This is a genomic window from Pseudomonas sp. GL_135, assembly GCF_057834665.1.
This window is the reverse complement of sequence record NZ_CM174408.1, coordinates 3,795,269-3,840,000: the sequence shown is the minus strand read 5'-3', so window position 1 is coordinate 3,840,000 and position 44,732 is coordinate 3,795,269. Positions and strand designations below refer to the sequence as shown.

The window sequence follows — 44,732 nt, the reverse complement described above, 5'->3', positions numbered from 1 at the left end:
AGATGTAACGGGGCTCAAACCATGCACCGAAGCTACGGGTATCACGCAAGTGATGCGGTAGAGGAGCGTTCTGTAAGCCTGTGAAGGTGAGTTGAGAAGCTTGCTGGAGGTATCAGAAGTGCGAATGCTGACATGAGTAACGACAATGGGTGTGAAAAACACCCACGCCGAAAGACCAAGGTTTCCTGCGCAACGTTAATCGACGCAGGGTTAGTCGGTCCCTAAGGCGAGGCTGAAAAGCGTAGTCGATGGAAAACAGGTTAATATTCCTGTACTTCTGGTTATTGCGATGGAGGGACGGAGAAGGCTAGGCCAGCCTGGCGTTGGTTGTCCAGGTTTAAGGTGGTAGGCTGAAATCTTAGGTAAATCCGGGGTTTCAAGGCCGAGAGCTGATGACGAGTGTTCTTTAGAACACGAAGTGGTTGATGCCATGCTTCCAAGAAAAGCTTCTAAGCTTCAGGTAACCAGGAACCGTACCCCAAACCGACACAGGTGGTTGGGTAGAGAATACCAAGGCGCTTGAGAGAACTCGGGTGAAGGAACTAGGCAAAATGGCACCGTAACTTCGGGAGAAGGTGCGCCGGTGAGGGTGAAGGACTTGCTCCGTAAGCTCATGCCGGTCGAAGATACCAGGCCGCTGCGACTGTTTATTAAAAACACAGCACTCTGCAAACACGAAAGTGGACGTATAGGGTGTGACGCCTGCCCGGTGCCGGAAGGTTAATTGATGGGGTTAGCTAACGCGAAGCTCTTGATCGAAGCCCCGGTAAACGGCGGCCGTAACTATAACGGTCCTAAGGTAGCGAAATTCCTTGTCGGGTAAGTTCCGACCTGCACGAATGGCGTAACGATGGCGGCGCTGTCTCCACCCGAGACTCAGTGAAATTGAAATCGCTGTGAAGATGCAGTGTATCCGCGGCTAGACGGAAAGACCCCGTGAACCTTTACTATAGCTTTGCACTGGACTTTGAATTTGCTTGTGTAGGATAGGTGGGAGGCTTTGAAGCGTGGACGCCAGTCTGCGTGGAGCCAACCTTGAAATACCACCCTGGCAACTTTGAGGTTCTAACTCAGGTCCGTTATCCGGATCGAGGACAGTGTATGGTGGGTAGTTTGACTGGGGCGGTCTCCTCCTAAAGAGTAACGGAGGAGTACGAAGGTGCGCTCAGACCGGTCGGAAATCGGTCGTAGAGTATAAAGGCAAAAGCGCGCTTGACTGCGAGACAGACACGTCGAGCAGGTACGAAAGTAGGTCTTAGTGATCCGGTGGTTCTGTATGGAAGGGCCATCGCTCAACGGATAAAAGGTACTCCGGGGATAACAGGCTGATACCGCCCAAGAGTTCATATCGACGGCGGTGTTTGGCACCTCGATGTCGGCTCATCACATCCTGGGGCTGAAGCCGGTCCCAAGGGTATGGCTGTTCGCCATTTAAAGTGGTACGCGAGCTGGGTTTAGAACGTCGTGAGACAGTTCGGTCCCTATCTGCCGTGGACGTTTGAGATTTGAGAGGGGCTGCTCCTAGTACGAGAGGACCGGAGTGGACGAACCTCTGGTGTTCCGGTTGTCACGCCAGTGGCATTGCCGGGTAGCTATGTTCGGAAAAGATAACCGCTGAAAGCATCTAAGCGGGAAACTTGCCTCAAGATGAGATCTCACTGGAACCTTGAGTTCCCTGAAGGGCCGTCGAAGACTACGACGTTGATAGGTTGGGTGTGTAAGCGCTGTGAGGCGTTGAGCTAACCAATACTAATTGCCCGTGAGGCTTGACCATATAACACCCAAGCAATCTGCAGAAAGACAGCAGATTGCGGTGTGTGAAGACGCATGAAGACGAAAGTTTGCGAACACACAAGCTGTACCTTGATCACATACCGATTTGCTGAAGCGTTCGAGAGGACGAGTCAGTACCCGAATTTCTTGACGACCATAGAGCGTTGGAACCACCTGATCCCATCCCGAACTCAGCAGTGAAACGATGCATCGCCGATGGTAGTGTGGGGTTTCCCCATGTGAGAGTAGGTCATCGTCAAGATTAAATTCCGAAACCCCATTTGCGAAAGCAGATGGGGTTTTGTTTTTGCAGCGCGAAAAAGCTGCTAAATCAAGGTCAAAAAAAACGTAAGCGTCCGGCGATCTCGCCTCGACAGTCGAGGAGCGCCGCATGCTGAGGCATGTGAGTGCTCCAAAGCACGGTTGCGCTCAGGCGTAGTTGCGCCTCATTTCCGCCCATTCTATCAATGCCTGTATTGAGGGCCCGAGTGCGTGGCCGATATCCGTGAGCCGGTACTCCACTTTAGGAGGCACCTGCGGGTACACCGTCCGCAACACGATGCCGTCCCTTTCTAGCTGCTTGAGCTGTTGAATCAGCATCTTCTGATTGATCCCTTCGATTAGCTTCTCTATATCCGAGAACCGAAGTGCCCCCTTCGCCGCGAAAAGCTGGCACAGGATGATGATCTTCCACTTCCCCTCCAACACGCGAAGCGTCTCGGTAGTTGCCTCAGCCCAATTCCGGCGATTTTGTGGATCACTGCAATTCCAGTCTCGTTCCATTTCTTTCTCAACGGTGGGTTACCCACCTTTTGGTAGGTACTTACCATTATTACATCAGCGCTCTAGAATCGGTTCAAGACACACGATTATGAGGCTTAGGGTATGAAAATTGGCATCATTGGGACTGGTAACATCGGCGCCACCATCGCTCGTAAGCTTAAAGCTGCTGGTCATGATATCCACGTCGCGAATTCGAAAGGCATCAACGGAGTGCGCGCATTTGCCGAAGAGATAGGCGCCGAACCTGTTGATGTTAGGGGCGCGGTCGACGGGGTCGATCTGGTCGTACTGTCCATACCGCTACCTGCTTTGAGTGCCCTTCCTTCTGATCTGTTCAGCTCCGTACCTGACAGCGTCCCTGTGGTGGACACCAGCAATTACTACCCTGGGTTGCGTGACCCCCGCATTGCAGAACTTGATGACGGAATGACTGAAAGCGTCTGGGTTTCCAAACAGATTGGACGGCCTGTGATCAAGGGCTTCAACAACGTGCTGGCTTATACATTGGCAGAGCTAGGCCTTCCGAAGGGTAGCCCAGGACGCTTGGCAGCAGCTGTGGCAGGTGACGATCCCAAAGCGAAAGAAACAGTAATGTCTCTGGTGAGTGAAGCTGGCTTCGACCCGGTCGATGGAGGTTCACTTGAGGAGTCCTGGAGGCAACAACCATCCACACCAAGCTACTGCTGCGACTATGACGCGGCGACTATGCAGAAAGCGCTTTTGATGGCTGTTAAAGGGCAGGCAGCAGCGAAGCGAGATGAGTTGCCCAAGCACTTTGCAAAGCTCGGGGCCAACGCCAGTCATGGCGAGGTTGTAGCCATGAACCGCTCGTTCAACCCTCTGGATTGATGCTTTCGGGCAACAAGAGCGATCTCAGACAATACGGGGCCTCCTTGAATGAATATGAGTCCAGTTATGAGGCAAAAGTAGATCGATCTCGTTCGCCTGGTGCGTTGGTAGGCGAGTGAGTACGTCCTTCAGGTAGGCATACGGATCATGTCCGTTGAGCCGCGCCGACTGGATCAAACTCATGATCGCCGCCGCACGTTTACCGCTGCGTAACGAGCCAGCGAACAGCCAGTTTGAGCGCCCAAGAGCCCACGGCCGGATTTGATTCTCGCACCAGTTATTATCGATGGGCACAGCACCGTCATCGAGATAGCGCGTCAGCGCTATCCAGCGTTTGAGGCTGTAATCCAACGCTTTCGCGATGGACGATCCCTCAGGCACAAGCTGTCTTTGGGCGATCATCCAGTTATGAAGTGCGTCGATGATCGGCGCTGCTTTTTCCTGCCGTATTCGCTGCCGATCACCCGGCTCCAGCTCTCGGACTTCTCGTTCAACTTCGTACAAGGCCGCGATATAGTGCAGCGCTTTTTCGGCGACCTGGCTCTTGTTGGTCGCGTGCAAGTCGAAGAACTTCCGGCGGGCATGGGCCATGCAGCCGATCTCCGTAACGCCCAGTTCAAAGCCTGCCTTGTAGCCGGCAAAGTCATCGCAGACCAGCTTGCCGTTCCAACGACCCAGGAAGGCTCGGGCATGTTCGCCAGCGCGGCTTGGGCTGAAGTCGTAAACGACCGCCGCCAGGTCGGAGAACTGACTGGTGGCATAGGCCCAGACGTAAGCACGATGAGTTTTCTTCGCACCAGGCGTCAGCATTTGTACCGGCGTCTCGTCGGCATGGACGACGCCGTGCGTCAGCACGGCTTCGCGCAGCGCATCGACTAGCGGCTGGAGTTGCACGCCGCAGTTGCCTACCCATTGCGCCAAGGTCGAACGGGCGATAGGCAATCCGGCGCGGCCGAAGATTTTCTCTTGGCGATACAGCGGCAGATGATCGGCGAACTTGGCCACCATGACGTGGGCGAGCAGGCTCACGGTCGGGATACCCTTGTCGATGACGTGCGCCGGTACAGGCGCCTGGATTAGCGTTTCGCACTGCTCGCAGGCCCATTTCCCACGGATATGACGCTCGACGGTGAACACGCCGGGCGTGTAGTCGAGTTTTTCACTGGCATCTTCGCCGATGCGCTTGAGAGCACAGCCGCACTGGCAATGGCTGTTGTCCGGTTCGTGATGGATCAGCGTGCGAGGAAATTGCGGCGGCAGCGCTGCGCGCTTAGGTTGCTGGCGCATTTTGGCTTCGACTGGTGTCGGTTGCAGCGCCTCAAGCTCGGCTTCGATAGCGGCAATATCAGTATTGATCAAGTCATAGAGCAAGCTGGCCTGATCTGGACTTAGTTGCTCGCTGCGTTTGGCAAACTTGAAGCGCTTGAGCAGCGCGATCTCGTGGGCCAGCTTCTCGTTGACCGACTTGTGATGGGTGATTTGCTTGTGCATTGTCTCGACGCGCTGGATCAACTGCGCCGCCAGGGCACGCAGTTGTTCAGGGTTTAATTGATCGAGATTTGGATGCAAAGTCATGCCGCCGATTTTGCCAGAGAGGGCTGGTGGCGACGATAGACTGATGGGCCAATTGCGCTGGCAAGCGCGCCATGGCAGACAAGTTAGAGCACCGTGATGGCTCCTCCGGAACCGACGCGTTGCCAAGGTAAGCCGAGCACCAAGGCTTGAAGTTGCTCTGCATCCAACTCGACTTCAGAGCCGTGCCGCACGCCCGGCCAAAAGAAACGTCCTTGATTCAAACGCCGGGCGGCAAGCCAAATCCCCACTCCGTCATGCACCAGCACTTTCATGCGATTGGCACGACGGTTGGCAAACAGATAAGCACTGTGCGGCTTCGCCGCACCGAACACCGCCACAACCCGCGCCAGCGCAGTTTCAGTGCCGGCGCGCATGTCCATGGGCTCGGTGGCGAGCCAGATGGAGTCGATGCGGATCATCGCAGCAGGTCTCGCAGGAAAGCAGAACACGCCGCTGCATTTTCTGCCGGCCAACTCACCACGACTACACCTTTTGGATGCGGCACTTCGATTCGGATCGTGGCAAGAAGGGCCTGATGCATCGGCACCGGCGGCGAAGTATTGACCGGGATGAAGGCAGTTTGCAGTGCCAGGTTTTTCTGCGCATGCACCCGAATCCATTTATGGACGAGGTTTGCATTGAGGTTGTGGGTCAAGGCGACATTGGCAATTGAAGTGTCAGATTGGGCGCACTCAGCAATGACCTGGGCCTTGAAGGACTCTGAATAGGAACGGCGTTCTTGTGGCATGGGCGTCCGCTTAAAAAGGCTAAAAATGGTGTCCACTTAAATTTAGGTGGACACCATCGCCTCAAGCGACGGTGTTAGGAAGGTGTGTTGCCCGGACGGTTACAAAAAAACCACCCGATAGGGTGGTCTTTCTTTTGCCAGCACTGATCAGTCACCGCGATACACGCACCCGCTGGTGCATGTCTCGTGAATCCGTAGAGCGGACAGTTCTGGCAGCAGTGGTTTCAATTCTTTCCAGATCCACTTTACCAACACTTCACTGGTCGGGTTTTCCAGGCCGGGAATGTCGTTGAGGTAGTTGTGGTCCAGGCGCTCATACAGAGGCTTGAAGATGGTTTTGATCTCAGAGAAATCGCGAATCCATCCGGTATGGGGATCGGGTTCGCCCTGTAGGTAGATCGCTATACGAAAGGAGTGACCGTGCAGACGTCCGCACTTGTGCCCATCGGGCACGTGAGGGAGCCGATGGGCGGACTCGAACGTAAACTCTTTAAAAATTTCCACGGTGATATAAGCCTTGAGAAGTGGCGATCGCCAGCGCGATAAATGCAAGCGGCGAGTTTATCAGTAATGGTTTAGCGAGCGACAGGCAGACCTGGCGGCGTGGTTAAACCAGAGGCTCCAGTCGCTGGGCGAGACGACCCGTGTCCACGAGCTCCAAGAACTCATCCCCCAGCCGCTGACTGCTCTCCATTGCAGCACGCCAGTACCGTTGCCGGTCCGCATCCCTGCCTACGAACCGTTTAAAGTCGCTCCGATCAGGCAGCTTGCCGTAGGGCAGCGTAGCCAGGTACTCCTTGGAGGGCGAGAGCAGCACGACGTCTTGAAGCCGAGTCTGATCGCCTCTGCGCCAGGGGAGTGTCTTGTCAAACCAGCCAGGAATGATTTTGTCGGTGAAGTGCGGATACAGCACGATGTCGCTTCCGCTGTATGGAAGATCCAAGTGGTAGTCAAGCAGACCGCCATCCCGGAACATTCCTGCGCCGATACCGGGTATCTCTGCAACGCCCTCCATCACCATGGGAATTGAGCCTGACGCCAGCAATGCCTGGCGCAGGTTCAATGTGTCCAGTGGCAAGCAATGAGACGGAAAGTCAGTCATTGGCAGAAGGGGAGGGACGAGGCGTGGGTCGTGCATGACCAGCCGCTCGAAATGCCGTGACAGGCGCGCGCGCCCGATCAGGTTGTCAGCGATGACGGTCCCCAGTCCCAGACTCAACCCTGCGCGATGATCCCGGGCAAGCAAGCCCCGGCTTTTGACGATCATTACGTTGAGACGGTAATGGGGATTCGCCAGGACGTGTGCGTCATCCGCCTGCAGAAGCGCATCGAGCATCGTCACACAGCTGCGGGAGACCTGCGCCATCGTTACGCCTTTGGCGAAGCTCTGCTCGTTGTACAAACGCCCAAGTCGCTGAAGACCTGCAACGGGGTCCGGCAGGCATGCGCTTGCAAAGCGCCACGAACCGATGGAAGCGCCAATCAATGATCGCTTCCGTTGAGCTCGGGGGAGCCATTCGCCAAACAGCGCCAGATCCAGGCCCTGAATGCCCAGTGCTTTCGGGCCTCCCGCCGCGCCAGGGATAATGCCAACGTCAATCGGCGACAGGCCTTGCTCCCTGATCCGCGTCATCGCGCGCCTGCCGGCCTTGATAGTCAATGAAGGGTGTTTGATGTGAATGTTGCTCATGGCCCCTCCGGGGTCGGACTGGGGCGAATAATACCGTGGATCCCGCTTTCATCGACTGACGGTTGATAGGGTAGTGGCACGTAGCCAGATAAATTCAGCTTCAATTAAGTTCGCGCGTTTATGGTGGGCTCCGTAACCAACCAGAACCCAACGGAGATTCACCATGAAAATTCTGACTGCCTTCATCGCTGCCACCGCATTCACTTTCACAGCAGGTTACGTCCAGGCTCGAGACCTTGGTCCTGACGAGGCGCTGAAACTGCGGGATGCAGGTACTATTCAATCCTTTGAAAAGCTCAACGCCGTTGCGTTGGCCAAGCACCCGAAATCCACTATCACGGACACCGAGCTGGAACAGGAATATGGCAAGTACGTTTACCAGATCGAACTGCGAGATGCTCAAGGTGTGGAGTGGGACGTTGAAGTCGATGCCGTCAGCGGCCAGATACTTAAAGACCACCAGGACGCCTGATGATCGCCAGTAAGCGTCCCGCCAAGCGTTTCGTTTACTGTCTGGTGGCCGCCTGTGCGGTCGCCCCAAGCGTCGCGTGCCTGGCTCGGGACCTGAATCAGGACGAGGTGCTTGAGCTGCGCAGGAGAGGTGTGATTCTGCCGCTTGAGCAGTTCATCGATCAGGCACTGGGACGTTACCCCGGCTCCAAGCTGCTTGAAGCCGAACTTGAAGAAAAGCACGGCGCGTTGGTGTACGAGATCGAGCTTCTCACCGCCGATCATGTCGTGCGCGAACTCAAATTTGATGCCGGTGACAGCCGCCTGTTGCAAGACAAGGAAGACGATTGATGCGTTTGTTATTGGTTGAGGACCACGTTCCCTTGGCGGACGAGCTCATCAGTACACTGGGCCGTCAGGGTTACGCAATCGACTGGCTGACCGACGGCCGCGACGCTATTCATCAAGGCGCCACAGAGCCTTACGACCTGATCGTGCTTGACCTCGGCCTGCCAGGCGTTCCTGGGCTTGAGGTGCTGCAGAAGTGGCGCGCGGGCGGGCTGTCCACCCCCGTACTTATCCTGACGGCGCGGGCCTCCTGGGCCGAACGTATCGAAGGTCTCAAGGCCGGCGCCGACGATTATCTGACCAAACCCTTTCACCCCGAAGAACTGCAGCTGCGCATACAGGCGCTGCTTCGCCGTGTCCGAGGTCTGGCCAATCAGCCCAAGCTCGAATCCGCTGGCCTGCACCTGGACGAAGGGCGCCAGTGCGTCAGTCGCGGGGAGGAGGAAGTCCAGCTCACTGCTGCAGAGTTTCGCCTGCTGCGTTATTTCATGCTGCATCCCGGCCAGATTCTCTCCAAAAGTCATCTGGCCGAGCATCTTTATGATGGGGAGAACGAGCGGGACTCAAACGTGATCGAGGTCCACGTCAATCATTTGCGCCGCAAGCTGGGTCGGGCCGTGGTCGAGACGCGGCGCGGGCAAGGCTATCGTTTTGCCGGGACGGGCGAGTGAGGTCGATACAGCGACGCTTGAGTCTGGGCCTGATCAGCGTGCTGCTGGTTGTTGGACTGGTCCTGGCGCAGATCAGCCTGTGGCTCTTCGAAGTTGGCTTGCAGCGTTACCTGGAATCAGGCCTGCGCAATGAGAGCGAGCTGCTGCTAGTGGCCTTGGTGCGCGGCCCCGACGGCCTGCAGCTCGATGAGCATCGGCTGTCGCCGGGCTATCAGCGACCCTATTCCGGCCACTATTTTCGAATTGATGTTGACCACGGTCATTGGCGCTCGCGCTCGTTGTGGGATCTGGAGTTGCCGCATCCCGGGCAGCCCGGCTTGCATGCCGACCTTGCCCTGGAAAAGACCGATCAATCGCTGTTGCTGCTGCACACCGATTACCGCAAGTTCGGACAGACCGTCTCTATCACCGTCGCTCAGGACTACACCCCGGTGCGGGACAGTTTCGCACTGGTCCAGCGCATCGGTCTCGGGCTGGGGCTGATGGCCCTGGTTTTGATTCTTGTGTTGCAGCGCGTCACCGTTCGCCGCGCCTTGCGCCCGCTGGAAAGGGCCAGAGAACAGATTTTCCAGCTGCAGCAAGGGCAGCGCTCGCAACTTGATGAGCGAGTGCCAGTGGAGCTTGAGCCGCTGGTTGCGCAGATCAATCATCTGCTGGCCCATACCGAGGACAGTCTCAAACGATCGCGCAACGCCCTTGGCAATCTAGGCCACGCGCTGAAGACGCCGCTGGCCGTGCTGATGAGCCTGGCCGAAGGCGACAGGCTGGCGGGCCACCCGCACGTGCGCGACACCTTGCGCGATCAGCTGCAGCACATTCAGCAGCGTCTTGAGCGTGAGCTCAATCGAGCGCGCTTGTCAGGCGATGCCTTGCCAGGCGCACGGTTTGATTGTGCTGCGGAGATCCCCGGGCTGTTCTCCACATTGCGGATGATTCATGGCGAGCATCTGGAACTGAGCAGTGAGATCGCTGCGGATCTGTTTCTGCCGTGGGACCGTGAAGACATCCTTGAGTTGTTGGGCAACGTCATGGACAACGCCTGCAAGTGGGCCGACAGCGAGATCAGGCTGACCATCGCCAAAGGCGCTGATGGCTACTGCCTGCTGATCGACGACGATGGCCCGGGTATCCCTCTTCAGCATCGCGATGAAGTCATCGGCCGTGGCAATCGTCTGGACGAGCAAGTGACCGGCCACGGTCTGGGACTCGGCATCGTCAAGGACATCGTCGAGGCGTGGGGCGGGCGCATTCAGTTGCTGGACAGCCCCTTGGGTGGGCTGCAAGTGCGTATCGATCTGCCCGAGCGACTCAGCCCGCAACTGCCGGGGGCCGAAAGCGTTCGTCAACCGTCGTGACCTCAACTTTTTGTGCGCCGGGCCGTTAACCGTTAAGGAACCCCAACGACTCAACGCAAAAAAACAAAGGGTCATGACTTCTATGCGGCTAAATCTTAAAGCCAAAGTACTTTCGCTCGCCGTGCTCCCCGTGTTGGTGTTCGCACTGATCATCAGCGCCAGCACCGTCATCATGCTGCGGGAGCAGGGCAAGCGCGAAGTCGAGGAAACCCGCCAGCACCTGCTCGCGGAGGCCAAAGCCACGTTGCAGAGTTATGTGGCTGTTGCGCTGGGCACCATCAAACCGCTGTATGACGCCTCGGCTCCGGGTGACATGGAAGCCCGCGCGCAAGTCATCAAGATGCTCTCCCAAGTCAACTACGCCAAGGACGGGTACTTCTTCGGCTACGACTCGCAGGCGGTGCGGTTGTTCAAGGGCAATAGCCCCGACGGCATCGGCAAGAGCTTCAAGGACGCTCGCGATCCAAAAGGCGTTTTCGTTAATGCCGGCTTGGTTGACGTGGCGAAAGCAGGTACCCATTACCTGGAATATTCCTCTGCGCTGCCCGGGTCGAGCGAACTGGTGCCGAAACTGGGCTACACCGAGTATCTGCCGAAATGGGACATGGCCTTTGGGTCGTCGATCAACCTGGATAACATCGATGCCAAAGTCGCAGAGCTGCAGAAGAATGTGTCCGAGCGCCGGCAGAATATGCTCGTCAGCATCATTGGCATCACGCTGCTGGTATTGGTGATTATCGCAGCGGTGGGTTTCTGGATCGCGGGCGGTATTCTGCGGCCGCTGCGCCTGATGAAAGCCAATCTCGATGATATCGCCGCCGGAGAGGGTGATCTGACCCAGCGCCTGGCGGTGACCTCCCAAGACGAACTTGGCGAACTGGCCGGGTCGTTTAATCGCTTTGTCGACAAGATTCACGGCCTGGTCCGGCAGATCGCCGAGATGACCGCGCAGCTGACTGGCCTGGTGGGCGAGGTGACCGATCAGGCGCAGCGCTCCGAGCAGGCAATGGAGCGTCAGCGCCATGAAACCGACCAGGTCGCCACGGCGATCAATCAGATGTCGGCTGCGGCCCAGGAAGTCGCGAAGAGCGCGCAGGGCGCCTCTGTCGCGGCGCAGCAAACCGATGCTGAAGGTCAGGCGGCCAAGCGAGTGGTCGACGGCAGCATCCAGCAGATTCACGCGCTGGTGAACGACATCCGCGACAGCGGTACTTCTCTGGATAGCCTGCAGAATGACGTGTCGTCCATCGTCGGCGTGCTCGGTGTGATCCGCTCCATCGCCGATCAAACCAACCTGCTGGCACTCAACGCCGCCATCGAAGCCGCGCGTGCCGGGGAAGCGGGCCGCGGGTTCGCGGTGGTGGCCGACGAAGTGCGTGCGCTGGCCAGCCGCACGCAGCAAAGCACTCAGGAAATCCAGGGCATGATCGACCGCTTGCAGCAAGGCACCCAAGGCGCGGTGCAGGCGATGCGGCGCTCAAGCGAGGCGGGCGATGGGACGTCCGCGCGGGCTAATGAGGCCGGGGCATCACTGGACACAATCGGTCAGCTGATCGGCACGATCAACGCCATGAACGCGCAGATTGCCAGCGCCGCAGAAGAGCAGACGGCCGTGGCGGAAGAGATCAATCGCAGCGTTCACCAGATCGCGGTGGCGGTCGAAAGCGTGGCCGATGAAACCCGCCACAGCGCCTCCACGTCGCGCAATCTCACGGAGCTGAATCAGCGTCTTGGCCAGTTGGTCCGGCAGTTCAGAATCTAGGCCGGGGTGGCGGGCCAGGCTCGGGGCCCGCTGCCCGCACTTCCTCCATTGACCTTGCGCTTCAGGCGCGGCACTCCTGCGGCGATTGGCGGACTAAGCATCAGACCGTGTGTTTGGCGCGGTGTAATGACATGGAAGGAACATGAACGAAACCGCGCTACAAAGTAAAACCCTGTTGCTGTTATTGGTATTGGTGACCATCGCGTTCATCTGGATCCTGCTGCCGTTCTACGGCGCGGTGTTCTGGGCGGTGATCCTCGGCATCATCTTTGCGCCGCTGCAACGCCGCCTTCTGGCCCGCTTCAACTGGCAGCGCAACCTGACGTCCTTGTGCACGCTGACGATCTGTCTGGTCATCGCGATCCTGCCGGTGATCGTCATCGCGGCGCTGATGGTTCAGGAGGGGGCGACGCTTTACAAGAATGTGGAAAGTGGTCAGCTCGACATCGCCAAATACCTGGCTGAATTCAAAGTCCTGTTGCCACCTTACGTGCAGCATTGGCTTGATCGCCTGGGCATGGGGGACTTCAACGGCCTGCGCGACAAAATCGCCAAAAGCGCGATGCAAGGCAGCAACTACCTGGCCACACAGGCGTTCAGCTTTGGGCAGGGCACGTTCGATTTCGTTGTCAGCTTTTTCATCATGCTGTACTTGCTGTTCTTTTTTCTGCGTGATGGCCAGGAGCTGACACGCAAGATCCGCATCGCGATTCCGCTGGCCGAGCCGCAGAAGCGCCGCTTGCAGTTGAAGTTCACCCGTGTCGTGCGCGCGACGGTGAAGGGCAACATTGTGGTAGCGGTGACTCAAGGCGCGCTGGGCGGGTTTATTTTCTGGGCGCTGGATATCCCGAGCGCTTTGCTGTGGGCAGTGATGATGGCGTTTCTGTCGTTGCTGCCGGCGGTGGGGGCGGGCATTGTCTGGGCGCCGGTGGCGCTGTATTTCCTGCTCAGCGGGATGATCTGGCAGGGCGTGGTGTTGGGGCTGTTTGGGATATTCGTGATCGGGCTGGTGGATAATGTGTTGCGTCCGATCCTGGTGGGCAAGGACACGCGGATGCCCGATTACCTTATTCTGATTTCGACGTTGGGCGGGATGGCGGTATTCGGGTTGAACGGGTTTGTGATCGGGCCGATGGTAGCGGCGCTGTTTATGTCGACGTGGGCGTTGTTTACCGGCGACAAGAAAACCGTTCGATTGCCGGGCTAGCGCGTGTTCCTAAGATCAAGAGCGTCTGCCTAAGGGCAGACATTTCGCCTTCGGCGAGTTACTTGGAAAAGCACCCCAAGTAACCAAGGGTGCTTGCTCCTGGTTTGGCCCTTCCTTCGTCAGGGTTCCTTCACTCCGGTCTCGCTCCGTGCGCCCGTTGCCATCCGCCATCCATGGCGGGGGGCAGCTCTCGCCGCATCCATGCGGCTCGGCCCACGGAGCGAGACCTACGTTCAGCCTGCACCCAAGTCGCGATTGGCGGTGTTTGAGCCTTTTGCGTGTGAAGATCAGGAGCACATCTAAAGCAGATCAAGGGCTTCCCGGCTAAAGCCAGTCCTACAGGTATTCGCGCACGGTCAGTAGGACCGGCTTTAGCCGGGAAGCTGTTGATCTTGATCTTCATACACAGCCAGTCCAGACGACACCCATCGCGACTTGGGTACAGGCTGAACGCAGGTTTTGCGCAGTGTGCCGAGCCGCATGGATGCGGCGAGAGCGCCGTCAGGACATGGATGTCCGTTCGGCGCGGGCACACGGAGCAAGACCGGAGTGAGGGTATTCCGACGAAGGAGGAACCAAACCGAGAGCAGGCACCCTTGGTTACTTGGGGTGCTTTTCCAGTAACTCGCCGAAGGCGAAATGTCTGCCGTTAGGCAGATGCTCTTGATCCTGAAGTGTGCCGAAGTACTAAATCAAAACCATAAAAAAACCCTGCTCGAAGGCAGGGTTTTTTGTGCATCACTCAATCATCACAAACCCGCATGGCCCACCAGGGTCAGCAGCGGTTGCGGGTAAACGCCCAGGAAGAACGCCAACAGCGTAATCCCCAACAGCATCACACCACCTGCACGCTGCGCCCAGTTGAACGGGGCGTCGTGGCGCTGGATCTTCGAGTCCTGCAGATACAGCGTCACCATCACCCGCAGGTAATAGAAAACGCCGATGGCGCTGCCCACGACCAGCGAACCGGTCAGCCACCACAGGTGCGCTTCAACGCCAGTTGCGATGATGTAGAACTTGCCGATGAAGCCCGTGGTCAGCGGGATGCCAGCCAGCGACAGCATCATCACCGTCAGCACCGCCGTCAGGTACGGACGACGCCAGAACAGGCCGCGGTATTCGAACATCGCGTCGGCATCGCGGCCGCTGTACGGCGACGACATCAACGTGACCACGCCGAACGCGCCCAGGCTGGTCAGCACGTAGGTGACCAGGTAAACGTTGATCGCCTCGACCGCCATGCCCTTGCTCGCCACCATCGCGATCATCAGGTAACCGAAGTGCGCGATGGACGAATAACCCAGCAGACGCTTGAGGTTGTTCTGGGTCAGGGCCAGCAGGTTACCGACCAGGATCGACGCCACGGCGATGACCGACATCACGTCCGTCAGCACGCCACTGGTGGCCGCCGGGGAGATCTGGAACAGGCGGACCAGCACGCCGAACACCGCGACCTTGCTGGCCGTGGCGAGGAACGCCGCTACCGGGGCAGGGGCGCCTTCGTACACGTCCGGTGTCCACAAGTGGAAAGGCACCAGCGACAGCTTGAAGCCCAGACCCACCAGCATCATGCCCAGACCCAGGCTGGCGATCGGGCTTGGCATGCCGGTGGCGGCGATGGCCTTGCCGATCTCGCTGAAACCCAGGCTGCCGGATTCGGCATACAGCAGCGCCATACCGAACAACAGGAACGCCGAGCCAGCCGCCGACAGCACCATGTACTTGATGCCGCCTTCCAGCGAACGCTTGTTGAAGAAGGCGTAAGCCACCAGACCGTAGACCGGCACCGACAGCAGTTCCAGACCGATGAACAGGCTCGCCAGGTGTTGCGCGGCGACCAATACCAGCCCGCCGGCCGCGGCCATCAGGATCAGCAGGTAAAGTTCTTCGCGGTTGCCCGGGTAACCTGCCTTGCCTTCACCCAGATAGGCGTGGGCCAGAGTGACACAGGCCAGCGTCGACACCAGGATGATGCCCATGTAGAGGCAGGCGAAGCTGTCGATTTGCAGCAATGGCGTGACCACCAGCGGCGCGACTTTAAGCGCCGGGTAGATGGAAAGCAAAGCCAGGTTGAGTCCCGCTACCGTCAGCAGGAATGATTGCGAGTGGTTGCGACGCCATGCGATGCCCAGCATCACCACCACAATGGTGATACTGGTAATCAGCAGCGGCGCCAGCGCAATAAAGTGTTGAATCGTCAGGTCCATAGCGCTCTTACCGGGCCGAAGCGAGTTGAGTGAAGGCGGTGCCGAGCCATTGCTGCACGCCATGCATGGTCGCCGAGGAGGTGTCGAGGATCGGTTGCGGGTACACGCCCAGCAGAATCAGCAACACCGCCAAACCCAGCACCATGATCAATTCCCGACCGTCCATGCCTTTATAGACCGCGTCGGATTTGGCCGGGCCGAAGTAGGCGCGGTGGATCATGATCAGCGAGTAGACAGAACCGAACACCAGGCCGGAAGTTGCGATGGCGGTGATCCATGGCGAGCTGACAAAGCTGCCAATCAGGATCAGGAATTCGCCAACGAAGTTACCGGTACCTGGCAGCCCGAGCGACGCGGCAGCGAAGAACAGGCTGATGGCCGGCAGGTACGCGATCTTGTTCCAGAGACCACCCATTTCGCGCATGTCGCGGGTGTGCAGACGCTCGTACAACTGGCCGCTGAGGATAAACAGTGCGGCGGCCGACAGACCGTGCGCGAGCATCTGAACGACGACGCCTTGCAACGCCTGCTGGCTGCCGGAGTAGATGCCGATCAGCACGAAGCCCATGTGCGAAACGCTGGAAAACGCGATCAGGCGCTTGATGTCGGTCTGGGCGAAGGCGAGGAAGGCACCATAGAAGATACCGATCAGGCCCAGCACCATGGCGATCGGTGCGAACTCCGCCGAAGCATTCGGGAACAGTGGCAGGGCAAAACGCAGCAGACCATACGCAGCGGTCTTCAGCAGGATGCCCGCCAGGTCTACGGAACCTGCGGTCGGCGCCTGGGCGTGAGCGTCAGGCAACCAGGAGTGCAGCGGCACGATCGGCAGCTTGACCGCGAAAGCGATGAAGAAGCCCAGCATCAGGATGTATTCGGTGCCGTGGGACAGCTTGGTTTTCAGCAGGTCCGCGTAACCGAAGGTGATCACGCCCGTCTGGTTGAAGTGCACCAGCACCAGGCCCAGGATCGCCACTAGCATGATCAGGCCGCTGGCCTGAGTGAAGATGAAGAACTTGGTCGCTGCGTAGATCCGCGTCTTCTTGCCATCTGCCGAGCTGTGACCCCAGAGCGCGATGAGGAAGTACATCGGCACCAGCATCATTTCCCAGAAGAAGAAGAACATGAACAGGTCGATGGCGAGGAACACGCCGACGACGCCGCCCAGGATCCACATCAGGTTCAAGTGGAAGAAGCCGACGTTACGTTGAATCTCTTTCCACGAGCAGAGTACCGAGAGGATACCCAGCAGGCCGGTCAGCAGAATCATCAGCAGGGACAGGCCATCGAGCGCCAGGTGCACGCTGATGCCGAAGCGCTGGATCCACTGGAGCTTGAATTCAAGGGCCCAGGTCGGATCGGCGCCCGGAGCAGGAGCATAGGTAAACGTACCGGTGCTCCAGACCCACAGGCCCAGAATCGTCTCGAGAGACATGGTCAACAGCGCAATCCAGCGCGGCAGGGTAGGGCCGAAGCGCTCACCTTGCCAGCACAGCAGGCCGCCGATAAAGGGGATCAGGATTAGCCAAGGCAGAATCATGACGGGCTCAATTCCTTTCGCAAAGTCGCAAGGTTCATGTCAAATCGACTCATCAGACCAGCACAATCGCGCCGAGTACCAATACGGCACCTGCGGCGATCGAAGCGGCGTACCAACGGAGCTGACCGGTTTCGGTGCGGGTCATCAAGCCGTTGCCTGCTTTGACCAGACGCGGAATCAGGCCGATGGTGTGGTCGAGCGGGTCACTACGCAGGATGCGGCTGATCGCCAGGTAAGGTTTGACGAACAGCACGTCATACACCCAGTCGAAGCCCCAGGCTGCGAACCACCATGCGGACAGGAAACGACCCGGACCGCTGTTGGCGATGGCGGTGACCAGACGACGCTTGCCGAGGAACAGCACGGCCGCCAGCAGAATACCGGCCAGAGCGATGGCGCCCGAGGCGATTTCCAGGCTGTGCTTGGCTTCACCGCCGGCATGCCCCGCGCTTTCCGGCAGCACGCCGGCCAGTGGCGGATGAATCCAGGCGCCAATGAACGTCGACAGCACGATCAGCACACCCAGCGGCAACCAGTGGGAAATCCCGTGGCCGGCGTGGGCTTCGGTCTTCGCTTCGCCGTGGAAGGCGATGAAGATCAGGCGGAAGGTGTACAGCGAGGTCATGAACGCACCGAGCAGACCCGCGTAAAGCAGATAGTCATGGCCGCTGGCGAAGGCTTCCCAGAGGATTTCGTCCTTGGAATAGAAGCCCGCCGTAACCAGCGGCAAGGCCGACAGCGCAGCGCCGCCGACGATGAAGCTGGCGTAGGCCAATGGCAGTTTCTTCCACAGGCCGCCCATCTTGAAGATGTTCTGCTCGTGGTGGCATGCAACGATCACCGCACCGGACGCGAGGAACAGCAGGGCCTTGAAGAAGGCGTGGGTCATCAGGTGGAAAATCGCGCCGTCCCATGCACCCACACCCAGCGCCAGGAACATGTAGCCGATCTGGCTCATGGTCGAGTAGGCGAGGATGCGTTTGATGTCGGTCTGCACCAGCGCGGCGAAGCCCGCCAGTACCAGCGTCACGCCGCCGACGATGCCGACCAGATGGAGGATGTCCGGCGCCAGGATGAACAGACCGTGGGTCCGTGCGATCAGGTACACGCCCGCGGTTACCATGGTTGCGGCGTGGATCAGTGCCGACACCGGAGTAGGACCGGCCATCGCGTCCGCCAGCCAGGTTTGCAGCGGCAGTTGCGCGGATTTACCGACAGCACCGCCCAGTAACATCAGCGTGGCCAGAACGATCCAGAAGTCACCGACCTTGAAGTGCTGTGGTGCGCGAACCAGCAGCTCCTGAATGTTCAGCGTGCCCAGTTGCTGGAACAGGATGAACAGGCCGATGGCCATGAACACATCGCCGATGCGGGTCACGATGAAGGCTTTCAGCGCTGCGTTGCCGTTGTTGCGGTTGCTGTAATAGAAACCGATCAACAGGTACGAGCACAGGCCCACGCCTTCCCAACCGAAGTAGATGAACAGCAGGTTGTCGCCCAAGATCAGGAACAACATGCTGGCAATGAACAGGTTGGTGTAGGCGAAGAAGCGCGAATAACCGTCTTCACCGCGCATGTACCACGAGGCGAAAAGGTGAATGAGGAAGCCGACGCCGACCACCACACCGAGCATGGTGATGGACAGGCCATCGACATACAGGGCGAAATTGGGCTCGAAGCCGTCCACCGACATCCAGCGCCACAGCACCATGGTCAGGTGACCGCCTTCCGGTGGTGAGACGTTGAACTGGAAGATCACGTACGCGGCCACGAGGGCCGACAGGCCAATGGAGCCCACGCCGATCAGGGCTGAAAGGTTTTCCGACCATTTGCCGCGCGAAAACGACAGCAGCAGGAAACCGATCAGGGGGAATACGAAAGTCAGAAAGAGTAGGTTCATCCGCGCATCTCGCTGGCAGCGTCGATATCGAGCGTGTGGAAGCGGCGATACAGTTGCAGCAGGATCGCCAGGCCAATACTGGCCTCGGCTGCGGCAAGGCTGATCACCAGAATGAACATGATCTGGCCGTCAGGCTGTGCCCAGCGGCTGCCCGCAACGACAAAGGCCAGCGCGGCTGCGTTCATCATGATTTCCAGGCTCATCAACACGAACAGAATGTTGCGGCGTACCAACAGGCCCGCCAGGCCGAGGCAGAACAGGATGCCGGCGACCGCCAGACCATGTTCCAGAGGGATTGCTGAGTTCATGGCTTTACTCCTTCGCCTCGTTGCGGCCGACATGGAACGCCGTCACGGCTGCCGCAAGCAGCAGCATCGAGGCGAGTTCGACAACCAGCAGGTAAGGGCCAAACAGGCTGATGCCGACGGCTTTGGCGTCCACCGTGGTGTGACCGATGGAAGCGCCGGTGGAGTTGGCGAACAGCACGTAAATCAACTCCGCCAGGAGCAGGCCGCCCAGCAGAATCGGGCCGAGCCAGATGCCGGGTTTGAGCCAGGCGCGTTCTTGTTGAACCGAGGCCGGGCCCAGGTTCAGCATCATCACCACGAAGACGAACAGCACCATGATGGCGCCCGCGTAAGCGATGACTTCCAAGGCCCCGGCGAACGGCGCGCCGAGGCTGAAGAAGGTCATGGCCACAGCGATCAGTGAAATGATCAGGTAGAGCAGGGCGTGCACCGGGTTCGTGTTGGTGATCACCCGAAGGGTGGCCACCACAGCGATGCCGGATGCGAAATAGAAAGCGAATTCCATCTTTCTTCCTTAAGGCAGCAAGCTCTTGACGTTGATGGGCTGGGCTTCGTTCTGTGCATCGCCTTTCGGCTTGCCGGCGATGGCCATCCCCGCAACGCGGTAGAAGTTGTAATCAGGGTTCTTGCCGGGGCCGGAGATCAGCAGATCTTCCTTTTCGTACACCAGATCCTGACGTTTGAACTCGGCCATTTCGAAATCCGGCGTCAGCTGGATCGCGGTGGTCGGGCAAGCTTCCTCACACATGCCGCAGAAGATGCAACGCGAGAAATTGATGCGGAAGAACTCCGGGTACCAGCGACCGTCGTCGGCCTCGGCCTTCTGCAGCGAGATGCAACCCACCGGGCAGGCCACGGCGCACAGGTTGCAGGCCACGCAGCGCTCTTCGCCGTCGGGGTCGCGGGTCAGGACGATGCGGCCACGGTAGCGCGGCGGCAGATAGACCTGCTCTTCCGGATATTGCAGGGTGTCACGCTTACGGAAGCCATGGCCGAAGACCATGATCAGGCTGCGCAGCTGGGTACCCGTACCCTTAACGATGTCGCCAATATATTTGAACATGGGTCAAATCCTCACTGAGCCGCCAGGACGACCGCAGCGGTCACCAGCAAATTGATCAGGGTCAGTGGCAAGCAGAACTTCCAGCTGAAATCCATCACCTGGTCATAACGCGGACGAGGGATCGAAGCACGCAACAGGATGAACAGCATGATGAAGAACGCGGTTTTCAGGGCAAACCACATGAACGACAGTTGCGGCAGGATATCGAACGGGCCGTGCCAGCCACCGAAGAACAAGGTCACCAGCAGCGCCGAGATCAGGATGATGCCGATGTACTCACCGACGAAGAACATGCCCCATTTCATGCCGGCGTATTCAATGTGGTAACCGTCGGCCAGTTCCTGTTCCGCTTCCGGCTGGTCGAACGGGTGACGGTGAGTCACGGCGACGCCAGCGATGAAGAAGGTACAGAAGCCGAAGAATTGCGGAATGATGAACCACAGGTGATCGGCCTGGTACTTGACGATGTCGCCCATGTTGAACGAACCGACCTGCACCACGATGCCCATCAGCGACAGGCCGAGGAACACTTCGTACGACACCGTTTGCGCCGAGGCACGCAAGCTGCCCAGCAGGGCGTACTTGTTGTTCGATGACCAACCGGCGAACAGCACCGCATAGACCGACAGACCGGCCATGGCGAAGAAGAACAGCAGGCCGATGTTCAGGTCCGCGACCACCCAGGTCTGGGTCACCGGGATGACCGAGAACGCGATCAACAGCGCGCTCATGGCCACCACCGGCGCCAGGGTGAAGATCACCCGGTCGACGAAGGGCGGGTTCCAGTCCTCTTTAAAGAACATCTTCAGCATGTCGGCGGCGATCTGGAACATGCCGAACGGACCGACGCGGTTCGGACCGTAACGGTCCTGCCACCAGCCCAGCAGACGACGTTCGACGAAGCTGAGCAGCGCGCCGCAGACCACCACGGCGAGCAGCACCACGATGGCCTTGACGACAGCGATGATCGAGTCGATCACTTCAGGGGTGAACCAGGTCATTGAGCGGCCTCCTGCAGTGCGTCGACGGTTTTGCCGAACAACGCCGGAGGAATGCCGGCCAGACCGGACGGCAATGCCACCAGGCCTGCGCCCAGTTCTTCACTGATGCGCAGCGGCAAACGCAGTGTCTGTCCGGCAACGCTCAGGCTCAGCAGTGCGCCGTCGTTGACGCCCAGACGGTCCGCTTCGGACTTGGCCAGCGCCACATACGCCTGAGGAATGCGCTCTTGAACCGGCGCGGCTTTGGAGGAGGTCTCCTCGCTGCCGAACAGGTGATAGAACGGTACGACCTGCCAGGTTCCTTGCGCAGGGGAGAAAGCACGCGGCACGTTGGCGAACCAGCCCAGCTTGTCGCCGCTGCTTTCGATCAGGCGCACGCCCGGATCGCCAGCACGCAGGTGACCACCGACTTCGTCCTGGAACTTGTTCCAGGCCTGTGGCGAGTTCCAGCCCGGCGACCAGGCAAACGGCACCTGCGAACGCGGTTCGGCAGAGCCCGAGTAGCCTTCCATCGAGAACGCGAACGCGGTGTCGATGTCCTGTGGCATACGGGGTTCGTGCACGCTGATGTTGGCGCGCATGGCGGTCCGGCCGCTGTAACGCAGCGGTTCGCGAGCCAGTTTCAAACCCTTGATGCGGAAGGACGCAGACGGCGCGGCACCGACAATGCCGGCCAGTTGCGGATTGCTCGCAGCGCAGGCAGCGGTGACGTGGTCAAGCTGAGTCCAGTCAACCGGCTGATTCAACAGGGTGGCGCGCAGGGCATGCAGCCAGCGCCAGCCTTCGTGAACCAGAATGCTCGCGTCCAGATACGTCGGGTCGAACACCTGGAAGAAGCGCTGGGCGCGGCCTTCCTGGCTGACCAGCGTGCCGTCGCCTTCGGCGAAGCTTGCGGCCGGCAGCACCAGATGCGCGCGGTCGGTGGTCGCGGTCTTCTGATGATCGGCAACGATAACCACTTTCGCGGCCTTCAGTGCAGCCTCGACCGTGGCAGCGTCAACGCGGGTGAACAGATCGTTTTCCAGCACGACGATGGCGTCGGCCTGGCCCGAAATCACGGCCTGCAGCGCAGCGTCGACCGAGTCGCCACCGAACAGGGTCAAGCCCATACTGTTGGCTTCCGGCACGATCAGGCTCAGCGAACCCTGCTTGTCACGCAGCTTCAAGGCCTTGGCGATGTTCGCCGCCGCTTCGATCAGCGCGTTCGAGCCCAGCGAGGCGCCGGACACGATCAGCGGGCGTTTGGCTTCGAGCAGAGCGGCAGCAATGCGCTCGGCCAGCGCCAGCGCTTCGCTGTCCAGACCGACAACGGCCGGGGCACTCGGGTCGATGGCGTGGGCCACGGCGAAACCAATGCGCGCCAGATCATCGGGCGCAGCGTGCACGCACTCTTCGGCGATATCGTCGAGGCGGGTGTCGGTCAGGCTGGCGATGAACAGCGGGTTCATCTCGTGCTGGCCGATGTTCTTCACCGCAGCGTCAAGCCATGGCTGGACTTTCATCGCAGCGGCCATGTCTTCGGCTTTGTTCTTCACCGACTGACGCAGGCCGAGGGCCATACGAGCAGCGGTTTGAGTGACGTCTTCGCCGAGGATGAACACGGCGTCGTGCTCTTCGACTTCACGCAGGGTCGGGATCGGCAGCGGGCTGTCTTTCAGCACCTGGGCGATCAGGCGCAGACGCTCCAGCTCACCGGCTTCGATGCCCGAGTAGAAATGCTCGGCGCCAACCAGCTCGCGCAGGGCGAAGTTGCTTTCCAGGCTGGCGCGCGGCGAACCGATACCGACGATGTTGCGCCCGCGAAGCAGGTCAGCGGCCTTGTCCAGCGCAGCGTCCAGGCCCAGCTTGATGCCTTCGGCCAGTGGCTGGCGTGGACGGTCCGTGCGGTTGACGTAGCCATAACCGAAACGGCCACGGTCGCAGAGGAAATACTGGTTCACCGAACCGTTGTAGCGGTTCTCGATACGGCGGATTTCGCCATAACGTTCGCCCGGGCTGATGTTGCAGCCGCTTGAGCAACCGTGGCAGATGCTCGGCGAGAACTGCATGTCCCACTTCCGGTTGTAGCGTTCGGAGTGGGTCTTGTCAGTGAACACACCGGTCGGGCAGACCTCGGTGAGGTTGCCGGAGAACTCGCTTTCGAGGGAGCCGTCTTCAACACGACCGAAGTACACGTTGTCGTGGGCGCCGAACACGCCGAGGTCGGTGCCGCCGGCGTAGTCCTTATAGAAGCGCACGCAGCGATAGCAGGCGATGCAGCGGTTCATCTCGTGTGCGATGAACGGCCCCAGTTCCTGGTTCTGGTGGGTGCGTTTGGTGAAACGATAGCGGCGCTCGTTGTGGCCGGTCATCACCGTCATGTCCTGCAAATGACAGTGACCGCCTTCTTCGCAGACCGGGCAGTCGTGCGGGTGGTTGGTCATCAGCCATTCGACGACGCTGGCGCGAAACGCCTTGGATTCGTCGTCTTCGATGGAAATCCAGGTGTTGTCAGTGGCGGGCGTCATGCAGGACATGACGATACGACCACGGGTGTCGTTCTCGTCGGTGTACTGCTTGACCGCGCACTGGCGACAGGCGCCAACACTGCCAAGTGCCGGATGCCAGCAGAAATAAGGGATGTCGAGGCCCAGCGACAGACATGCCTGTAACAGGTTGTCTGCGCCATCGACTTCGAGCGCTTTGCCGTCTACGTGGATAGTGGCCATGGTTCAAAGTTCTTCGTTGGCCCGGTGTCAGCGGGCGTGGCTAATGGAATCTCGGTGCCATCCGATTCAAACAGCCTCTCGGCGTCGTCGGATGCAGGGAAGGCGGCCTTGGGAGCCGCCGACCGTTTGTCGTGTTATGCGCCGACCATGGTCGGACTGATGACCTGAGTGAGGTCGCCCGCACGTGCCGGTGCGATGCCTGCCTCGAATTCCGGCCGGAAATACTTGATCGCGCTGCCCAGAGGTTCCACGGCGCCCGGTGCATGGGCGCAGAAGGTTTTGCCTGGGCCGAGGAAGTTGACCAACCCCAGCAGCGTCTCGATATCGCCCGGTTGACCCTGGCCGTTCTCGAGGGCGCGCAGCATCTTCACGCTCCACGGCAAGCCATCGCGGCACGGCGTGCAGAACCCGCACGACTCCTGGGCGAAGAACTCTTCCATGTTGCGCAGCAGCGAAACCATGTTGACCTTGTCGTCCACCGCCATCGCCAGACCGGTCCCCATCCGGGTGCCGACCTTGGCCACGCCGCCGGCGTAGAACTGGCAGTCCAGGTGTTCCGGCAACAGGAAGCCGGTACCCGCGCCGCCGGGCTGCCAGCACTTGAGCTTGAAGCCGTCGCGCATGCCGCCGGCGTAGTCTTCGAACAGCTCGCGGGCGGGCAGGCCGAATGGCAGCTCCCACAGGCCTGGGTTCTTCACTTTGCCGGAGAAGCCCATCAGCTTGGTGCCGTGGTCTTCGCTGCCTTCGCGGGCGAGGGACTTGTACCAATCGTTGCCGTTGTTGACGATGGCCGGGACGTTGCACAGGGTCTCGACGTTGTTCACGCAGGTCGGCTTGCCCCAGACGCCAACGGCGGCAGGGAAGGGCGGCTTGGAACGCGGGTTGGCGCGACGGCCTTCGAGGGAGTTGATCAGTGCGGTTTCTTCGCCGCAGATGTAACGCCCTGCGCCGGTGTGCACGATCAGCTCGAAATCAAACCCGCTGCCGAGGATGTTTTTGCCCAGCAGGCCGGCGGCTTCGGCTTCTTTTACCGCGCGGCGCAGGTGCACCGCCGCGGTGGTGTATTCGCCGCGCAGGAAAATGTAACCGCGGTAGGCTTTCAGCGCGCGAGCACTGATCAGCATGCCCTCGATCAGCAGATGGGGCTGTTGCTCCATCAGCATGCGGTCTTTCCAGGTATTCGGCTCCATTTCATCGGCGTTACACAGCAGGTAACGGATGTTCATGGATTCGTCTTTGGGCATCAGCCCCCACTTCACGCCGGTGGGGAAGCCTGCGCCGCCGCGACCCTTGAGTCCGGAGTCTTTGACGGCCTGGACGATTTCGTCAGGCGACAGCGTGGCGAACGCTTTGCGCGCCGCTGCGTAACCGTCTTTCTTCTGGTATTCATCGAGCCACACCGGCTCGCCGTCATCGCGCAGACGCCAGGTCAGCGGATGGGTTTCCGGAGCGCGGGTGATCAGGTTGGCGGGGCCGAAGGAAGTGATGGTCATACGTAACCCTCCAGCAGCGGGGCGACGCCCGCAGGCTGTAGATTGCCGAAAGTGTCGTCGTCGATCATGACCGCCGGCGCCTTGTCGCAGTTGCCCAGGCAGCAGGCCGGCAGCAGCGTGAAGCGGCCGTCGGCGGTGGTCTGACCCAGGCCGATGCCCAGCTTGCTCTGAATTTCGCCGACGATGTCTTCGTGACCGGCGATGAAGCAGACCATGCTGTTGCAGACGCGAATGATGTGGCGGCCCACCGGCTGACGGAAGATCTGGCTATAGAACGTCGCCACGCCTTCGACGTCGCTGGCAGGGATGCCCAGCACTTCGCCGATCGCGTAGATCGCGCCGTCCGGCACCCAGCCGCGTTCCTTCTGAACGATTTTCAGGGCTTCGATGGACGCCGCGCGCGGGTCCTCGTAGTGATGCATTTCGTGCTCGATGGCCGAGCGCTCGGATTCGCTCAGGGCGAAACGGTCTGTCTGGATAAGCGTGCTGTTCATGCTTAGCGGTCCACGTCGGCCATAACGAAATCGATACTACCCAGGTACGCAATCAAGTCCGCGACCATGCTGCCTTTGATCACCGAAGGGATCTGCTGCAGGTGCGGATAGCTTGGGGTGCGAATCCGGGTACGGTAGCTCATGGTGCCGCCGTCGCTCGTCAGGTAATAACTGTTGATGCCCTTGGTCGCTTCGATCATCTGGAAGGATTCGTTGGCCGGCATGACCGGGCCCCACGAAACCTGCAGGAAGTGCGTGATCAGGGTCTCGATGTGCTGCAGGGTGCGTTCTTTCGGCGGCGGCGTGGTTAGCGGATGGTCCGCCTTGTACGGCCCGGCCGGCATGTTGCGCATGCACTGCTCGATGATCTTCAGGCTCTGGCGCATCTCTTCGACGCGGACCATGCAACGGTCGTAGGCGTCGCCATCGTGAGCCAGAGGCACTTCGAATTCGAAGTTCTCGTAACCCGAATACGGACGCGCCTTGCGCAGGTCGAAGTCCAGACCGGTGGCCCGCAGGCTCGGCCCGGTGACGCCCCATTCCAGCGCTTCCTTGGTGTTGTACGCGGCAACGCCGACGGTACGACCCTTGAGGATGCTGTTCTGCAGCGCTGCCTTGGTGTACTCGTCCAGACGCTTGGGCATCCAGTCAATGAAGTCCTTGACCAGTTTTTCCCAACCGCGGGGCAGGTCGTGGGCAACGCCGCCGATGCGGAACCAGGCCGGGTGCAGACGGAAACCGGTGACGGCTTCGATCACGGTATAGGCACGCTGACGGTCGGTGAACGTGAAGAACACCGGGGTCATGGCGCCCACGTCCTGGATGTACGTTCCCAGGAACAGCAGGTGGCTGGTGATACGGAAGAACTCGGACATCATGATGCGGATGACGTTGACCCGATCCGGCACGGTGATGCCGGCCAGCTTCTCGACCGAGAGCACGTACGGCAGGTTGTTCATCACGCCGCCGAGGTAATCGATGCGGTCGGTGTACGGAATGTAACTGTGCCAGGACTGACGCTCAGCCATCTTCTCGGCGCCACGGTGGTGGTAACCGATGTCCGGCACGCAGTCGACGATCTCTTCACCGTCCAGCTGCAGGATGATGCGGAATGCACCGTGGGCCGAAGGGTGGTTCGGACCCAGGTTGAGGAACATGTAGTCCTCGTTGGTGCCGGAACGCTTCATGCCCCAGTCTTCCGGACGGAAACGCGCCGCTTCCTCTTCCAGTTGCTGCTTGGCGAGGGTCAGGCTGTACGGGTCGAATTCAGTGGCACGGGCCGGGAAATCTTTGCGCAGCGGGTGACCTTCCCAGGTCGGCGGCATCATGATGCGGGTCAGGTGAGGGTGGCCCGGAAAGTCGATCCCGAACATGTCCCACACTTCACGCTCGTACCAGTTGGCATTCGGCCAGATGCCAGTCACGGTCGGCATGCTCAGGTCGCTTTCGGACAGTGCGACCTTGATCATCACGTCACTGTTACGTTCGATCGACATCAGGTGATAGAACACGGTGAAGTCGGCGTCCGGCAGCCCACGGCGCTTGGTGCGCAGGCGTTCGTCGACGCCGTGGAGGTCGTAAAGCATCACGTACGGCTTGGGCATCTGACGCAGGAAGGTCAGGATTTCAATCAGCCGCGCACGTTGCACCCACAGCACAGGCATGCCAGTGACGGTGGACTGGGCGCTGAAGGCTTCAGCGCCAAAACGGTTATGGAGTTCAACGACGACTTCTTGGTCGTCAGCCTTTTGAGGCGGGATGTACAGAGCGGTGTCTGCAGTCATAGGTCTCGATCGCTATCGGTCAACGTACAGAATGAACCCAGGTTCAGGCTTCTTTTTGTAAAAGAAAAACTGGATCAGACTTCGTCGGGGCTGCGCAGGTTGGTCACCGCAATACGTTGTTCGCGGCGCTGTTCCTTCTGCGACGGCATCTCGGCGCGATAAACGCCCTGGTCACCGACGACCCAGGAAAGGGGACGACGCTCCTGGCCAATGGATTCCTGCAAGAGCATCAAGCCTTGCAGAAATGCCTCTGGACGGGGCGGGCAGCCGGGCACGTAAACATCCACAGGGAGGAATTTATCCACGCCCTGAACCACAGAATAGATGTCGTACATGCCACCGGAATTGGCACAGGCGCCCATGGAGATGACCCACTTGGGCTCCAGCATCTGCTCGTAGAGGCGCTGGATGATCGGAGCCATCTTCAGAAACGGTGTGCCGGCGATCACCATGAAATCCGCCTGACGTGGCGATGCCCGGATCACTTCGGCGCCGAAGCGCGCGATGTCGTGGGGCGCGGTGAAGGCGGTGGTCATTTCCACATAGCAGCACGACAGACCGAAGTTGTACGGCCAAAGGGAGTTCTTGCGACCCCAGTTGACGGCACCATTCAGCACGTCTTCGAGCTTGCCCATGTAGATGTTTTTGTGGACTTGGTCTTCTAACGGATCGGAAACGACTTCGCGTTCGCCGATGGGGTACTGCTCGTTAGGAGCATCCGGGTCGATCCTGGTGAGATTATATTGCATTGCCAAAGCCTCATTGTTTTAGCTTCGCCTGCCTGTTACGACGACCAACGGGAGCCCAATCGAGCGCCCCTACCCGCCATAGGTAGACAAGACCTGCCAACAGAATTGCTATGAAAACGAGCGCTTCGGCGAAGCCGGTCCAGCCGCTTTCGCGGACGGACACAGACCAGGCGTACAGAAAGAGGGCTTCAATGTCGAAAATTACGAACAGCATCGCGACCAGATAGAATTTTGCCGAGAGCCGCAGACGGGCGCCGCCGGTGGGCAGCATGCCGGATTCGAACGGTTCGTTTTTGCTGCGGCCCCAGGCTTTGGAACCCAGCAGGCTGGAGAGGCCGAGCATGAAGGCGCAGAGGCCGACGACACCAAGGAGAAACACGGCGAAGCCCCAATTGTGGGCAATCAATCCTGTCGAGTCGGGCATGCTGGCAGTCCTTAACAGAGAGCAAAGGTCTCTGGGCTTGAAAGAAGTAGAAGCAGTGACGATATGTCGCAGTGCGATCAATCCCGGGATTTTATGTGCAAAAGGAGGGCAAGTAAATTTTCTGCATCAAATTTATTCGCAGGATTAATGAGATAGGTCACGGTTTTGATGCTTAGCCCCAGCAGGGGCGGGCGTCGAGGAGGGTTTCGAGAAATATGGATCTTACGACGGAGCGGCAGTTGGGCTTGGCTTAAATGATAATAAATATCATTTGGAGGGCGTGTTTGATGTGTGTCACTGGAACGTGACGAAGTTCCGTTTAATTAGCCGAGACAATAAGTCGGTAATTGATTGCGTGGTTAATTAACGTTTGCGCGCTGATTTGAGTTGTCTATCGTTAGTAGTTGACTGGCAACGTAGGTTAAGTCAGCCATTGTCAGCAAAAAGCCGCCCAAAGGCGGCTTTTCATTTCGTAGGACCGGCTTTAGCCGGGAAGGGGAGGTTCAAAGAGCTTCAATGGAATTGTTCTTCTTCCGTCGAGCCAGTCAGTGCCGTCACTGAAGACTTGCCGCCCTGAATGACCGTGGTCATGTCATCGAAGTAGCCAGTGCCCACTTCCTGCTGGTGCGCCACGAAGGTGTAACCCTTGGCCGCGTCGGCGAACTCCTGTTCTTGCAGTTTCACGTAAGCGGTCATGTCGTTGCGGGCGTAGTCGTGCGCCAGGTTGAACATGCTGTGCCACATGTTGTGGATGCCGGCCAGGGTGATGAACTGATGCTTGTAGCCCATTGCCGACAGCTCGCGCTGGAACTTGGCGATGGTCGCGTCATCCAGGTTCTTCTTCCAGTTGAAGGAAGGCGAGCAGTTGTAGGACAGCAGCTGATCCGGGTATTCCTTTTTGATCGCTTCGGCGAAGCGACGGGCCTCGTCCAGATCCGGCTTGGCGGTTTCACACCAGATCAGATCGGCATATGGCGCGTACGCCAGGCCGCGGGCAATCGCTTGGTCGAGGCCGGCGCGTACTTTGTAGAAGCCTTCCGGCGTGCGGGTGCCGGTCACGAACGGCTGGTCATACGGGTCGCAGTCCGAGGTCAGCAGGTCTGCGGCGTTGGCGTCGGTACGCGCCAGAATGATGGTCGGCACGCCGGCAACGTCAGCCGCCAGGCGTGCGGCCACCAATTTCTGTACGGCTTCCTGGGTGGGCACCAGCACCTTGCCGCCCATGTGACCGCATTTTTTCACGGACGCCAGTTGGTCTTCGAAGTGGACGCCTGCAGCGCCTGCCTCGATCATGCTCTTCATCAGTTCGTAGGCGTTGAGTACGCCGCCGAAACCGGCTTCGGCGTCGGCCACGATCGGCGCGAAGTAATCGATATAGCCTTCGTCGCCCGGGTTCTTGCCGGCTTTCCATTGGATCTGGTCAGCACGGCGGAACGAGTTATTGATGCGCTTGACCACGGTTGGCACCGAGTCCACCGGGTACAACGACTGATCGGGGTACATCGATTCGGCGGAGTTGTTGTCCGCCGCGACTTGCCAGCCAGACAAGTAGATCGCCTGGATGCCGGCTTTGACTTGTTGCACGGCCTGGCCACCGGTAAGGGCGCCCATGCAGTTAACGAAATCCTTGTCGGGACGGAAGGAAGGCTTGGCACCCTGGGTCACCAGGTTCCACAGCTTGTCAGCGCCCAGCTTTGCAAACGTGTGTTCAGGCTGAACCGAGCCACGCAGGCGGACGACGTCAGCAGCGGAGTAGGTGCGGGTTACGCCTTTCCAGCGTGGATTCTCGGCCCAGTCTTTCTCGATGGCTGCAATTTGTTGTTCGCGTGTCAGTGCCATGGGGTAAACCTCGTTGCTTGGTGTTGTGGGTCTTGAGGTGAAGCTCCTTGCTTCGCCGGCGCCGCGTGTTTCTTCAAGGCGCACTGATGGCTGCTCGCTGAATCGGAAAGCATGGATTCTCGGTCAGATTTTTTCGCCCTCAGGATGATGAGGGGATGAAGCTGCCTTGTGGGCGGAAATGACGCTAATCGGCACGAAAATGCTGAGTTCATGCGCGATCAGGAGGCGTTCTGCACGACCTCCGATCAGCGGGAGCGAGGCCATCATGCCTCGACGATTTAGCCTCGTCAAACACTTTGTAGTGCTTTTTTGGTTGTACTACATAATTCGTCGAATGCGACTTGGTGGTCAGTTTCGGGCGTGCGGGTGCTGGGGAGGGGAAGTCAGCGTAGATACTGGGCGGTCACGGAGTTAAAGCAGGATGTAGTGTCTGTTCAGGCACTACATAATTGGCGGTATCTAACCGGATTAGCACTGATGGTCGCGGTCCATGTGGGAGCGAGCTTGCTCGCGAAAGCCTCGTGTCAGCCACCAGAAAGCCATTGGCTGAACCGGCCTCTTCGCGAGCAAGCTCACTCCCACGATTTTGTGCAGTGGCTAAATCACCCTTGGGCTTAGCATTGCGATAACGAGCGGTTCCCCTCAATCCAGGCTATCGACCTTCACCCGCAACTGCATGTCGTTGCTGCCTTGTGTTGAGTAGCGTCGGACGACGCCGCGCTCGTCGGCGCGAGATTGGTCGCTGGCGCCGGCCAGCGTGATCCACTCACCCAGCCGACCACTGACTTGCGTGTCGGTGCTCTGCACCTTGATCGCGTCGGCCTGTTGCTGACTCATGCGATCGTTGTTGGTGCTGATGCTCAAATGAACGATGTCGCCGGTGACCGTCGCCGTGACGTAGAAACCCTGGGTCACGTTGCGGTATTGCGTGTTGGTCTGGGGGTAGCCGTAGCCATCGGACTGCACCGAAGTGATCGGTATGCTCTGGCCCATCTGAATCAGCGCCGGCGTGCCTTCATTGGCCTGAACCTGTTGCACACCACCCTCGCGGCTGGCGGTGCCGTAATTCTGGATGCGCGTCCGGCCGTCGGCGCTGAGGCGTCCGTCTTGGGAGCGAACGGTACCGTTGACCGAGTAGCCCTGGTCGCTCTGGACCGTGCTGTCGCTGGTGTCGACGCTGATCATCAGCCGTTTGGGCGCAGTGTCGAGCTGGCCGAGGAGGTCGCGCAGCTCGCTGATCTTGTCCGGTTCGGCGTTGACGATCAGCTTGTTGCCATAGGCATTGACGCTGCCTTCGTTGCCCAGAAACGACTTTACGGTGGGCAGCAGATCGTCGCTGGTGCGGTAATTCAGGGGGATGACTTCAGTGGCGGCCGCGGCCGTGAAGCTGCAAGCCAACAACAGTGACGCGAGCAGGGTGCGTAATGACATCGATGTGGTCTCCGCGAGGGGCACGTCTGAACGACGAGTTTGCCAGTTTGTCGGCCTGGGCAGCGCCAAGTTGAATCGCAGACAGCAAAGCGCCCCGGTGCTTTTGTTTCAGCTTAGGCAGCTGAAGCGCGAACGCCGGGGCGCAAATGTCGCCAGGTGCAATCAGTGCGCGTTGCGCACCATGTCCACGTGGGGCAGGCCGGCCTCAAGAAACTCGTCGCTGACCACGGTAAAGCCGAAGCGCTCATACAGCGCCGTCGCATGAACCTGTGCGCTGAGCCGCGTCTGTTTAAGATTGCGGCGCTCGGCTTCGGCGAGGATCGCGGTGATCAACGCCTCACCCACGTTCAGGCCGCGCCAGTCCTTGAGTACGGACAATCGGCCGAATTCACCATCGGGCAGCAGGCGCGCGGTGCCCACGGCGTAATCCCCTTCGAGTGCCAGAAAATGCAGGGCGCCTGCATCTTCCGAGTCCCATTCCAGTTCGGGCGGAACCGACTGTTCAAACACGAACACGGCATCACGAATGCGCCGAATGTCGGCGTTGTCTTTCTGCCAGTCGGCTACCCGTACGTGGATCTTATTCATCAGCAAACCCCAGACTTCCTTGTTTGACCAGCTCACAGAGCAGGTTACGTCCATCGTCATCTGCCAGCCATTGGCCCAGATTGTCGATGTGCAGCGCATCGGCCGCGCAGATCATTTTCAGCAGTTCACGCAAATGGCCCGGCAACAGACGGCTCTGACCGCTGGCGAACAGCAGCAGGTCGTCGTCGACCTCCGACCACGCCAGTCGCGCGCTCGGGTTGCGGATCAGCACGGCGCCCTGTTCCAGGCTGTCGAGCAGCTCGCTCTCGGCCAATTCGGGGCCGACCACCAGCTCGGGATAACGGGGCTCGGTCATGAACTGGCCGAACCAGGTCAGCAGCAGGCGCTCGTCACCCATGTGCTCGGCCAGCAAACCCTTCAGACGGTCTAGGGCATCACGCTGAATCTGGTGCGGATCGCTCACCGGTTGCGCGTCGGCATCGGTGTAGCGTTCTTCTTCAGACATGAACTGGCTGAGGAAGTCCGTGAAGTGGGTCAGCACTTCAGCGGCGCTTGGGGCGCGGAAGCCGACCGAGTAGGTCAGGCACTCATCCACGGCGACGCCGCAGTGCGCCAGACGTGGCGGCAGGTAGAGCATGTCGCCCGGTTCCAGCGTCCATTCGTCGGAACCCTGGAAGTCGGCCAGGATACGCAAGTCGGCGTGCTCAAGCAGTTTGCTTTCGGAGTCGCACATCTGGCCGATCTGCCAGTGACGCTTGCCGTGCCCCTGGAGCAGGAACACGTCGTAGTTGTCGAAATGCGGACCCACGCTGCCGCCAGGTGCGGCGTAGCTGATCATCACGTCATCGATGCGCCAGCTTGGCAGGAAGCGGAAGTTTTCCAGCAATTCGCTGACTTCAGGCACGAACTGATCCACGGCTTGAACCAGCAGGGTCCACTCGCGCTCCGGCAACTTGCTGAATTCGTCTTCGGCAAACGGGCCGCGACGCAGCTCCCACGGACGCTCACCTTTCTCAATCACCAGGCGCGATTCAACTTCTTCTTCCAGCGCCAGACCGGCCAGTTCATCGGCGTCGATCGGGCTCTGAAAATCCGGGATGGCCTGACGGATCAGCAAAGGTTTCTTCTGCCAGTAGTCACGCAGGAACTCGCGCGCTGTGATACCACCGAGGAGCTGAAGAGGGATGTCAGGATTCATGTGTAACCTATTGAAAAAACGTGTTTTTACGACGGGAATAAAAACGCCCGGCTCAGCCGGGCGTTCAGAGCGTATGCAGTGTGGTCAGATGCGCTGGGCTTGGGCCACGGCGTTGCCGATGTAGTTCGCCGGCGTGAGCTTCTTCAGCTCGGCCTTGGCTTCGGCCGGCATGTCCAGGCCGTCGATGAAGGTCTGCAGCGCTTCAGGGCCGATACCCTTGCCGCGGGTCAGTTCCTTGAGCTTCTCGTACGGGTTCTCGATGTCGTAACGACGCATGACCGTTTGGATCGGCTCGGCGAGGACTTCCCAGCAAGCGTCCAGATCGGCGGCGATCTTCTGCTCGTTGAGTTCCAGCTTGCCGATGCCTTTGAGGCTCGCTTCGTAGGCAATCACGCTGTGAGCGAAGCCCACGCCGAGGTTGCGCAGCACGGTGGAGTCGGTCAGGTCACGCTGCCAGCGGGAAATCGGCAACTTGCTGGCCAGATGCTGGAACAGCGCGTTGGCGATGCCGAGGTTGCCTTCGGAATTCTCGAAGTCGATCGGGTTGACCTTGTGCGGCATGGTCGACGAACCGATTTCACCGGCGATGGTGCGCTGCTTGAAATAGCCCAGGGAGATGTAGCCCCAGATGTCGCGGTCGAAGTCGATCAGGATCGTGTTGTAGCGGGCGATCGCGTCGAACAGCTCGGCGATGTAGTCGTGGGGTTCGATCTGCGTGGTGTAGGGGTTGAAGCCCAGACCCAGCTCGTCTTCGATGAAGGCGCGGGCGTTGGCTTCCCAGTCGATGTCCGGGTAGGCCGACAGGTGCGCGTTGTAGTTACCGACGGCGCCGTTGATCTTGCCCAGCAGCGGCACGGCGGCCACTTGAGCAATCTGGCGCTCCAGACGGTAAACGACGTTGGCCAGTTCCTTGCCCAGAGTGGTCGGGGAGGCCGGCTGACCGTGGGTACGGGAGAGCATCGGTACGGCGGCGAAACGGATCGCCAGCTCGCGGATGGATTCAGCGATCTGACGCATCAGCGGCAGCAGCACGGTGTCACGGCCTTCGCGCAGCATCAGCGCGTGGGACAGGTTATTGATGTCTTCGCTGGTACAGGCGAAGTGGATGAACTCGCTGACCTTGGCCAGCTCCGGCAGCTTGGCCGCCTGCTCCTTGAGCAGGTACTCGATGGCCTTGACGTCGTGGTTGGTGGTGCGCTCGATCTCTTTGACGCGCTCGGCGTGCTCTAGAGCGAAATCGTTAGCCAGGGCATCGAGGATGGCGTTGGCTTCGGCGGAGAATGCCGGGACTTCCGGGATTTGCGGGTGGGCCGCCAGGCGTTGCAGCCAGCGTACCTCCACCAGGGCGCGGAAACGGATCAGGCCGTATTCGCTGAAAATCGGGCGCAAGGCCTGGGTTTTGCCGGCGTAGCGGCCATCTACAGGGGAAACCGCAGTGAGCGAAGAAAGCTGCATGGGGTGTTCTCGGACTGTCAGGCGACGAAAAGGGGCGCGTATCATACATGAAAATTCCGGCCAGCCGAGGCTGGCTGACCGTTATGACTCGCGCGATGTCGGGTTCGGAGCGAGCTGAAGGGCGTTCGCCACTCAGCGGTGAAGCAACGGATACAGTTCTTTCAATAACTTGCGGCGGCTGATGACCAGTTGCCAGCGGTGACCGCCCACTTGTCGCCAAAGTCGCGCGCAGCGAATTCCGGCCAGTAATAGTGCGCGGATTTTCGAGGCATTGTTGGGTTGCTGCAGATTGCGCATGTCGCCGTGGACCTGAATCCGCTGACGCAAGGTGCTCAGGGTGTCCTGATACAGCGCGCCGCTGGCGGCAATGACGTTTTCGTGAGCGATACCGAAATGCTCGACCTGGGATTTGATCTGCGGCAGACGCTTGCCGATGGTGTCGAGCATGTCATCGCGCTTGGACAGTTGACGTTCCAGGCCCAGCATCGCCAGGGCATAACGCAAGGGTTCCCGTTGCAGCGTGGCAGGGTCGCGTTCAAGGGCGCTGGCGAGGGCGCGATAGCCCTCGTGCAGATTCAAGTCGTCGCCACCGAACACGTCCAGCGTGTCTTTCGGGTCCATGACCAGCAGCGTGCCCATCAGGCAGCCAACGGCCGCTTCACCGGCCTGGCCGGTCTTGGCGATGCGATCGACCAGCACAGCGGCCTGAAACACCCCGGCCAGGGCGACAAGTTGTTCCTGAATCGGGGTCATCAACGTGCATCCCTGGTGTGCCACGGCTCGGCGATTTCGATGACGCCGCCACCCAGGCAAACCTCGCCGTCGTAAAACACCACGGACTGGCCCGGCGTTACCGCGCGTTGCGGCTCGTCGAAGGTGGCGCGGTAACCGGTTTCAGTGCGTTCCAGGGTGCAGCGCTGGTCGCTCTGGCGGTAACGCACTTTGGCGGTCAACTGGCGTGGGCTGCTCAGGTCGATCGGGTTGACCCAGTAGATCTCAGAGGCGAGCAGGGCGCGGGAGAACAGCCACGGATGCTCGTTGCCCTGGCCGACGATCAGCTCGTTGTGCTCCAGGTCCTTGACCAGTACATACCACGGCTCATCGCCGGCATCTTTCAGCCCGCCGATGCCCAGGCCCTGACGCTGGCCTATGGTGTGGTACATCAGGCCGGCATGCCGACCGATGACTTCGCCTTCGGTGGTCTTGATCTCGCCGGGCTGCGCAGGCAGGTATTGCTTGAGGAAGTCGGTGAAACGACGCTCGCCGATGAAGCAAATACCGGTCGAGTCCTTCTTCTTCGCGGTCGCCAGCTGATACTTCTCGGCGATGGCTCGCACCTCGGGCTTTTCCAGTTCACCGACCGGGAACAGGGTCTTGGCAATCTGCTCACCGCCAACGGCATGCAGGAAGTAGCTCTGGTCCTTGTTCGGGTCCAGGCCCTTGAGCAGTTCGGTGCGGCCATCAATGTCGCGGCGACGCACGTAATGACCGGTGGCGATCAGGTCGGCACCGAGCATGAAGGCGTAGTCGAGGAAGGCTTTGAACTTGATCTCGCGGTTGCACAGGATGTCCGGGTTCGGCGTGCGCCCGGCTTTGTATTCTTCGAGAAAGTGCTCGAAGACGTGATCCCAGTACTCGGCCGCGAAGTTCACGGTGTGCAGTTTGATGCCGATCTTGTCGCACACGGCCTGGGCGTCCGCGAGGTCGTCCATGGCGGTGCAGTATTCCGTTCCGTCGTCTTCTTCCCAGTTCTTCATGAACAGGCCTTCCACCTGATACCCCTGCTCCATGAGCAGAAGGGCGGAGACCGAAGAATCCACGCCGCCGGACATGCCGACAATGACGCGCTTCTTTTCTGTATCGGAAAAGGCTGAATCAGACATAGGAATTCGATTGGGTAGCAGCAGGAAAGGGCGCGATTCTAACAGGGAGTCGGCGCCAAGGCTAAAAGCTATTCAGTTGCGCTGGGCGGCCAGTCAGTCGCGCACGACCTCCAGACTGTGAATCGGGCCCGCCAGGTACTCATCGACGCAGCGCAAGACCAACTCGCTTCGCCAGCGCTCCGGTTGGCCGGCGAGTTCGTCGCGGCTGAACCAGGGCGCGCCGACGATGCCGGTGTCCAGTGCGCGCTCGGGGTGGTGTCGCGTCGCTTTGGCCGAAAAGCACACGCGCTGATAGGTCACGCCATTGCTCGGCGCGGTGTACAGGTAAATGCCGACGACGCCGGTCAGTTCGACGTCCCAGCCGGTTTCTTCCAGGGTTTCGCGAATGGCCGCTTCACGCAACGTCTCATCAGGCTCGAGGTGGCCGGCGGGCTGATTGAGCACCAGCTTGCCGTTTTTCAATTCTTCGACGAACAGAAAGCGGCCGTTGTCTTCGATGACGGTCGCGACGGTGATGTGTGGGTGCCAAGTCATGGATATTTCGCTCATGCGGCAGGTGTCAACCACTGTGGGAGCGAGCTTGCTCGCGAAAGCGGTGTCCCTGTCGACTGTATGTTGAAGCTTGAGACCCCTTCGCGAGCACGCTCGCACCCACAGGTCATGTGTTCAGATTGCAGCGTTGCGCAGAAACACAAACCCCGGCACGGGGCCGGGGTCTGTGATCAAGCGTTACGACCTTACTTCAACGCGTTGATCGCGTCGTTCAGGGTCTTGCTTGGGCGCATGGCGTTGCTGGCCAGTTCCGGGGTAGGGAAGTAGTAGCCGCCGATGTCCAATGGCTTGCCCTGTACGCTGTTCAGTTCGGCGACGATGGTCGTTTCGTTGTCAGCCAGGGTCTTTGCAAGCTCGGTGAACTTGGCTTGCAGCGCCGTATCTTCGGTCTGTGCCGCCAGAGCCTGAGCCCAGTAGGTGGCCAGATAGAAGTGGCTGCCGCGGTTGTCGATACCGCCGACCTTGCGCGATGGCGACTTGTTGTTGTCCAGGAACTGACCGGTGGCCTTGTCCAGGGCCGTGGCCAGTACCAGCGCTTTCGGGTTGTCGTAGACGTTGCCCAGGTGCTCGAGGGAAGCGGCCAGTGCCAGGAATTCGCCCAGGGAATCCCAGCGCAGGAAGTTCTCTTCGTTCAGCTGCTGAACGTGCTTCGGCGCCGAGCCACCTGCGCCGGTTTCGAACAGACCACCGCCACTCATCAGCGGCACGATGGACAGCATCTTGGCGCTGGTGCCCAGCTCCATGATCGGGAACAGGTCGGTCAGGTAGTCGCGCAGCACGTTGCCGGTCACCGAAATGGTGTCTTTGCCCGCGCGGATGCGCTCCAGGGATACCTTCATCGCGTCGACAGGTGACTGGATGCTGATGTCCAGGCCAGCCGTGTCGTGATCCTTCAGGTACTGCTCGACCTTCTTGATCATCGCCGCATCGTGGGCGCGCTCAGGGTCCAGCCAGAAAATCGCCGGGGTGTTGCTCAGGCGCGAACGGTTGACGGCCAGTTTGACCCAGTCCTGAATCGGCGCGTCCTTGGTCTGGCACATGCGCCAGATATCGCCGGCTTCAACGTTCTGTTCCATCAAGACCTGGCCCTTGTCGTCGGTCACACGGACCACGCCATCGGTTTCGATCTGGAAGGTTTTGTTGTGCGAGCCGTACTCTTCGGCTTTCTGCGCCATCAGGCCAACGTTTGGCACGCTGCCCATGGTGGTTGGGTCGAAGGCGCCGTGTTGCTTGCAGTCTTCGATCACGGCTTGATAGATGGTCGCGTAGCAGCGATCCGGGATCACCGCCTTGGTGTCCTGCAGGACGCCGTCGTTGTTCCACATCTTGCCGGAATCACGAATCATCGCTGGCATCGAGGCGTCGACGATGACGTCGCTCGGCACGTGCAGGTTGGTGATGCCCTTGTCGGAGTTGACCATCGCCAGCGCAGGGCGGGTCGCGTAAACGGCTTTAACGTCCGCTTCGATCTGCGCTTGCTGGTCGGCCGGCAGGTCTTTGATACGGGCGTACAGGTCGCCGATGCCGTTGTGCAGGTTGAAACCTATTTCCTTCAGGACATCGGCATGCTTGCTCAGCGCTTCCTGGTAGTACTCGGCGACGAACTCGCCAAACATGATCGGGTCCGAGACCTTCATCATGGTGGCTTTCAAGTGTACGGAGAACAGCACGCCGAGCTTCTTGGCGTCTTCGATTTCACGGGCCACGAAAGCGCGCAGGGCTTTCTTGCTCATGACCGCGCAGTCGATGATCTCGCCCGCCAGTACCGACGTCTTGTCCTTCAGCACGGTGGTGTTGCCGTCTTTGCCGATCAGCTCGATCTTGACGGCGCCAGCGGCTTCGATCAGCGAAGATTTTTCGCTGCCGTAGAAGTCGCCGTTGTCCATGTGCGCCACGTGGGACTTGGAGTCCGCAGACCACGCGCCCATTTTGTGCGGGTGCTTGCGTGCATAGTTCTTGACGGAGAGCGGCGCCCGGCGATCAGAGTTACCTTCACGCAGAACCGGGTTCACGGCGCTGCCTTTCACTTTGTCGTAGCCAGCCTGGGCAACCTTGTCGGCGTCGGTCACGACTTCATCCGGGTAGTTCGGGATGTCGTAGCCCTTTGCTTGCAGTTCCTTGATCGCGGCCTTCAGCTGTGGAACCGAGGCGCTGATGTTTGGCAGCTTGATGATGTTGGCTTCCGGCGTGGTCGCCAGTTGGCCCAGCTCTGCCAGATCGTCGGAAACCTTCTTGTCACCCAGGCGCTCGGGAAAGCTGGCGAGGATGCGGGCTGCAAGCGAGATGTCGCGGGTTTCAACGGCGATGTCAGCGGAAGCGGTGAACGCTTCGATGATAGGCAGCAGTGAGTAGGTGGCGAGGGCTGGCGCTTCGTCAGTGAAGGTATAGATGATCTTCGAGCGGTTGGACATATTCGGGATAACTCTCTTCTTTGCTGAGCGTACACAAAATTTCGAGATGCGCAGGGTAGGCACTTTCGCCCAAAGTATCGATGAGCCGAAAGTCGAGAATTTCGTCGCGTGATAGGGGGTGCATCAGTCGAGCGTCAAGCGGTCGGACCCGGGTAGCGGTCTGGCCTGTCGAGGGCTGAACGCCTGGTTTCAGGTGGTCTGGCCCCCAATGACCCAACGGTCACCGGCGCTGAGTATATCACTGCACCCGGCCATTACTACGGTACTCGTGTGACGGCTTTGCGGTGCCCGGGACGTTCGCCGTGGTCTCGGAAGGTGCCCGGATTCCCCATGAAAACCGTTCAGCCCTTGTAGTACGGGGCCTGCGGCAACTCGTCGCAGTTGCCTGGGGCCGATGCGTCCTGACCAGTAGTCCACCGTATTTCGACTAAAGGAGCATCTGGGCCATATCTGCGTTGGCTCGCCTCTCTATATAGATGGACGCAACGGGGCAGCGAAGGCACAAAAAAGCCGGCCAACCCTGAAAGGATTGACCGGCTTGTCGAATCTCGCGCTTGAACGGTCCGGCTCAGGCGTGATTGTTGCTCTATGCCTGTTGCTTCTCGAAATGTCGCTCGTGGTGGTGGGCTGCCTCAGGAATATCGGCAACAGCTTTCGCAGTGATGCCTACGGCATGAAGACCCTTGGGGCCCTGAGTGATCTCGAACTGAACCGGCTGCCCGGCCTTCAGGGTTTTATAGCCCTCCATACTGATCGCCGAGTAGTGTGCGAACAGGTCTTCAGACTTGCCGTCTTCAACGATGAAGCCATACCCCTTGGCGTTGTTAAACCACTTGACCTTACCGCTTAGCATAGTCACATCCCTCTGCAAAGGACTCCGATGGGAGTATCATCACCTCTCATCCGCCGGACCTAAAAAATTTTGGTTGACTGCGCGGACCCTTTTTACCCAATGTGGGTTCTATTGTTTGTAACACTGATTGGCCGATAGTCAAGGTCAAGCGGCGGTCCAGTTGAAAACGGGTATCGCCGCCACCACTTATTTCAATCACGTCCTCTGTGAACCTTCTTTACCATGCATGCAATCAGCAAGATTCGACTAACATTCAATCAGGATGACCCGCATCCCCATGAGGACGATGCGTCGGGCACCGCTGTACAGGAAGCCAAGCCGATATTGCAGGTGCCGCCTATGTACAAGGTGGTTTTGTTCAATGATGACTACACCCCGATGGATTTCGTTGTCGAAGTGCTCGAGGTGTTTTTCAACCTGAATCGTGAGCTGGCGACCAAGGTCATGCTGGCCGTCCATACAGAGGGACGGGCCGTTTGCGGATTGTTTACCCGCGACATCGCCGAGACCAAGGCTATGCAGGTCAACCAGTACGCCAGGGAAAGCCAGCATCCGCTACTCTGTGAAATCGAGAAGGACGGTTAACGCCGGACACTTGGGTATGAGGTGAAGCTATGTTAAACCGTGAGCTCGAAGTCACCCTCAATCTGGCTTTCAAGGAGGCCCGCTCTAAACGTCATGAGTTCATGACCGTCGAGCACCTCCTGCTGGCCCTATTGGACAATGAGGCTGCCGCCACCGTACTGCGTGCCTGCGGCGCAAACCTCGACAAACTCAAACACGACCTCCAGGAGTTCATCGACTCCACCACGCCGCTGATCCCCGTGCATGACGAGGATCGCGAGACCCAACCCACACTCGGCTTCCAGCGCGTCCTGCAGCGCGCAGTTTTTCATGTGCAGAGCTCCGGCAAGCGTGAAGTCACTGGCGCGAACGTGCTTGTGGCGATTTTCAGCGAGCAGGAAAGCCAGGCAGTGTTCCTGCTGAAACAGCAGAGCGTTGCCCGTATCGATGTCGTCAACTATATCGCCCACGGTATTTCCAAAGTGCCGGGGCATGGCGATCAATCTGAAGGTGAGCAAGATATGCAGGATGACGAGGGCGGTGAGTCTTCTTCCTCAGGCAATCCTCTGGATGCCTATGCGAGCAACCTGAATGAGCTGGCCCGTCAGGGCCGCATCGATCCGCTGGTAGGGCGCGAGATGGAAGTCGAGCGCGTCGCTCAGATTCTCGCGCGGCGTCGCAAGAACAACCCGCTGCTGGTGGGCGAGGCTGGGGTGGGTAAAACCGCCATTGCCGAAGGCCTGGCCAAACGCATCGTCGACAATCAGGTGCCGGACCTGCTCGCCAACAGCGTCGTGTACTCCCTCGACCTGGGCGCACTGCTGGCCGGTACCAAGTACCGTGGCGACTTCGAGAAGCGCTTCAAGGCGCTGCTCGGCGAATTGAAGAAGCGGCCCCACGCGATCCTCTTTATCGACGAAATTCACACCATCATCGGTGCAGGTGCAGCGTCCGGTGGCGTGATGGATGCCTCCAACCTGCTCAAGCCGCTGCTGTCTTCGGGTGATATCCGTTGCATCGGTTCGACCACGTTCCAGGAATTCCGCGGCATCTTCGAGAAAGACCGTGCGCTGGCCCGTCGCTTCCAGAAGGTCGACGTGTCCGAGCCGTCTGTCGAAGACACCATCGGCATTCTGCGCGGGCTGAAAGGCCGTTTCGAACAGCATCACAATATCGAATACAGCGATGAAGCCCTGCGCGCCGCTGCCGAACTGGCATCGCGCTACATCAATGACCGTCATATGCCCGACAAGGCCATTGACGTGATTGACGAGGCGGGTGCCTACCAGCGGCTGCAACCGGTGGAAATGCGCGTCAAGCGTATTGAAGTGCCGCAGGTTGAAGACATCGTGGCGAAGATCGCACGGATTCCGCCAAAGCACGTCAACAGCTCCGACAAGGAGTTGCTGCGTAATCTGGAGCGCGACTTGAAGCTGACCGTGTTTGGTCAAGACGCCGCCATCGACTCGCTGTCCACTGCGATCAAGCTGTCCCGTGCAGGCCTCAAGTCCCCGGACAAGCCTGTCGGTTCGTTCCTGTTCGCAGGTCCGACCGGTGTCGGCAAGACCGAGGCTGCGCGTCAGCTGGCCAAGGCGCTGGGTATCGAGCTGGTGCGTTTCGACATGTCCGAGTACATGGAGCGTCACACCGTATCGCGTCTGATCGGTGCGCCGCCGGGCTATGTCGGTTTTGATCAGGGCGGTCTGCTGACCGAAGCCGTCACCAAGCAGCCGCATTGCGTGCTGCTGCTCGATGAGATCGAGAAGGCGCACCCGGAAGTCTTCAACCTGCTGCTGCAGGTCATGGACCACGGGACGCTGACCGACAACAACGGGCGCAAGGCGGACTTCCGCAATGTGATCGTGATCATGACCACCAACGCCGGTGCTGAAACGGCTGCGCGTGCTTCGATCGGTTTCACCCATCAGGATCACTCCTCTGATGCGATGGAGGTGATCAAGAAGAGCTTCACGCCGGAATTCCGCAACCGTCTGGACACCATCATTCAATTTGGTCGCCTCAGCCATGAGGTTATCAAGAGCGTGGTGGACAAGTTCCTTACCGAGCTTCAGGCGCAGCTGGAAGACAAGCGCGTACAGCTGGAAGTGACCGACGCGGTGAGGAGTTACCTGGCCGAAGGCGGTTACGACGCAGCGATGGGTGCGCGTCCGATGGCCCGATTGATTCAGGACAAGATCAAGCGTCCGCTGGCCGAGGAAATCCTCTTCGGCGAGTTGTCCGAGCATGGCGGTGTGGTACACATCGACGTCAAAGACGGCGAGATCACGTTCGATTACGAAACCACGGCTGAAATGGCCTGACGTTTCTCGCAACACAGCAAAGGGCGCCAGTTGGCGCCTTTTTGCTTTTTAGGGATTGGCTGAAGACTCTTGCTTTGAAGCCCTTCGGGCCTCTTCGCGAGCAAGGTGGAGCGCCACCCCGGTCGCTCCCACATTTTTTGCAACGTGCCGCGGTCTGACGGATCAGTGGTCCGCCTTTTTATGGCCTGTCAGGTCTTGTGGATTGATTAGGTCCACCCCTATACCCCGCGCGCACAAAAACGCCCGGCATATGCCGGGCGTTTTTGTTAAGACCTGTTAGCGGGCGCGGTAAGTGATGCGCCCTTTGCTCAAGTCGTAGGGCGTCAGCTCAACGCGGACCTTGTCGCCGGTAAGAATGCGGATGTAGTTCTTGCGCATCTTGCCGGAGATGTGCGCGGTTACGACGTGCCCATTTTCCAACTCCACACGGAACATGGTGTTGGGCAGGGTGTCGACGACAGTGCCTTCCATTTCGAAGCTGTCTTCTTTCGACATGCAGTAAAGCCCTCGGTATCCAATGAATGGCCCGGTGCAAACGGCAGCCAGGCAAAAGCGGGCTGCATTGTGCCCGAAAACTGAGGTTTAAGCCAAGGGCTTCAGTAAAGAGTGACCCATCTTTGATTGGTGAGCAGTTCGATGGGGCGATATTGGGTCTTGTAATTCATCTTTTTGCAGTTCTTTATCCAGTAGCCAAGGTACACCGCATGCAATTGCAGGCGTGCGGCCTCGGCAATTTGCCAGAGAATTGCGTAACGCCCCAGGCTGCGGCGCTCCTCCGCCGGCTCGTAGAACGT

At 59.4% G+C, this 44,732-nt stretch carries 40 protein-coding genes and 2 rRNA genes (2 of these 42 running past the window's edge); 11 read left to right on the top strand and 31 right to left on the bottom strand.

The features are described from left to right. A 23S ribosomal RNA gene (locus AC3ISG_RS17125) occupies window positions 1–1,774 on the top strand (it extends 1,117 nt beyond the left edge of the window). 145 nt (window positions 1,775–1,919) lie between these two features. Further along, a 5S ribosomal RNA gene (rrf, locus tag AC3ISG_RS17120) occupies window positions 1,920–2,035 on the top strand. 167 nt (window positions 2,036–2,202) lie between these two features. Here the strand turns inward: rrf and AC3ISG_RS17115 are convergent. Next, complete coding sequence (locus AC3ISG_RS17115; RefSeq protein ID WP_489297529.1) at window positions 2,203–2,556, bottom strand: winged helix-turn-helix transcriptional regulator; 354 nt, start codon at window positions 2,554–2,556, stop codon at window positions 2,203–2,205. A 102-nt stretch (window positions 2,557–2,658) separates the two neighbouring features. On the opposite strand from AC3ISG_RS17115, the gene AC3ISG_RS17110 reads away from it, so the two are divergent. Further along, on the top strand, window positions 2,659–3,405 hold the full coding sequence (locus tag AC3ISG_RS17110; RefSeq protein WP_489297528.1) for an NADPH-dependent F420 reductase: 747 nt from the start codon (window positions 2,659–2,661) through the stop codon (window positions 3,403–3,405). Between the two features lie 24 nt (window positions 3,406–3,429). Here AC3ISG_RS17110 and tnpC read toward each other — a convergent pair whose 3' ends face one another. The 5 genes from tnpC to AC3ISG_RS17085 all read right to left on the bottom strand — a co-directional run bounded on the left by tnpC (window position 3,430) and on the right by AC3ISG_RS17085 (window position 7,418). Then, window positions 3,430–4,980: an IS66 family transposase gene (tnpC, locus tag AC3ISG_RS17105; protein ID WP_489297527.1), complete on the bottom strand. Its 1,551-nt coding sequence runs from the start codon at window positions 4,978–4,980 to the stop codon at window positions 3,430–3,432. Window positions 4,981–5,063: 83 nt separating this feature from the next. Then, a complete protein-coding gene (gene tnpB / locus AC3ISG_RS17100; RefSeq protein WP_489297526.1) occupies window positions 5,064–5,399 on the bottom strand; it encodes an IS66 family insertion sequence element accessory protein TnpB in 336 nt (111 codons plus the stop codon). Then, window positions 5,396–5,728, bottom strand: coding sequence for an IS66-like element accessory protein TnpA (gene tnpA / locus AC3ISG_RS17095; protein WP_065093823.1), 333 nt, complete (start codon window positions 5,726–5,728; stop codon window positions 5,396–5,398). Before tnpA ends, tnpB begins: the two co-directional genes overlap by 4 nt. A gap of 147 nt (window positions 5,729–5,875) precedes the next feature. After that, complete coding sequence (gene queD / locus AC3ISG_RS17090) at window positions 5,876–6,232, bottom strand: 6-carboxytetrahydropterin synthase QueD (protein WP_265386528.1); 357 nt, start codon at window positions 6,230–6,232, stop codon at window positions 5,876–5,878. A 103-nt stretch (window positions 6,233–6,335) separates the two neighbouring features. Continuing rightward, the gene (locus tag AC3ISG_RS17085; protein WP_489297525.1) at window positions 6,336–7,418 is read right to left on the bottom strand and encodes a patatin-like phospholipase family protein; all 1,083 of its coding nucleotides are present in this window, start codon (window positions 7,416–7,418) and stop codon (window positions 6,336–6,338) included. A 163-nt stretch (window positions 7,419–7,581) separates the two neighbouring features. Here AC3ISG_RS17085 and AC3ISG_RS17080 point away from each other — a divergent pair, with 163 nt between their 5' ends. From AC3ISG_RS17080 to AC3ISG_RS17055, 6 genes are all read left to right on the top strand, one after another. Further along, a complete protein-coding gene (locus AC3ISG_RS17080; RefSeq protein WP_122536319.1) occupies window positions 7,582–7,890 on the top strand; it encodes a PepSY domain-containing protein in 309 nt (102 codons plus the stop codon). Then, window positions 7,890–8,219 carry a PepSY domain-containing protein gene (locus AC3ISG_RS17075; protein ID WP_489297524.1) on the top strand — a complete coding sequence of 110 codons (330 nt, stop codon included), beginning with the start codon at window positions 7,890–7,892 and terminating at the stop codon, window positions 8,217–8,219. Before AC3ISG_RS17080 ends, AC3ISG_RS17075 begins: the two co-directional genes overlap by 1 nt. Then, complete coding sequence (locus tag AC3ISG_RS17070; RefSeq protein WP_122536321.1) at window positions 8,219–8,887, top strand: response regulator transcription factor; 669 nt, start codon at window positions 8,219–8,221, stop codon at window positions 8,885–8,887. The genes AC3ISG_RS17075 and AC3ISG_RS17070 overlap by 1 nt, the downstream gene beginning before the upstream one ends. Next, the gene (locus AC3ISG_RS17065) at window positions 8,884–10,242 is read left to right on the top strand and encodes an ATP-binding protein (RefSeq protein ID WP_489297523.1); all 1,359 of its coding nucleotides are present in this window, start codon (window positions 8,884–8,886) and stop codon (window positions 10,240–10,242) included. The genes AC3ISG_RS17070 and AC3ISG_RS17065 overlap by 4 nt, the downstream gene beginning before the upstream one ends. A gap of 82 nt (window positions 10,243–10,324) precedes the next feature. Further along, entirely contained in the window at window positions 10,325–12,004 is a 1,680-nt protein-coding gene (locus tag AC3ISG_RS17060) for a methyl-accepting chemotaxis protein (RefSeq protein ID WP_205484228.1), read from the top strand. 142 nt (window positions 12,005–12,146) lie between these two features. Next, on the top strand, window positions 12,147–13,211 hold the full coding sequence (locus AC3ISG_RS17055) for an AI-2E family transporter (RefSeq protein ID WP_122536323.1): 1,065 nt from the start codon (window positions 12,147–12,149) through the stop codon (window positions 13,209–13,211). A gap of 749 nt (window positions 13,212–13,960) precedes the next feature. Here the strand turns inward: AC3ISG_RS17055 and nuoN are convergent. From nuoN to cspD, 23 genes are all read right to left on the bottom strand, one after another. Beyond that, window positions 13,961–15,418, bottom strand: coding sequence for an NADH-quinone oxidoreductase subunit NuoN (gene nuoN / locus AC3ISG_RS17050; protein ID WP_074892029.1), 1,458 nt, complete (start codon window positions 15,416–15,418; stop codon window positions 13,961–13,963). Window positions 15,419–15,425: 7 nt separating this feature from the next. Then, window positions 15,426–16,958: an NADH-quinone oxidoreductase subunit M gene (gene nuoM, locus AC3ISG_RS17045; protein WP_065989114.1), complete on the bottom strand. Its 1,533-nt coding sequence runs from the start codon at window positions 16,956–16,958 to the stop codon at window positions 15,426–15,428. 52 nt (window positions 16,959–17,010) lie between these two features. Next, the gene (nuoL, locus tag AC3ISG_RS17040; RefSeq protein ID WP_122625264.1) at window positions 17,011–18,858 is read right to left on the bottom strand and encodes an NADH-quinone oxidoreductase subunit L; all 1,848 of its coding nucleotides are present in this window, start codon (window positions 18,856–18,858) and stop codon (window positions 17,011–17,013) included. Continuing rightward, complete coding sequence (nuoK, locus tag AC3ISG_RS17035; protein WP_065989117.1) at window positions 18,855–19,166, bottom strand: NADH-quinone oxidoreductase subunit NuoK; 312 nt, start codon at window positions 19,164–19,166, stop codon at window positions 18,855–18,857. The genes nuoL and nuoK overlap by 4 nt, the downstream gene beginning before the upstream one ends. A gap of 4 nt (window positions 19,167–19,170) precedes the next feature. Further along, complete coding sequence (nuoJ, locus tag AC3ISG_RS17030) at window positions 19,171–19,671, bottom strand: NADH-quinone oxidoreductase subunit J (protein ID WP_037008804.1); 501 nt, start codon at window positions 19,669–19,671, stop codon at window positions 19,171–19,173. A gap of 9 nt (window positions 19,672–19,680) precedes the next feature. After that, complete coding sequence (gene nuoI / locus AC3ISG_RS17025) at window positions 19,681–20,229, bottom strand: NADH-quinone oxidoreductase subunit NuoI (RefSeq protein ID WP_122536327.1); 549 nt, start codon at window positions 20,227–20,229, stop codon at window positions 19,681–19,683. 11 nt (window positions 20,230–20,240) lie between these two features. After that, window positions 20,241–21,230, bottom strand: a complete 990-nt coding sequence (nuoH, locus tag AC3ISG_RS17020) for an NADH-quinone oxidoreductase subunit NuoH (RefSeq protein ID WP_037008811.1) — start codon at window positions 21,228–21,230, stop codon at window positions 20,241–20,243. Beyond that, on the bottom strand, window positions 21,227–23,938 hold the full coding sequence (nuoG, locus tag AC3ISG_RS17015; protein ID WP_489297522.1) for an NADH-quinone oxidoreductase subunit NuoG: 2,712 nt from the start codon (window positions 23,936–23,938) through the stop codon (window positions 21,227–21,229). Before nuoG ends, nuoH begins: the two co-directional genes overlap by 4 nt. Window positions 23,939–24,072: 134 nt before the next feature. Continuing rightward, window positions 24,073–25,431 carry an NADH-quinone oxidoreductase subunit NuoF gene (gene nuoF / locus AC3ISG_RS17010; RefSeq protein WP_122536329.1) on the bottom strand — a complete coding sequence of 453 codons (1,359 nt, stop codon included), beginning with the start codon at window positions 25,429–25,431 and terminating at the stop codon, window positions 24,073–24,075. Then, window positions 25,428–25,925, bottom strand: a complete 498-nt coding sequence (gene nuoE / locus AC3ISG_RS17005; RefSeq protein ID WP_074892019.1) for an NADH-quinone oxidoreductase subunit NuoE — start codon at window positions 25,923–25,925, stop codon at window positions 25,428–25,430. The genes nuoF and nuoE overlap by 4 nt, the downstream gene beginning before the upstream one ends. Before the next feature lie 2 nt (window positions 25,926–25,927). Beyond that, the gene (nuoC, locus tag AC3ISG_RS17000; protein ID WP_489297521.1) at window positions 25,928–27,709 is read right to left on the bottom strand and encodes an NADH-quinone oxidoreductase subunit C/D; all 1,782 of its coding nucleotides are present in this window, start codon (window positions 27,707–27,709) and stop codon (window positions 25,928–25,930) included. 74 nt (window positions 27,710–27,783) lie between these two features. Next, complete coding sequence (locus AC3ISG_RS16995; protein WP_065989126.1) at window positions 27,784–28,458, bottom strand: NuoB/complex I 20 kDa subunit family protein; 675 nt, start codon at window positions 28,456–28,458, stop codon at window positions 27,784–27,786. A gap of 10 nt (window positions 28,459–28,468) precedes the next feature. Next, a complete protein-coding gene (locus AC3ISG_RS16990; RefSeq protein WP_037008823.1) occupies window positions 28,469–28,882 on the bottom strand; it encodes an NADH-quinone oxidoreductase subunit A in 414 nt (137 codons plus the stop codon). A 513-nt stretch (window positions 28,883–29,395) separates the two neighbouring features. Beyond that, entirely contained in the window at window positions 29,396–30,721 is a 1,326-nt protein-coding gene (aceA, locus tag AC3ISG_RS16985; RefSeq protein ID WP_122625266.1) for an isocitrate lyase, read from the bottom strand. A gap of 642 nt (window positions 30,722–31,363) precedes the next feature. Beyond that, the gene (locus AC3ISG_RS16980) at window positions 31,364–32,152 is read right to left on the bottom strand and encodes a secretin N-terminal domain-containing protein (RefSeq protein ID WP_172611455.1); all 789 of its coding nucleotides are present in this window, start codon (window positions 32,150–32,152) and stop codon (window positions 31,364–31,366) included. Window positions 32,153–32,314: 162 nt separating this feature from the next. After that, window positions 32,315–32,740 (bottom strand): GNAT family N-acetyltransferase, encoded by a 426-nt coding sequence (locus tag AC3ISG_RS16975; RefSeq protein WP_272635022.1) that lies wholly within the window; start codon window positions 32,738–32,740, stop codon window positions 32,315–32,317. Then, on the bottom strand, window positions 32,733–33,899 hold the full coding sequence (locus AC3ISG_RS16970) for a ribosomal protein uL16 3-hydroxylase (RefSeq protein ID WP_122625270.1): 1,167 nt from the start codon (window positions 33,897–33,899) through the stop codon (window positions 32,733–32,735). The genes AC3ISG_RS16975 and AC3ISG_RS16970 overlap by 8 nt, the downstream gene beginning before the upstream one ends. A gap of 84 nt (window positions 33,900–33,983) precedes the next feature. Next, entirely contained in the window at window positions 33,984–35,354 is a 1,371-nt protein-coding gene (gene purB / locus AC3ISG_RS16965) for an adenylosuccinate lyase (protein ID WP_122536336.1), read from the bottom strand. Window positions 35,355–35,486: 132 nt separating this feature from the next. Next, window positions 35,487–36,107, bottom strand: coding sequence for a high frequency lysogenization protein HflD (gene hflD, locus AC3ISG_RS16960; RefSeq protein ID WP_122536337.1), 621 nt, complete (start codon window positions 36,105–36,107; stop codon window positions 35,487–35,489). After that, the gene (gene mnmA, locus AC3ISG_RS16955) at window positions 36,107–37,237 is read right to left on the bottom strand and encodes a tRNA 2-thiouridine(34) synthase MnmA (RefSeq protein ID WP_122536338.1); all 1,131 of its coding nucleotides are present in this window, start codon (window positions 37,235–37,237) and stop codon (window positions 36,107–36,109) included. The genes hflD and mnmA overlap by 1 nt, the downstream gene beginning before the upstream one ends. Window positions 37,238–37,330: 93 nt before the next feature. Then, window positions 37,331–37,771: an NUDIX hydrolase gene (locus AC3ISG_RS16950; RefSeq protein ID WP_272635018.1), complete on the bottom strand. Its 441-nt coding sequence runs from the start codon at window positions 37,769–37,771 to the stop codon at window positions 37,331–37,333. Between the two features lie 203 nt (window positions 37,772–37,974). Further along, window positions 37,975–40,200, bottom strand: coding sequence for an NADP-dependent isocitrate dehydrogenase (locus tag AC3ISG_RS16945; RefSeq protein WP_489297520.1), 2,226 nt, complete (start codon window positions 40,198–40,200; stop codon window positions 37,975–37,977). Between the two features lie 586 nt (window positions 40,201–40,786). Further along, window positions 40,787–41,053 carry a cold shock domain-containing protein CspD gene (cspD, locus tag AC3ISG_RS16940; protein WP_240356734.1) on the bottom strand — a complete coding sequence of 89 codons (267 nt, stop codon included), beginning with the start codon at window positions 41,051–41,053 and terminating at the stop codon, window positions 40,787–40,789. Window positions 41,054–41,275: 222 nt separating this feature from the next. On the opposite strand from cspD, the gene clpS reads away from it, so the two are divergent. Continuing rightward, the gene (clpS, locus tag AC3ISG_RS16935) at window positions 41,276–41,638 is read left to right on the top strand and encodes an ATP-dependent Clp protease adapter ClpS (protein WP_122536342.1); all 363 of its coding nucleotides are present in this window, start codon (window positions 41,276–41,278) and stop codon (window positions 41,636–41,638) included. A gap of 29 nt (window positions 41,639–41,667) precedes the next feature. Beyond that, window positions 41,668–43,938, top strand: coding sequence for an ATP-dependent Clp protease ATP-binding subunit ClpA (gene clpA, locus AC3ISG_RS16930; protein ID WP_205484210.1), 2,271 nt, complete (start codon window positions 41,668–41,670; stop codon window positions 43,936–43,938). A gap of 276 nt (window positions 43,939–44,214) precedes the next feature. Here the strand turns inward: clpA and infA are convergent, their stop codons facing one another. Further along, window positions 44,215–44,433, bottom strand: coding sequence for a translation initiation factor IF-1 (gene infA, locus AC3ISG_RS16925; RefSeq protein WP_002553999.1), 219 nt, complete (start codon window positions 44,431–44,433; stop codon window positions 44,215–44,217). A 101-nt stretch (window positions 44,434–44,534) separates the two neighbouring features. Continuing rightward, a protein-coding gene (locus AC3ISG_RS16920; RefSeq protein ID WP_122536344.1) for an arginyltransferase crosses the window boundary here: on the bottom strand, window positions 44,535–44,732 show its 3' portion. Its footprint extends 510 nt past the window's final position; 198 of the gene's 708 nt are visible here — the last part of the coding sequence; its start codon lies beyond the right edge, outside the window; it ends in the stop codon at window positions 44,535–44,537.

Bases quoted from the DNA above. Each gene is read 5' to 3' on its own strand.
- AC3ISG_RS17115 (WP_489297529.1), bottom strand. From the start codon at position 2,556: ATGGAACGAGACTGGAATTGCAGTGATCCACAAAATCGCCGGAATTGG.
- AC3ISG_RS17110 (WP_489297528.1), top strand. From the start codon at position 2,659: ATGAAAATTGGCATCATTGGGACTGGTAACATCGGCGCCACCATCGCT.
- tnpC (WP_489297527.1), bottom strand. From the start codon at position 4,980: ATGACTTTGCATCCAAATCTCGATCAATTAAACCCTGAACAACTGCGT.
- tnpB (WP_489297526.1), bottom strand. From the start codon at position 5,399: ATGATCCGCATCGACTCCATCTGGCTCGCCACCGAGCCCATGGACATG.
- tnpA (WP_065093823.1), bottom strand. From the start codon at position 5,728: ATGCCACAAGAACGCCGTTCCTATTCAGAGTCCTTCAAGGCCCAGGTC.
- AC3ISG_RS17085 (WP_489297525.1), bottom strand. From the start codon at position 7,418: ATGAGCAACATTCACATCAAACACCCTTCATTGACTATCAAGGCCGGC.
- AC3ISG_RS17080 (WP_122536319.1), top strand. From the start codon at position 7,582: ATGAAAATTCTGACTGCCTTCATCGCTGCCACCGCATTCACTTTCACA.
- AC3ISG_RS17075 (WP_489297524.1), top strand. From the start codon at position 7,890: ATGATCGCCAGTAAGCGTCCCGCCAAGCGTTTCGTTTACTGTCTGGTG.
- AC3ISG_RS17070 (WP_122536321.1), top strand. From the start codon at position 8,219: ATGCGTTTGTTATTGGTTGAGGACCACGTTCCCTTGGCGGACGAGCTC.
- AC3ISG_RS17060 (WP_205484228.1), top strand. From the start codon at position 10,325: ATGCGGCTAAATCTTAAAGCCAAAGTACTTTCGCTCGCCGTGCTCCCC.
- AC3ISG_RS17055 (WP_122536323.1), top strand. From the start codon at position 12,147: ATGAACGAAACCGCGCTACAAAGTAAAACCCTGTTGCTGTTATTGGTA.
- nuoN (WP_074892029.1), bottom strand. From the start codon at position 15,418: ATGGACCTGACGATTCAACACTTTATTGCGCTGGCGCCGCTGCTGATT.
- nuoM (WP_065989114.1), bottom strand. From the start codon at position 16,958: ATGATTCTGCCTTGGCTAATCCTGATCCCCTTTATCGGCGGCCTGCTG.
- nuoL (WP_122625264.1), bottom strand. From the start codon at position 18,858: ATGAACCTACTCTTTCTGACTTTCGTATTCCCCCTGATCGGTTTCCTG.
- nuoK (WP_065989117.1), bottom strand. From the start codon at position 19,166: ATGAACTCAGCAATCCCTCTGGAACATGGTCTGGCGGTCGCCGGCATC.
- nuoJ (WP_037008804.1), bottom strand. From the start codon at position 19,671: ATGGAATTCGCTTTCTATTTCGCATCCGGCATCGCTGTGGTGGCCACC.
- nuoI (WP_122536327.1), bottom strand. From the start codon at position 20,229: ATGTTCAAATATATTGGCGACATCGTTAAGGGTACGGGTACCCAGCTG.
- nuoH (WP_037008811.1), bottom strand. From the start codon at position 21,230: ATGACCTGGTTCACCCCTGAAGTGATCGACTCGATCATCGCTGTCGTC.
- nuoG (WP_489297522.1), bottom strand. From the start codon at position 23,938: ATGGCCACTATCCACGTAGACGGCAAAGCGCTCGAAGTCGATGGCGCA.
- nuoF (WP_122536329.1), bottom strand. From the start codon at position 25,431: ATGACCATCACTTCCTTCGGCCCCGCCAACCTGATCACCCGCGCTCCG.
- nuoE (WP_074892019.1), bottom strand. From the start codon at position 25,925: ATGAACAGCACGCTTATCCAGACAGACCGTTTCGCCCTGAGCGAATCC.
- nuoC (WP_489297521.1), bottom strand. From the start codon at position 27,709: ATGACTGCAGACACCGCTCTGTACATCCCGCCTCAAAAGGCTGACGAC.
- AC3ISG_RS16995 (WP_065989126.1), bottom strand. From the start codon at position 28,458: ATGCAATATAATCTCACCAGGATCGACCCGGATGCTCCTAACGAGCAG.
- AC3ISG_RS16990 (WP_037008823.1), bottom strand. From the start codon at position 28,882: ATGCCCGACTCGACAGGATTGATTGCCCACAATTGGGGCTTCGCCGTG.
- aceA (WP_122625266.1), bottom strand. From the start codon at position 30,721: ATGGCACTGACACGCGAACAACAAATTGCAGCCATCGAGAAAGACTGG.
- AC3ISG_RS16980 (WP_172611455.1), bottom strand. From the start codon at position 32,152: ATGTCATTACGCACCCTGCTCGCGTCACTGTTGTTGGCTTGCAGCTTC.
- AC3ISG_RS16975 (WP_272635022.1), bottom strand. From the start codon at position 32,740: ATGAATAAGATCCACGTACGGGTAGCCGACTGGCAGAAAGACAACGCC.
- AC3ISG_RS16970 (WP_122625270.1), bottom strand. From the start codon at position 33,899: ATGAATCCTGACATCCCTCTTCAGCTCCTCGGTGGTATCACAGCGCGC.
- purB (WP_122536336.1), bottom strand. From the start codon at position 35,354: ATGCAGCTTTCTTCGCTCACTGCGGTTTCCCCTGTAGATGGCCGCTAC.
- hflD (WP_122536337.1), bottom strand. From the start codon at position 36,107: ATGACCCCGATTCAGGAACAACTTGTCGCCCTGGCCGGGGTGTTTCAG.
- mnmA (WP_122536338.1), bottom strand. From the start codon at position 37,237: ATGTCTGATTCAGCCTTTTCCGATACAGAAAAGAAGCGCGTCATTGTC.
- AC3ISG_RS16950 (WP_272635018.1), bottom strand. From the start codon at position 37,771: ATGACTTGGCACCCACACATCACCGTCGCGACCGTCATCGAAGACAAC.
- AC3ISG_RS16945 (WP_489297520.1), bottom strand. From the start codon at position 40,200: ATGTCCAACCGCTCGAAGATCATCTATACCTTCACTGACGAAGCGCCA.
- cspD (WP_240356734.1), bottom strand. From the start codon at position 41,053: ATGCTAAGCGGTAAGGTCAAGTGGTTTAACAACGCCAAGGGGTATGGC.
- clpS (WP_122536342.1), top strand. From the start codon at position 41,276: ATGCATGCAATCAGCAAGATTCGACTAACATTCAATCAGGATGACCCG.
- clpA (WP_205484210.1), top strand. From the start codon at position 41,668: ATGTTAAACCGTGAGCTCGAAGTCACCCTCAATCTGGCTTTCAAGGAG.
- infA (WP_002553999.1), bottom strand. From the start codon at position 44,433: ATGTCGAAAGAAGACAGCTTCGAAATGGAAGGCACTGTCGTCGACACC.